Origin of the sequence: Shewanella algidipiscicola (genome assembly GCF_900380485.1) — a bacterium.
Lineage (GTDB): Bacteria > Pseudomonadota > Gammaproteobacteria > Enterobacterales > Shewanellaceae > Shewanella > Shewanella algidipiscicola.
Genome location: NZ_OXJV01000021.1, coordinates 57,672 through 115,342, shown reverse-complemented (window position 1 = coordinate 115,342; position 57,671 = coordinate 57,672). Strand labels below are relative to the sequence as shown.

Below are 57,671 nucleotides of genomic sequence, written 5' to 3'. Positions count from 1 at the left end.
GCGGCGACGCCAAAAAGGCCTGCTTAGCATAGGGGTGGATGCGGCCATCGAAGTTACGGTTGCCCGACAATACCGCGGTGGCATATAAGTCTCTGTCGATCACTTCTTGCTGAATAACAGGGTCTAATGCCCCGCTCATGCCATTACAAGTGGTGCAGGCAAAGCCGACGATGCCAAAACCCAATTGCTCAAGTTCTGGTAATAAGTTGGCATCTTTAAGATAAAGCTCTGCCACTTTAGAGCCCGGTGCAAAGGAGGATTTCACCCAAGGTTTGCGTGTTAAGCCCAATTCATTGGCTTTTTTCGCTAATAAGCCTGCCGCAATCACGTTACGTGGGTTACTGGTGTTGGTGCAACTGGTGATGGCGGCAATGATCACCGCGCCATCAGGCATCAAGCCTGCTTCATTTTCGACGGTACCAGAGATCCCTTTTGCGGCAAGGTCACTGGTTGCCACGCGCCGATGCGGGTTTGACGGCCCGGCGATATTTCGCACCACACTGGAGAGATCGAAGCTCAGCACACGCTCATACTCGGCGCCTTGCATGCCATCGGCCCAAAGTCCCGTGTGCTTGGCGTAATTTTCGACCAGCTTCACTTGCTCGCTATCACGGCCGGTGATCGTCAGATAATCGATGGTCTGCTCGTCGATATAAAACATGCCGGCAGAGGCGCCAAATTCGGGCGTCATGTTAGAGATGGTCGCGCGATCGCCTAAGGTTAAATTGGCCGCGCCTTCACCGAAAAACTCTAAATAGGCGGAAACCACCTTTTGCTCACGTAAAAACTCGGTTAATGCCAGTACTATATCGGTTGCGGTAATACCACTTTGGCGCTTACCGGTTAACTCGACACCAATAATATCGGGTAGGCGCATATAAGATGGACGGCCAAGCATCACGTTTTCAGCTTCCAGTCCGCCCACACCTATGGCGATAACCCCTAGTGCATCGACGTGTGGAGTGTGACTGTCGGTGCCCACTAAGGTGTCAGGAAAAGCCACACCGTCGCGCGTTTGGATAACCGGCGACATTTTTTCTAGGTTGATTTGATGCATGATGCCGTTACCGGGCTGAATCACATCCACGTTTTTAAAGGCTTTTTTGGTCCAGTTGATAAAGTGAAATCTGTCTTCATTCCGGCGATCTTCAATGGCCCGGTTTTTGGCAAACGCATCTTTATCGAAACCGGCATGCTCGACGGCAAGCGAATGGTCGACAATTAATTGTGTCGGTACCACAGGGTTGACCTCGGCAGGATCGCCGCCTTTTTCGGCGATGGCATCGCGAAGCCCTGCCAAATCGACCAGTGCGGTTTGCCCCAGAATGTCGTGACACACGACCCGAGCAGGATACCAAGGAAAATCAAGATCGCGCTTGCGCTCAATAAGTTGAGATAGCGCATCGTTAAGCATGGCGGGATCACATCGTCTCACCAAGTTTTCGGCAAGCACTTTAGCGGTGTACGGCAGTTTATCGTAGGCGCCAGGGCTTAACGCCTCAACGGCACTGCGAGTGTCAAAATAGTCAAACGATGTTCCGGGAAAGGGTTTACGGTGTGTTGTATTCATAACGTCATCCACTGATTTTACGTGCACGCCATGTCGATACTCACCTTGATGGCCCAATGACATAGGTTAAGGCGATGTCGTCTATTGGCATACAGCGCAGCATAACGACCGAAATACTGCGCTAAAAATGAAGTAGCAAGCGGCGATAAGCCAAGCTCACAGAGCCACTTATCGCCATAATGTTTAACCTTAATTGCTTAAATTATCGCTCGCCGATAGGCACTACTTTACGCGGCTCGGCACCGACATAGTCGGCGCTTGGGCGAATAATGCGATTATTAGCGCGCTGCTCCATCACGTGCGCCGCCCAGCCAGTTAAGCGTGAACAGACAAATATTGGGGTGAATAACTTGGTCGGGATCCCCATAAAATGATACGCCGATGCATGGAAAAAATCGGCATTACAAAATAGCTTCTTGGTGTCCCACATAAACTCTTCACATGCCACCGAAATATCGTACAGCGAAGTATCGCCAAACTCATGGGCTAACTTTTCAGACCACGCTTTGATGATCACGTTGCGAGGATCAGAGGTGCGATAAATCGCATGGCCAAACCCCATGATTTTCTCTTTGCGCTCTAGCATGCCAGCCATCTTAATTTTCGCATCTTCTGGTGAGCTAAATTGTTGGATCATCTCCATCGCCGCTTCATTAGCCCCGCCATGCAGTGGACCGCGCAGCGAGCCAATAGCGCCAGTAATACAGGAGAACATGTCAGACAAGGTTGAGGCACAAACGCGGGCGGTAAAGGTCGATGCATTAAACTCATGCTCAGCATATAAAATCAGTGATACATCCATTACGCGGCGATGCTGCTCCGATGGTGCCTTACCATTAAGCAGCTTAAGAAAATGGCCCGCGAGTGAGTCTTCATCGGTTGTGCACTCAATATCGACGCCATCATGGCTGTAGCGATACCAGTAACACATAATCGCAGGAAACGCCGCCAGTAAACGATTGGCTGCATTATATTGCTGGGTAAAATCGACTTCTGGTTCAAGATTGCCCAAAAATGAGCACCCAGTGCGCATCACATCCATCGGGTGGGCGTCACGAGGAATTCGCTGCAATACCTCTTTTAATGCCTGCGGCAGGTCACGCAGTGACATTAGCTCATTTTTATAACCATCGAGCTGTGCGGCAGTGGGCAGTTCGCCATTAAATAGCAGGTAAGCCACCTCTTCAAACGTGGCATTCTCAGCCAGATCCGCCACATCATAACCACAGTAGGTCAAGCCAGAGCCAGATTTACCCACTGTACATAACGCTGTTTCACCAGCACTTTGGCCACGCAGACCTGCACCACTTAACTTTTTATCAACCATAATGTGTTCCTTTTTGGAATCTAAATTATTTATTCGCCAAGCAGCACGCTTGGCGCGTAGGGTTTTATACTGTCCTTAATTGAGCAACCTCTCAGCGATTAGCCGTGCAGCTCAAGCCACACTATTTATTTTTACCTTCGGCAAATAAGCTATCTAACTTTTGTTCGTAATCGTGATAACCCAGATAATCATAAAGCGCCATACGCGTTTGCATCGTATCGAGTACCGCCTTTTGATCGCCATCGCGTAAAATCGCGGTGTAGACATTTTCTGCCGCTTTGTTCATTGCTCTAAAGGCACTTAACGGGTAGAGCACCATGTCGACACCCCACTCACTAAGCTGGGCTTTGTTCCATAATTCCGTTTGACCAAACTCGGTAATGTTCGCTAATAATGGCGCATCGATGGCACTGGCAAATGCGCGATAATGGGCTTCGGTTTGCACCGCTTCGGCAAAAATACCGTCGGCGCCAGCGGCAATATAGGCCTTAGCACGTGCAATCGCCGCCTCTAACCCTTCTTGAGCAAACGCATCGGTGCGAGCCATGATAAAAAAGTCGGGATCGGTGCGCGCATCGACTGCCGCCTTAATGCGGTCAACCATCTCTTCGGTCGAGACAATCTCTTTGTTGGGGCGATGACCACAGCGCTTTTGCGCCACTTGATCTTCCATATGTACCGCTGCTGCACCGGCCTTTTCCATATCGCGAATCGTTTTAGCAATATTAAATGCCCCGCCCCAGCCAGTATCGATATCCACCAGTAAGGGCAAGGCGCAAGCTGAGGTGATGCGCTGCACATCAACCAGTACATCATTGAGCGATGTCATGCCTAAATCTGGCAAACCATAAGAGGCGTTAGCCACGCCACCACCAGAGAGGTAAATGGCTTGATGGCCAATTTGCTCTGCCATCATCGCGGAATAGGCGTTTATTGTGCCTACAATTTGCAGTGGCTTATTTTTTGCCAGTGCCTCACGGAACTTCTTTCCTGCGCTCATGCTTAATTCCTCTTATGTTTACTCTATGCAAGTTTGTTTTGAATATTGTTTTTTGAATACATGATGTGGCGCCGCATTAATATCTCGGCCAGCTCTTCATCACGGTTAGCAATAGCCTTAACAATATGCTTATGCTCATCAAATGCCGTTGTGACTCGCGGCCCCGCCATGCCCAGTTGTACCCGATACATGCGCACCAGATGATAAATGCCATCAAACAGCATAGAGATAAGGTGTTTATTCTTACTGCCCAAGATAATGCGATAGTGAAAGTCCACATCACCCGCTTCCTGATAATAAGACTCTCCCTCTTTAACATCTTTAAAATGGCTTTGCAGCAAGGCTTCAAGTTCACCAATTTCAGCATCAGTCATATGCTTAGCTGCCAACCGCGCCGCCATCCCCTCGAGTGACTCTCTAATCTGGTACAATTCAGATAATCCCCCAGCGGTTAACGCTACCACTCGCGCCCCCACATTTGCCTTACGCTCGACAATATGGCTCGACTCCAAACGATTTATCGCCTCACGGATCACCGCGCGGCTGACGCCGTAGGTTGTCGACAATTCAGTTTCACTCAGCTTAGCGCCCGCTGCGATCACCCCTTCGACAATATCCTGCCTTAATTGATAAAAAGTTTTATCTGCCGCGGTAACGGGTTGTAGGGGTTGAAATGTCATCTCTAAGGTTAGCCTGCTGAATTATCACGTTGTCGACAATATAGCTTTGAAGGATTAAGTATTCAACCCAAAGTGACCATATTGTCGACAAAAACGTTAATAGTTAGACTAAAGTTGTAATCAAACTGTGACGATTACCGTGATTGGATCTAGCTAAGCTGCGCCTTAATAGCGCATCAAAGTCAATCGCAATAAATTAACAATGGGGAAAAGTCGATCCCTAGGGAAAGATTCATCTGTCTCGAATAGTAAACGGTGCGATCCATGGAGCTGTTGCTGGCATTACTTTATTGTCGATAGAAAGTATGTTCAGATCAATGAACGTGCCGATCAATTAATAATGAGCCTTTTACAGGTCAATCTGGTGGGTACAAAGGGATAGTTACGGCTAGCTTAAAGTGTCATTTAAGATCCCGGCCTCAACCAGCGTGAACTCTCGCGCCACTATTTACTATATAAAGGTATCAATCGGGCTTGTTCAACACTCGGGATAAGGACGCGGCTGCGCGCGGCCAATCCTAATTGTATGCCTATTTCAAGTGCTGACGAATCCTTTTGGAAAACAAACCTTTTAACTTGAGTAAGTTATCGATATGCCACAGTCTAATTTTAGAGAGGTCACTTCCGTCTGAAATTGAACCATCACGATAAACAGCCACTCTAGTAGCTCTCTTACCATCTATTGGCTCCCAAGAAAGTTCACTTCCAAATTCACCTTCAATTTCAGTTTTGCTCTCGAGCAAATAGTTCAAGCACGACTCGTTTTCCTCAGCATTGCCAAAGTCGATATAAAGTTCTGTACGAACTTTATTGCCTTGGCAAAAGTTTGCACCATAGTTTATACCTGTGATTCCTGAAGCAAATGCGTACCAGTTCTGAGGTTGACCAGCCTTGGCTGACGTAAATTTATAATCGCATCGAAGCTCATCAATTAACCCTTGGAAATACTCGCGATACTTTTCGGATTTGGCACTCGTTTTTTGAACAGACTTGTTCGCAGACTTGCTCTTTTGCCATTCGTTTGGAAATACTACAGGTTTTAGATTAAAAGCAGGTTTTGAGTTATCAATTTGAATAACTTCGACAACAACCGCAAAGAATTGAGTCTGACTGTCTGTTCGGTGATTCAGCCAGTCTAAGGCTTGGCGGTGCTCTTCACGAATTGTTTCAGCAACCCAAATGACGAATGAAGCATCGAAGCCAGCCGCATATGTAAGTAGCTTACCTAGGTGATCATGGTCAGTTTGAGAAAACTGGTTTTCTATTATGACGTTTTCAGCTGACCCAAGATCCTTAGCTAAGATATCAAGAGAAAAATTCCCGACACTTGCTTCTTCTTTAACTAGCTCAAGCTCCAAACCAACAGCGTTTCCCAGCTCTTCGATGTTTTCCGCTAGCCAAGGAGTAAAATCTTGCGCTTCATGTGCCCAGATATTTCGTAACGGGACTTTCTTCAACTCACCAAACATACGTAACTTCCTATTTTTTCCGAATGGCATATAACGATCGTGGTTCACGAGCCGAAGGTCTCGTGTAACGGCTTGTGTACGCCCAGCATGGGGATGAACTAATGAGGTGAAAGTCCTCTGCAGGAAGGTCACAGTTCAATAACGTGCTGTTATTAAACGTTAAATACTAGCGAATGGCAAGAGCTTAGCCGCGAGATTTGGTCTGGAGGAAGCCGCTAGTAAATTTGCGAGCTGATGAACAAGAACATCATATGAGGCGTAGGCTAGAGGTGACTTGGCTTTTCAGTGTCATCGACTGAAAAGAGCCAATCAGATGAAACCGCTAGCGCATGACGAGGTAACTCGGCATGTGATTAAGCAGAAGTCAGCAGACGGCATAGTAGCCCAACGCCCATCGTAATGGATGGGATAGCATACCCCGCGTCAGCGTAGTGGGTACATGGTGAAAGCCTGAACATTTAGAAGAAGGAGGAGTCTTGTCAAACTTGTCGATACCCACTACGTCGCCAGACGATTACTATCGGCAGCGTATAGATATGCAACCGGCCTTCAACAGCAATTTATTCCAACAACTACTTCAGCCTGAGAATTTACACCGAGCGTGGCGTCAGGATCCAAGCTGCCGTTGCTTGTGGGGTAATCCCCCAGATATTTCACCACTGTGGCTGCACGACTTAAACAAGCTTTGCTGTACACACACCACGCTTTACTCATTAATGCTTCAGGTTCCGGGGCATCAAGTTCACGCGCCCTGAGTGCTTGCATCATCTTGGCTCGATACACAGTCGCAAGCGCTTTAACAGGAAATAAGTAGTCCGAGGTTACTCCTTGAATCGCCATTTGCCCTGTACTGTTAAAGCACCTCCAGGGATTAAACAGTGCAGATGAATATGCTGACTCAAGTTTTGCCCCCAAGTGTGTAATACCTCTGTTGCGCCTAGTTGACCTTGTAGCTGCTTACGGGATGCGCCGAACCGACTTAACGTCTGCCACACCGCCTCAAACAATGCACCGTAAAGCGCCTTAGCTGTAGTACAAACAGCAAACAGCCCGTTATCTTTCGATAAGGCCTTTTGTTTTAATGTGGCAAAGAGATAGCTGACTTTAAACAATAGAAACCCTAGGGTTCAAGTTGCTATCTTTAACTAGTACTAGTAGCGGAAGTACAAATAGTGATAGTACAAAAAGCAAGAAGCCCGTTATCTTTCGATAAGGCCTTTTGTTTTAATATGGCAAAGAGATAGCCGACTTTAAACAATAGGAACCCGAGGGTTCAAGTCGCTATCTTTAATTAGTACTAGTAGCGGAAATACAAATAGTGATAGTACAAATAACAAAAAGCCCATTATCTTTCGATAGCGGGCTTTTTGTTTTAGATGTGGCGAAGAGATAGCCGACTTTAAACAATAGGAATCCGAGGGTTCAAGTTGCTATCTTTAACTAGTACTAGTAACGGAAATACAAATAGTGATAGTACAAATAACAAAAAGCCCGTTATCTTTCGATAGCGGGCTTTTTGTTTTAATGTGGCGGAGAGATAGGGATTTGAACCCTAGATGGGCTATAAACCCATGCCGGTTTTCAAGACCGGTGCATTCGACCACTCTGCCATCTCTCCGAACGCCGGCAATACTATAAGCATAGCGTTAAGATGTAAACCCAAATTCGTAAAATTCGTGCCACTTGTCGAAGAAATATACCGTACTACTTTTTGCCCCTGCATCTGTTGCTCATAATTCATCGGTATATGGCAAAATAACGAAACTTAATAGGGCGGCATCAAAATTGTGCTAACATCTGAGCATGTTTAAATAATACTCTCCAATATGAACGCGAATCCAATTGCTCCAGCTTCTCTTTCACCCAATTTTGCTATCCCATCTATTGCTAATATCGTTGCTACTCATCAAGCAAGACTGCTAGGCCAGTCTCGAACGCTCGACGCTTTCTCCCTGTTAGCCAGTACGAGCGATCAGCATATGTATTTAGCCGATCAAAGTGGGATTGATAGAAAACGATTTATTCAAGCCTTGGTTGAAAGTCAGCCGCTTCATTCGGTGCAATATTTAAACCGCATAGCCCAAGATGGCCAACAAGCGCCTCAAACTAAAAGCACCCTTGTGTGGCAAGCCGAGCCAGGTGAAGATAACCTCAGTACTACCACGCACCGTTATCGCTACCTCAGTGGCAATATTAAACGCCGCGACTTGATTGGCCACATCAGTAGTCTTGATCCACAGCATTATCACCCTGGTGCCTTTGCTGATTGCCGTTACCTGTTTATCTGCGCTGAATCATTATGGAAACGCGAGGGCTTATGGGAGTTAGTGCTACAGACCATAGATCGCGCAGAATATGACATTCATTCTAATTGGCCCGCTATTGCACTTAACTGCAAAATTATTTTAGTCGGCAGTAGTGCGCTCTATAGCGTCTCTTATATTGAAGAGCGCCTGTTTGCCAGCCACTTCCCCCTATTAGGCGAATTAGTCAATGAACTGAGCCTGCCTGAATTTTCTGAACAAGATTACCTGCAATGGTTGGTCACATTAGCCGATGATAAAGGGATAACCTTAACGCAATCGGCATTGGCACCGTTATTTAACTTCAGTTCACGACTGGCGGACCATCAGCAACATCTGAGCTTGTTAACGACTCCTTTGCTCCAGTTGATGGAGCAAGCCTGTGCATACAGCCAGAGCCGAGAGTTAACCGGTGCTGCAATAACGCATGCGCTGGCGCAACAAACCCTGCGCCATAACGCCTCTCAAACGCTGTCAGCACAAAGTTTTGATGATAACTTTATTAATCTGCCGACCAACGGCACCATGATTGGTCAAATAAACGGCCTAACCGTATTGGATGCCGCCGAGTATTGCTACGGCGAGCCGGCTCGCATTACCGCGTCGGTACATTATGGTGACGGTGAGGTAGCCGATATTGAACGTAAATCTGAGCTAGGCGGTAATATTCACGCAAAAGGTTTAATGATCCTCTCCTCTTGCCTGTACCGTATTTTCGGTAAAGATGCGCCACTGCATTTAAATGCTAATATTGTGTTTGAACAGTCTTATCAAGAAATTGATGGCGACAGCGCCTCATTAGCCGAATACTGTGCCTTAATGTCAGCTATTGCTGAACATCCAATCGAGCAAGGTATTGCGGCCACTGGTGCAATTGACCAATTTGGTCAAGTACAGGCCATCGGCGGCGTTAATGAAAAAATTGAAGGCTTTTTTGCCCTTTGTCAACGCCGTGGACTCACAGGCACCCAAGGCGTTATTTTACCAAAATCTAATGTGCAACAACTGAATTTACACCAAGATGTGATTGATGCTATTGATAAAAAACAATTTCACTTGTACCAAGTTGAACACATTGATGAAGCCGTAACCATACTGATGAAGATGCCAGCCGGGATCCCTGATGACAATGGCCAGTTTCCAGAAGACACCTTGTATCGCTTAGTGCAAGACCGCTTAGAGGGCTTAGCGGGTTATCCAGACGAAGAAGACTCATTTTTTGCTAAGTGGCTCGCGAAACTCAAACTTTCTAGCTGATCGGAGTTGTTTAGCTTACACGTGTTCGCTAACCTTGGCAGCTCAAATTGCGGAGTGAAGTAAATAATGAATAGAGCAAACAGTTTTAACAAAGATGAATTAGTGGCTTGCGGTCACGGTACGTTATTTGGCGCCAACTCTCCTCGCCTACCTATAGACAATATGTTGATGATTGACCGCATTACCAAAATTAATGCCGATGGTGGCGAATTTGGCAAAGGTGAGATTGTTGCCGAATTGGATATTGACCCTTCTCTTTGGTTTTTTGACTGTCACTTTCAAACCGATCCCGTAATGCCAGGCTGTTTAGGGCTTGATGCTATGTGGCAATTAGTTGGCTTTTTCCTCGGTTGGGAAGGCGCTGAAGGTAAAGGACGTGCGCTCGGTGTGGGTGAAGTTAAATTTACTGGCCAAGTCTTACCTGATGCCAAAAAGGTCACTTATAAGTTAACCATTAAGCGTAAAGTGTATCGTAAGCTTGTGATGGGTATTGCCGATGCGGTAATGGAAGTGGATGGTCGTGAAATCTATTCAGCTAAAGATCTAAAGGTGGGTATCTTCTCTGACACGTCGACTTTTTAATCGACTCATCTCCTTATCAGCATCAGCTTGATATAAAAATGCCCTCTATAACATAGAGGGCAACTTTCAATCACACTGCTAATTATTTATTAAACAGTCCACTAAGACGTCCATCAACGCCTTCGCGCCAGCCTCCTAACCAATGCGACTTCGAGTCTAATGTTGAATAAGGACAATTCTCTTTAGAGCGGCCTCCTATTCCTGCCTTAAATCCTTTTGAAAAAGCTCTATCTAGACGATCTCGTTTTTGTCTTTTCATGCAAGCATCCTCTGTTCGAAAATCCATGAGGCCAAAGCCTCATGGATACAAATAGAACTTTTTGCAGCTGAGATCAATCAAAAAAGTCGCTTTTTGGTCGGTTATTTTTTAAGCTCATGAGTTGCTTGTTTAAAAAAAATCGAGGCATATGCCTCGATTGATATTTCAATTTGTTCTAAGAACAAACATTAAACTTTACGACGTCTAAACCAGAGTAAAGGTAAGGTTAAAAGCCATATTAAACTGGCTCCACCTTTGCGCTCATAGTTAGCATTACCTGAATTGTCACTCTCTTTTACTGTACAAGCAGTACCTGAATTAGACGGCTGCATAACAACCATGCGCGGAATAAAGGCGGTCACAGGTTGACCATCGGCATTGAGTAAGAATAATGGCTTACCATTGTCACCAATCACCAAGTCACCGTTACTATCGAACTGGTAAGAGGGTTTACGAATAAATGCCGTACCGACAATGGTACCGTCTTCGTTGATGCTGTTGGCTTCAACAATACGAATTTCACTTTCGTAAAAGAGTACATCGCCATTACCGTCGGTCACTTCAACTTTATTGCGTGTCCAATCACCATTACCTTCTTGGGTGTATCCTTTTGACTCGCACACCAATAGCTCGTTAAGGTCGTAAAACTCATCGCTGTTTTTATCGAACAAGAAACCAGACTTTAATCTTGGCTTCTCTTTCTCGCTGGTGGCTTCAATATAACCCACGACTTGATCTTTATTATTAATATCTCTTGGACGCGAACTGCGATCGGAGATGCCTTGATAAAAATCGTTTGGAGTGACGAACGTCGGTGATGCTTGATTGGTATCGACATAGAAGAATTTATCGCGTGAATAGCCTTCTATATATTGCTTATAGCTACCCACTAGGATGCCATTATCATTAATATCATAGGCAATCGAAGAGAGCTGATCGTCCGTCATCTTAACCCAATGATATTGATAGGTGCCGTTGCTGTCTTTTTTCCAGTAGGCGGCATCAAATGCCAGTTTATCAGTATCGTTATTACGATAAACATGTGAGCGCCCTGCCACTGTGCCGTCATTATTAATCCCTAGACCTTGAGCAGTAAATACCACATCTGAAGTCGAGGTTAATCCCAGAGGCAATTCGGTTGGCGTCACGCCGCTATCATCAAGCTGCCATACCATAGCGCGAGTTTGGTACAAAATACGACGAAAGCCGCTAGCATCAGGATATTGATTAAGCTGCACACAAACATCGACAGGATAAACTTCGCCAGTAATACATGCATTGAGGCGTTCAATACTACTGTTAGCAAGGGCTGTACTGCCGTAGCCTGTTACCTGATTATTATCATTAATCGCCGCAGCAACAGAGACACCACCGACAACGACATCAGTGTCATCTTTGGTGTAAGTGGTATAAGGCGGGGCTATCGCAATATCTGTTCCGTCGGCTTTTTTAACAAAAGCGCGCTCTTCAAATTCGCGGTAATACCAATATTCTTGCCCAGCAGTCTCGCCGGTATAAGCCACTTTTTGTTCTGGCCCGGTGTAGCTGCCCACACGTAAGTCCGCATTATTGATACCATAATAAGAGGCATTAATTGAATTGACCGTCTCGGGATTATCTTCGACAGTATCTTCTGGTGCTGTGGTACCAAATACCGAGTCAAATATCGGTAACCAGCTGCCTGTAGCGCCATTTCCCTCTGCGATAAAGGTGAAGTTATTCGCTTCAATAGGCGCATTTATCGAGTAAGTGACGAGCTGCTCAGGAGAAATGCCATCTTCAATATCTATGATGCTGTTATCGTCATCATTGACTTCCAGCTTTTTCTTACCCTGCGAGATACCCACCAACTGGTTTTGTTGGTTAACAAACATGCCATAACCGTTAATCGTCGAGGCTAAGGTACCATTAAGATCATAATCTTCAATATTTTGAATTTCATAAACGGGTGCGGCAGACACTGTCTGTAATGCACTGACAACACCGACCGCCACTAATGATAAGGCGCTATTAAACTTCAACTTCATTCACTAATTTCCTATTATTTTTATCGTTTATTTTAGCGCTTCTAGCTCTTCCCAACGCTCGAAACAAACTTCTAACTGCTGCTCTCGCTCTGCCAGTTCGCTTAAACGACTGCTCACGACATCTTGTGCTTGAGCATAAAAATCCGGTTCACTAATTTGCGATTGTAAGGCTTCAATCTCAGCCTCTAATTGCTCCATTTTAGCGGGTAAACCTTCGAGTTCTCGTTGTAGCTTATACGATAACTTTTTCTCAGGTTTAACCACAGGCTTAGCCTCAGGGGCTTGAGCAACTTTGGGTTGGACAGCCACTGGCGTCACTGGTTCCTCAGAATAAAATTTTGCGCCTTGCGACACCGCATCTTGATAACCACCAACGTATTCGCTCCAACCGCCATTGCCGGTGAACCACCATGAACTGGTCACAGTGTTATCGATAAATGCACGGTCGTGGCTGACCAACAACAAGGTGCCTTGATAATCAGTTAGCAAAGACTCTAACAATTCAAGCGTCTCAATATCAAGATCGTTCGTTGGCTCATCGAGAATAATTAAGTTTGCTGGCCGCAGCAATAGTCGCGCTAACAGCAAACGATTTTTTTCGCCGCCCGACAGTGCTTTAACCGGCGTACGGGCGCGCATGGGCGAAAACAGGAAATCTTGTAGATAGCTTAAAATATGCCTATCTTGGCCATTGATAGTGACGGTTTTCTTGCCTTCACCGACGTTTTCTTCAACCGTTTTCTCTGGGTCTAATGCTTCGCGGTACTGGTCAAAATATGCCACCTCAAGCTTGGTGCCGACTTTAATCTCGCCAGACTGAGGGGTCAATTGACCAATCAATAGCTTAATTAACGTCGACTTACCACACCCATTGGGGCCAATTAACGCGATACGATCGCCACGCATCACACTGGTGGAAAAGTTCTTAACCAAATTTTTATCGGGTAAGTTGTAATTTAAGTCATTAACCTCAAATACCAACTTGCCTGAACGTTCGGTATCAGCCACGGCCATCTTGGCGCCACCTTGGCGATTAATCCGCTCCATTCGCTCCATACGTAACGCTTTTAACGCTCTAACCCGGCCTTCGTTGCGGGTTCGACGTGCTTTAACGCCTTGACGGATCCAAGTTTCTTCATCGGCTAACTTTTTATCAAATTGGGCGTTTTTTTCGCTTTCGACACGCAACCATTCGGCTTTGCCGTCGAGATAGGCCTGATAATTCCCCGGCCATGATGTGACCACGCCACGATCTAAATCAACAATCCGTGTTGCCATGCGTTGAATAAAGCCACGGTCATGACTGATAAACACGATAGCGCCGCGATAGTTGAGTAAAAAGGCTTCTAGCCACTCAATGGTATCGATATCTAAATGGTTGGTCGGCTCATCGAGTAATAACAGATCGGGCTCACTGACCAAGGCTCGTGCTAAGGCCACTTTACGCTGCCAACCACCAGATAAACTCATCAGGCTCGCATCGGCATCGAGACCCAAGAGTTCGCACGTTTGGTTAATTCTTGAGTCTAGCTGCCAGCCATTAAGGTGGTCGATATCCTCTTGCAAACGCTCCATCTGTTTAAGCATGCGCTCCATTTCATCGGCAGAAGCACTTGCAACATCATGGGAAAGCTGATGATAACGCTCTAATTTTTCACCAACTTCTTGTAAACCCGCTGCAATATAAGCATATACAGTTCCCTGCTCTGCTTTAGGAGGATCTTGTTGTAAGCGGCTGACCTTAATATCGGTGGCAATGTTAAATTCGCCTTCATCAAGCAGCACTTCACCACACAGTACTTTCATCAAACTCGATTTACCAGCCCCGTTACGGCCAACAATACAGACCCGCTCTCCAGGCTCTATGGTAAAGTCAGCATTTTGTAGTAATGGTGTGTAACCGTAGGCTAATGAGCCATTGTTAATACGAACCAGACTCAATTTACGCTCCTATAAACTGTTTTAATTTTGGGATATCGAACGGCCAATTTAATTGGGCTTGCGTATCGGCACGCAAGAAAACAGGTATACGGGTGCCGTATTCCTGGGCTAATTCGTCGCTATCACAGATATCTTGCTTAACATAATCGATCCCTAAGGTATCAATTAATGCTTGTGCCTGTTCACACAGATGGCAAGCATCGGTGTGAAACAGGGTAAATAAAATACGATTAGGCATGGGTAATAAGCCAGGTATTGTGGATCTGAGGATTGCGTTTGTAATCCATAGGTAAGGTCTGGTTATCGATATTAGTCACCACTAAGCCGAGCTCAGCAAGCGCCTCACTTTCCATCTTAAACTTACGCTTATTGTTAGAGAAGATGATCTCACCCTTTGGGTTAAGCAGCTTCACTAACCCACTGAGCAAACTTACGTGGTCACGCTGCACATCGAATGAATCTTCCATGCGTTTAGAGTTAGAAAACGTCGGTGGATCGATAAAAATCAGATCGTACTTCTCTTGGCAATCAGCAATCCACTGTAAGCAATCGCTTTGAATAAACTGATATTGACGCCCAGATAGCCCATTTAAAGCAAAGTTATCTTGAGCCCAGCTCAAATAGGTATTTGACATATCCACAGTCGTGACCGACTTAGCCCCACCAAGTGCGGCATGTACCGATGCTGAGCCTGTGTAGGCAAATAAATTTAATACCGAACGCCCTTTTGACTTTTCGCCCACTAATTTACGGGTTAAACGGTGATCGAGGAACAAGCCTGTATCTAGGTAATCCTTCAGGTTTAACTTAAACTTAGCCCCATACTCTGTGGTAACCAGTTCCAATTTTTTAGCATCAAGCTTTTGATACTGATTGGTGCCTTTTTGACGCTCACGCGTCTTAAGAATAATCTTATCTGGATCGACCCCAATGGCATTAGGCAGCACTAACAATATATCGGTCAAACGGCGCTTAGTAACCGATTCTGGTATATCTTTAGGCGCTGAGTATTCTTGGATAACCACGTAATCTAGGTATTTATCTACTGCCACATTATATTCAGGAATATCGGCATCATATAAACGATAGCTATCGATACCTTCGCGCTGAGCCCACTTACTTAATTGCTTAAAGTTCTTTTTGATTCGGTTGGCAAAAGAGGTGGCCACTTCGCTAATCTCACCGCCTTGGGCCAACACTTGGCTCGGTTCGATACGACGGGTGCTTTCGGCATGCAGTGTATATAAGTTAAAGGCACACTCTAACGCGCCATTGAACATTTTCATCTGTTTATCGGCTTTAAGTTTAAGCGCCGAGAGTAATTCAATGTCGCTGTTGAGCACGGCGATTTTCCAGCCACCGAATTCACTCTTAAATTTGTCACCTAATTGATAATACAGCTGCAGCAGTGAGGTGACTGTGCCCAAACGCTCACCATAAGGTGGGTTGGTGATAACAAAACCTGTGGCAACAGGAGGCGTCACATCAAGCGCATTAGAAACGGAAAACTCAATTAACCCAGCAACGCCTGCATTTTCAGCATTACGTTTTGCCAGTGCCACCAAGCGCGAGTCGATGTCTGAACCAAAGAATTTAATTTGACAACGGCTGATACCCAGCGATGCACGCGCTTTGGCTTCATCCATCAAACCTTGCCACACACCGTCTTGATGACGTAACCATTTTTGAAAACCAAATTTAGCGCGATAAAGCGCAGGCGCGACGTCACAGGCCATCATCGCCGCTTCAATCAAAATCGTACCGCTACCACAGAAAGGATCGAGCACATCTTTCGGTGCCTCTTTCCAACCACTGCGCACTAGCATATTCGCCGCGAGGTTTTCTTTTAATGGCGCTTCCCCTGTGGTGGCACGGTAGCCACGCTGATGCAGTGCTGGACCAGAGAAATTGATCCCCAGCGTCACCTGACCACGGCGATAATGAGCATCAATCTTAAAGTCAGCATCGACGCGAGATACGTTCGGACGTTCACAGCCATCGTCGCGAAAGCGATCCACTACCGCATCTTTAACCTTTAAAGCACCAAACTGGGAGTTTTTGATAAAGCCGCCCACACCATGGAAATCGATGCTAAAGCTACTCTTATTTGAAAAGTGCGTCTGCCAATCGACACAATATGCTGCATTATAAAGCTGCTCGGGCGTTTCACACGGGCCTTTGTAAATGACTAAAATAATACGGCTGGCAAGACGAGACCATAAGGTAATACGGTAAGCCAATTCCAGTGGTGCCGAAAAATACACCCCCGCAACACTTTCTTTAACGTCATTAGCACCAAGCTCGATTAATTCGAGCGATAATGCGTATTCATAGCCTCGTGGGGCTGCAGCAAAAAAATTCAACATGGATAAATAGACACACTTCAAAAATCAATTCGACATTATACCTTGTCCAACCACTAAAAGATAAAAAGTTCTAACTATAGCTAGACATAAATTCCGCGATACGCTTAATAAGCCTGCACAATGCCGCTTTAATGAACGTCTAACAAGATATAACCGATTACCCCTTGCAATGACACCTTGGTATCGATATAGTTCGCCCCGCTTTGAGGCACACCTAGTTACTCAGTGATTAAGCATGTTGACTAAGCAATTCTGTAGTAGCGGAATTAAAATGCTGCAGCGTTTGATACATACGGACGCGGGATGGAGCAGTATGGTAGCTCGTCGGGCTCATAACCCGAAGGTCGTCGGTTCAAATCCGGCTCCCGCAACCAATTCTTGAGTAGCAGAATTAAAACACTACAGCGTTTGATACATACGGACGCGGGATGGAGCAGTATGGTAGCTCGTCGGGCTCATAACCCGAAGGTCGTCGGTTCAAATCCGGCTCCCGCAACCAATTCTTGAGTAGNAGAATTAAAACACTACAGCGTTTGATACATACGGACGCGGGATGGAGCAGTATGGTAGCTCGTCGGGCTCAGCACTTTATATAAGCAGCGAAGGTCGTCGATAAGCTTTCAAAAAAGCAATCCGGCTCCCGCAACCAATTCTTGAGTAGCAGAATTAAAACACTACAGCGTTTGATAAGTACGGACGCCAGATGAAACAGTATACCCCAATCTACTCTGCACTTTTAGATAATTAGCTCACACGTTAACTTTCCATTGGACCAATTAACTCCCCCCGCTTTCATCCTTTATTGCCTTCTTTATTAAAATATCTACTTCTTATCTCTATTAAATTAAATCTCCCTTATATTTATTGACTCTAATCAATCTCGCTTCCTATTACCTTGGCGCCGGTCTAAATTTACTCCACCATTAACAAGCACAATTGATAAGTCATAACTAAAACAGTTAATTACATAGTAAATATAAAAGGTCGAACCTTACAAAGTAGATCAAAAAAGGGGCTTGAGGCCCCTATCGTGATATTTAAAACTTAATACAAAACGTAAAGAGAGTTGCACGGTAGCATAAGTGATACCTTAAGCAGCAGCGATTTGTCTACTCGCTTTTACTGGGTGTAGTCTATCATTCATCACTTTAATGCATTCAAACTGTTGTAGTTGCTTAGTGTCACTCAGCAAGAGATTTGGCGATAACAACATCACTAGCGATGCCTGAATATTACTTTCAACAACCATAACATCAACATTAACACCCTGACATCTGAGTTGAAATATTTTAGCCAGTTCGCTGTAAACACAAATCGCCGATGTATCAAAAAACCACGACTTTGGCATTTGTGGTTTTAATAAATAATGAGCCGCTGTCGCATTTAACGCTAACTGAACTTTAACAGCATCTGCAATAGTCATCGTTTTAGACAGACGCTCAACAAATTCAATATAGAATTTCGCATGCTCAACATTGAACTGCATCGCCGTTAATGCGTCAGGAATGAGCAATTTTACTTTATAGGGAGTCAGAAATTCCATATCCGAGCCTAACGAAACGCTTAATACTCCATACGCGTCGTTATATATCCATTGCCAATCCCTTTGTGGCATTAATAACATAACGTGTACCTAATTACTGTCAATACAGACGGATAATAGATGATATTTCATCCAATATCAAAAAAAATCTCATGATTATAATATAGATAACAATACGTTATAATGATCTGGCGCGATCATAATATCGATCGCACCAGATCTTAGATCCCGGCAGGATCATTATTTGTGTTGAATTCGGTAAGCATCAACAATTTCTTTAATTAATTCTGGACCACGATAAATAAACCCAGAATAAATTTGTAGCATAGTGGCCCCCGCATCGAGTTTATCTATAGCATCGCTCGCGTTGTTAATACCACCAACCCCTAGAATTGGAATTTTCCCTTTAAGACAGTCTGCAAGTTGTTTAATGACTTTTGTAGACAATGAATTCAATGGTTTACCACTTAATCCACCAGCTTCGTTTGAGTTAACTAAACCACTAACACCATCGCGAGTTAACGTGGTATTGGTCGCTATTGCGCCATCGAATTCATTACGAATTAATGAGTCGGCAATTTTTTCGATCTCTTCTAATGACAGATCGGGTGCAATTTTCAATGCGATCGGCACGTATTTACCATGCTGCTTAGCAAGATCCTGTTGTTTAGCTTTGAGCGATCCCAATAGATCATCAAGTAAATCACCATATTGCAATGAACGTAAGCCCGGGGTGTTGGGTGATGAAATATTAACCGCGATATAAGCTGCGTACTGGTACACTTTTTCCATGCAGATAAGGTAATCTTCTTTGCCCTGCTCTACTGGCGTGTCTTTATTTTTACCAATATTGACCCCAACCATGGCGCCTGATTTTGCCGCTTTTAAATTAGCGACTAAATTGTCGACCCCTTTATTATTAAAGCCCATACGATTGATGATGGCTTTAGCGGGTTTTAATCTGAAAAGACGAGGTTGTTCATTTCCCGGTTGTGGCCTTGGGGTAACGGTGCCGACTTCAATATGACCAAAGCCCATTGCATGAAAAGCATCAATGCATTCACCATCTTTATCCATCCCAGCGGCTAGACCGACAGGATTAGGAAAGGTAAGCCCCATAAACTTAACGGGAGCAGGCTCAATCTGCTGTGCATAGAAGCAATTAAGCGGTGAATTAGCCGTAGATTTCAGACTATTAATCGCCAGATTATGTGCTTTCTCTGGATCCATCTGAAACATGACTTTTTGTGCAATTTTGTAAAACATGCATTCTCCTAGACCGAAAAAAGCCCCGGCTATTGCCAGGGCTTATTATTATTATAAATTTTACGATTGACCTTCACAATGAAGGATCAACAGGTTCAGCTCACGTAACGCGACTGAAAACTTAGCAAACTCGTGGGTTTGCGATGTCTTAAAGTCTGCAAGCATGTGGAACCATCTTTCCAATAAGCCCTGATTGGATTCGATCCACTGTGCAATAATGGTGTCAGCCTCACAACTGTCGGTACAGGTGCGTAGTACAACCGAACTAAGCGCACGTTGTTGCCAATCAAGCTCTTCTCTAAATGCGGCTCTAGCTAATGCTTGCCAATGGTTAGCCACAGGCTGAGCACTAATTTGATCCAGGAACCAATGCAATTCCACTTTCGCACCTAGCTTAAAGTAAGTTTCGGCCACTAAGGCGACTGGCTTATCTTCAAGTTGAGCAATTTGTGAAATATCCAATGCAGAGAACAAAGTACTCATGTTAACCACATCAGTGGCCACTTTCTCAGGCACACCCTCTTTGACTAACGCAGCGATTTCAGCACCAATTTCGTTGACTTCATCTTCAACCATATATTGATGCACATTTTCACGCAGCGCTTCAAATACAGGTCTATATAGGCCAACCGTCTGCTCAATACCTTGGTTACGACTGCGGTGACGTAAGAACCAACGACATGCGCGGCGTAAATTACGACGTAGTTGGTGTAACATCTCACCTTGAACCACTGCTGGTACCACACCATTAAGTGCCGTAATAGATTTAGTTAATTCTGCTAAACCAAACACTTCACGCGCCATAGTGTAACAAATGGCAGCTTCTGCTACTGAGGCACCAGTCTCATCTTGCATACGTTGTACGAAATTAAGCCCCATATCATTAACCAATTCGTTGGCTAATGAAGTGGCAATAATCTCAGCACGCAGTGGATGGTTTACCATACGCTCGGTGTAATTTTGTTGCAGTTGCTTAGGGAAATACTCAACTAACAACTGACTCAAGAAGCTATCTTCGGTAATTTCTGGAGTCAATAATTGCTCTTTAAGCACCATTTTCGCGTAAGCCACCAACACTGATAACTCTGGACGTGTCATGGCTTTACCATTGGCCAGACGTTCGGCTAACTCATCATCTGAAGGTAAGAACTCCAATGCTCTATCGAGCTTATCTTCTTTTTCGAGATAATGAATGAAACGAATTTGCTCTTTCAGTTGCTCGGCACCACGTACCTGAGTCACAGAGATGGTGCGCGTTTGATCTTTACAATCTTGCAGTACAATACGGCTTACTTCGTCAGTCATCTCGACTAATAAGCGGTTACGCTGCTTCAATGTCATCTCACCTTCTGCCACTAACGCATTAAGTAAGATTTTGATATTCACTTCGTTATCTGAGCAATCCACTCCACCCACGTTATCAACGAAGTCGGTATTAATGCGGCCACCGGCAGCGGCATATTCAATACGTCCTAATTGGGTACAACCTAAGTTGCCGCCTTCGCCGACGATACTCGCCTTCACTTCACCGCCATTAACGCGCAGTGCATCGTTAGCTCTGTCGCCTACTTCGGCATGTGTTTCGCTTGATGCTTTAATATAAGTGCCGATACCACCGTTCCAAATCAGATCAACCCGCATCTTCAGCAGCTCTTTAAGCAGCTCATTAGGGGTCATCGATGCCTTTTTGGTATCCAACATCGTCTTGATCTCTGGGGTCAAGGTGATGGATTTGGCACTACGTAAGAAAATGCCACCGCCTTTTGAAATCAACTCTGGGTTGTAATCTTCCCAGCTCGAGCGAGGCAAAGTAAACAAACGGGCACGTTCTTTATAGCTAGAGGCAGCATCAGGAGTTGGGTCAATAAAGATGTGCATATGGTTAAATGCAGCGACTAAACGTGTATGTTCAGACAACAACATACCATTACCAAACACGTCACCAGCCATGTCGCCTATACCTAAACAGGTAAAGTCGGTGGTTTGACAATCGATACCGATCTCACGGAAATGGCGTTTAACCGACTCCCATGCACCTCGGGCGGTGATCCCCATCTTCTTGTGGTCATAACCGTTACTGCCACCCGATGCAAACGCATCGCCTAACCAGAAGCCATATTCCTCTGAAATAGCGTTAGCAATATCAGAGAAGGTCGCGGTGCCTTTATCGGCAGCCACCACTAAATATGGGTCGTCTTCGTCATGACGAACTACATTGACAGGCGGCACGACTTCACCTTCGATGATATTGTCAGAGATATCCAACAAACCACGAATGAACAAGCGGTAACACGCTTGACCTTCGGTAAACATGGCATCACGACCACCTTCGCTTGGCAATTGCTTGCAGACAAAGCCACCTTTCGCCCCGACAGGCACAATCACTGTGTTTTTAACTTGTTGTGCTTTGACCAAACCCAGCACTTCAGTGCGGAAATCTTCGCGGCGGTCCGACCAACGTAACCCCCCACGAGCCACTTTACCACCCCGTAAATGGACGCCTTCAACCCGCGGTGAGTAAACAAAAATTTCAAACTTAGGCAATGGGCGTGGCATTTCAGGAATAAGTTCTGGAGAGTACTTAAACGAAATGTATGGTTTATTGCTACCATCAGCCAAGGTTTGATAGAAGTTAGTGCGCAATGTTGCGTTAATTAAGTCTAGGTAACGACGAATAATGCGGTCATCATCTAGGCTAGACACATCATCTAGGCGCAGATTGATCTGTTCGACAAACTTAGCCAATGTACGTGTTTTTAGTTTAGGATTAAACTTACGAATGAACATTTTAACCAACAAATCAGCGATTTGTGGATAACCACTAAAGGTTTGCTCAATGTAGGCTTGGCTAAAGGTAGCATCAATTTGACGCATATATTTAGCATAAGCACGCAGTATTGAGACTTCGCGTCCCGTTAATCCCGTCGCTAACACTAAACGGTTAAAGCCATCATCTTCTAATTCTTTGTTCCACACTTGTGATAACGCGGTCTGGAATCTATCTTGGCTATCAGCCAAGTTATCGACGGCGGCTCCTTGAACTGTCATCAAGAAGTCTAGAATCCAGAAAGTGGCACCATCGGCCGTTTTGACTTCATATGGACGTTCGTTAATCACTCGAAGTCCGAAGTTTTCTAGCATAGGCAACACATCCGACAGGTGAATGGGCTCATCTTTATGGAACAGTTTAAGCCTAACTTTATTGTCGTTTAGTGCAGTTTCTTGCGGCTGATAAAACAGCATGCCTAATTTGTGATCATCATCAAGCGCTTCGAGGTGTTCAATATCAACCACGGCAGAGCTAGGCAAAGCATCTTCTTTATAACTACGTGGAAATGCATCGATATAACGCTTAAGTAAGCGATTACCCGACTCTTCACCTTGTGCCGAGATTAATGCGCTACTGAGTTTATCTTCCCAAGAACGCGCCGCTTCAATCAGGTTATTTTCAATAGCAGCCACATCTACATCCGTATTATTATTATCTACTTTAACAATGTAATGAGTACGTGCCAGCGTTGACTCTGAAAAATAAGTCGTAAATTCAACGTCTTCATTAGTATTAAAATGTTGCGCCAAAATACGCTGGGTATCTTCACGTAATTTGGTGTTATAACGATCTTTTGAGACATAAACCAAGCAAGATAAGAAACGGCCATAGCCATCTTTACGCACAAACAATTTAAGTTTGTCACGGTCTTGCATCTCAAGTACGCCGCGCGCCATGCTGGCCAATTCTGATTCACGTGCTTGAATAATCTCATCACGCGGCAGCGTCTCAAGAATATGCATTAAGGCTTTGTAATCATGAGAACCAGCTGTCAAACCTGAGGCATCAAGTACCCGCTGGATTTTTTCTGCTAAGAGGGGGATCTCACGTGGGCTGCGATTATACAAGTTAGAAGCGTACAGGCCGATAAAGCGATCTTCACCAATCACGTTGCCCTTTTTGTCGAAACGTTTAATACCGATATAATCGATATAGGCTGGACGATGTACACGGCTCTTTTCACTGCTTTTAGTTAAAATAAGCAAACTTTTATCGAGGGCTTCTTTACGGGCAGTATCAGACAGAGTTGACAACAATAAACCTTTGTTAGACTTAGGCTTACCTGGCACATTCATTAGGCCCAAACTGGTGTCATTATCGGGCACCAACTCTAAGTCACCTTCAACTTTATTGAGGCTATAACGGCGATAACCGAGCAAGGTGAAATGATGATTATTCAAATACGTTAAAAAGTTAATCGCCTCGTCAAGATCGCGTTTTTCACCTGGGAAAGGACGGGTGGCTAACTCTTTAATCGTACTGGTTAACTTGTTTGACATCTTCTGCCAGTCGTTAACCGATGCCGACACATCACCCAATACAGAAGCAATCTCTTTCTCTAAATTCTTGATATCTTCGTCACTGCTAAGGCGGTCAATTTCGATAAGAAATACAGCGACTTTTTCTGATTTTTGGTTTTTATCATCGCCATAGGTAACATTAACAATAGCGTCTTTATCTCGCTGCACCGTGAGCGGCGTATGCAGCATCATATGGGTAGTGATACCCATACGATTAAGAGCCATGCCTACCGAATCAACTAAGAACGGCATATCTGGATGGATCACCTCAATAATAGAGTGAGATGATTTCCAGCCATGTTTAGATTGACTTGGATTAAATACGCGGATGTGAGTTTCACCCACTGGCGTTTTATTAGCCACATTCCAAAGACTGAGTACTGCACCGTAAAGATCGCTATCATTACGTGCATGCAAATCATCTTTTGACATATGTGCATAAATGCAAGTGGCGAACTGCTCTACCTGCTTAGCTTGTGAATTAGGGACTTTTGAGTGAATAAGGTTAACTACATTTTCAAGTAATACTGAAGGCATTGCATCTTTCAAGGCCATGTTACTGTTTCCTTTAGGGTCTATGGCAGCGCTTTTCTTAATTATCTGGATGCTAGAGCATATGACGGGCCAAATAATGTGACCTAGGTCATAGCGCGAAGTCTATTACTAAATGTGCCATATTTCGAGGATTATTTCAGTGGTAGATCCTGCTAAATTGTGTCGCTCACAGGGTTTAATCTCATTAGATGAAAAAACAATCGAAATCTTAGCGTAACTATTCAAAAAGTATGCAAAAAAAAGGAGAGCATCTGCTCTCCTAATACATTACTGCTTTGGGTTTCGCCAGAATACTGCCCCTATCGCCGGTAAAATAATTATGGCACCTAACATATTTACTAAAAACATAAATGTCAGCAAGATCCCCATGTCCATTTGGAATTTTAACGCCGAGAAAAACCAAGTGCTCACCCCAATCGCCAGCGTTAAGCCAGTGAAGATCACCGCACTACCTCGTTCGATTAACGCTTGATGATACGCTTTTTGCACCGGCATGCCGTCACGTAGCTTCACAGCCATGGTCGATAAGATATAAATACCATAATCGACACCAATACCCACCCCCAATGCAATGACGGGGAGCGTACTAACTGCAAGACCAATATCCAGCTGAGTCATTAACGCCTGCGCTAAGGTCGATACCACATACAAGGGTAAAATCACCGCAACCGTAGCCCTTAATGAGCGAAAACTTATCAAACACAGCACAAATACAGCGCCGTAAACATACAACATCATGGGTAGCTGCGCTTCGGCAACCGCTTCATTGGTTGCAGCCATCACCCCTACGGGGCCAGATGCCAATTTGAAGCTGATTTTATCGTTATCCATTTGCGCCGATAACGCTTTGACCTTGTCGATCACCACTTCTATGGTTTCGGCTTTATGATCGGTTAAAAACAGGTAAACCGGCATCACCGAGCAATTTCCGTTAAGCAGCCCCGACGTGGTGGGGATTTGCCCTACCGCTTGCACCAGACTCGCTGTGGTACGCGGCAGCACCTGCCATTTGGGATTGCCCTCGTTAAAGCCGGCGTTAACCCGCTTAGCAATCGATGCCAAACTTGCCGTTGATTCAACCCCTGGGGTATTGGCCGCTAACCATTCAAACTGATCGATTTGTATCAATACATCATGGTAAGTGCACGCTTCTGGAAATGCCTCAACGATAACGGTCATCACATCTGTGGTCACCGAAAATTTATCAGTTATATAGAAGGTGTCTTGATTATAACGACTGTCAAAATGCAGCGCTGGTGCGCCGCCTTGCAAATCGCCAATTTGCATTTTATTGGCTTGTTGCAAACCAACAGCAAACAAGCTCACCGTTAGCACTAATACCACAACAGAGAATTTGGGCGTGGCAAAATAGGATAAACGTAACCAAAGCTTATCTATGCCCGCATGGGGCTTAACCGCTAACGGATTAACCTGGGTATATGAGATTAATAAAGGCAACAAGATCAAGTTAGTTAAGATGATGACCGCCACACCCAGTGATGCCGATATCGCCAGTTCGCGAATAATACCGATGTCGATGGCCAGCAGAGTCATAAAACCCACAGTATCGGACAACAGCGCAATGCCACCAGGCACTAGCAAGCTTCTAAAAGCCAGCGCAGCGGCGGCTTTAGTGGTTTCCCCCTCACCCACTCGGCGGCGCACGGCATTGATCATCTGTACGCTGTGGCTAACCCCAATAGCGAACACCAAAAACGGGATCAGAATCGACATAGGATCCAGACCAAAGCCCATAACCGTCAATAAACCTAATTGCCACACCACGGCCACCAAGCTGCACGCTAATGGCAACAGGGTCAATTTGACTGATTTTGAAAACAGGTAAACCATGATTGCCGTCACCAAAATGGCAATCAAAAAGAACAACACAACTCCTTTAGCCCCTTCGGCAACATCACCGGCCATTTTGGCAAAACCGATGATATGGATTTTAATATGTTCATTTTCATACTGCTCGCGTAGCTCTTTTTCCAACTGAGTGGCAAAGGCTAAGGTGTCTAACGGCTCGCCCGTTTGGGGATCAAAGTCCATTAATTGGGCAGTGACCATCGCCGCAGAATAATCTTCGGCAATAAGACGGCCAACGATACCGGCTTTTTCGATATTACTGCGCACGACTTCTAGCCCTTCGGGCGTGGTAGAGAAATTAGCGGGGATCACCGGTCCACCAGCAAAACCGTCCTCTACCACTTCGGTAAAACGAGTCGAAGGAGAAAACAACGACTTCACTTGCGCCCGATCAACTCCTGGAATAAAAAACAGTTGATCATGTACTTGCTTTAGCGAATCAAAAAAATTGGCATTAAAAATATTACCGCTGGAGTCTTCCACTGCCACCATAATGTTGTTAGCGCCACCAAATTGTTTTTGATGCTTTAAATAGGTTTGCATATAACTGTGGTTAAGCGGAATGTTTTTAATAAATGCCGCATCCATGCGTAAATGGCTGGCTTGAAAGCCCAAAAAGAGTGTCACCATTACAAACGCAAAAATTACCAATCCCCGTTGCCTAAAAAGGAACGACTCCAATCCATTAACTACTTTATCTAACATGTCAGGGCCTTATTATTCTTGTTTTAATTCAATGAAACCTTTTGTACCCGCAACCCATTGTTTACCATGAGTATCCCGACTAATAGTAACCAGATTTTCACCTTGGCGTTGTGCGACCATTGCAACAGAACCATCATGATAAACATCGATAATCACGCCAGCATTACCCACGAGCCTTATCTTGTTATCATCGACGATGAGTCCACCATTTAAGGTCGACTGGATCGGCAGTGCTATCTCTTGCCAACTATTTGCTCCATCCTCGCTCTTAAACAGATGACCACGCAGCCCCATAACGTAGACACCTTTGCTTGTCACCAAAGCATTAAATAAGGAGCCGTCATAAGGAAAATCGAGCCGCTGCCAACTGATCCCTTTATCTTCTGAGACCGCCGCTAAGCCTAACTCACCCACCATTAATAAACGCGAATCATCAAGCTGTACCACGCGATTAAAATGGGGCAGCAAGGTACTGCGTTCACTGAGGTATAAGGCTTCATCTTCGGCTTTTAAGTCTTCAAGGTAGGCAATATCTTCTTCAAATAACAGCTCAGCATGAAACTCAGGCTCCCACGTATTGCCGCCATCTTTACTGCGATAAAACATGCCATAAGCCCCAATGGCAATGCCGTTGAGCTCATCGAAAAACAGCACATCCATGAGGGGTTTTTCTATCTCAGGCGAACTCATCTGCACCTGCCAACTAAGCCCGCCATCTTGGGTGTGTAATACCGTGGCATCATGACCCACTGCCCAGCCAAGCTTGCCATCAAGCAGATAAACCTTAGTTAAATGGGCTTGAGTTGGTGATGGACGCTGCAGCCAGTTGTCATCAAATATAAACAGATGCCCGCGCTCACCAACCGCCACGGCAGTGTCAGCCTTGAGCGTTGAGTCTAATACTAAGGAGTGCACGGCTAATGGTTGAATGGATGAGCTGATATCGGTCTCGGCGCACACTGTGTTTATGTTCGAGGTAAGCAACACAGACAACACGGCCAGTCGAAGCATGCTAAACGACATACAAACTTCCTTTTGTAATGGAGAGGCCTTTTGGCCTCTCCCTAATTGGTGATTAACGAATACCCGCACGTCGTAGTGCTGCTGGAGTGAAGTTTGCCTCACTCAACTGTGCATCAAAATTATACATACGACCTTCGTTATCTAAGCCCATAGCAAGATAACGACGCGATTGCAGATCATGGATAACTTCTAAGGTGGTCCACAAGGTGGGCACTTCATAGTAGTTAATCGCATGAGCTACGCCGACGCGATACAACTCATCGCGGTTATCGTACATATCGGTTAACAACACTTGCCAAGAGTCTTCATCAATATAAAACACTCGGGTTTTATAGATATGACGCATCCCCTCTTTGAGCTGCGCCTTAACGACCCATACACGGTGTTTTTCCCAGCGAACATGCTCAGGGTTGATATGACCTGCCTGCAAGATTTGATCATACTTGAGCTTATTTGAATGCAACTTATAGTCGTTGTAAGGGACATAGATCTCTTTCTTACCCATTAACTCCCAGTTATAACGCACAGGCGAGCCGTTAAACATGTCAAAGTCATCTGTGGTACGCAGCCCATCAGATACTGTGCCTGGTGTATCAAATGCCACATTGGGCGCCTTACGCACTCGGCGCTGGCCCGTGTTATAGGTCCAAGCTTGGCGCGGCAGGGCTTCTTGATCCATCGTCTCTTTAACCAATAACGCCGTACCTGCTAAGCGGGCTGGCTGTGTCACTACCTGCTTGAAATAAAACAGTGTATTGGAGGCCTTTAATTGATCCAACGTCATTTCTGGACGTGAATATTCAAAGCGCAGCTCTTCAGCAGTTTCAACCAAGGTATAACTGCCACTGGCCGTAGGTGCGGCTTGACTGCGCGAGGTTTCAAGGTCCACACCACGAAAACGCAATACATGGTTCCAGATAGCTTCTAACCCATTTTGCGGAATTGGAAATGGGATCCCAACCGTAGCGCCGGAAATACCATTACCGTCGGCAATTAACTCGGCACGAGTCGCGTTGGCCTTGGTGGCATCGTAGACAAATTGTGGTACCGAAGCCGTCCTGCGAGTCTGATACACATTCATCTTGTATGTGTCTGGATAGAGCTCAAACAGTTTGAGTTGCCCCTCGGTAAGATTTGCCTTGTACTTATCTTTGTTAGCATTAGTGATGGTAAATTCAATTTTATCAGCAGCAAAAGGATCTGGATGGTGCATCCCTTTTTCGTAACCTGCGACCACTTTCGTAATACCACCATCCCACGCAGGAATAGATCCATCTGCGTTAGCCGCTTTTTCGCCGCCAAGTGGCGTTAATGATGTGCCCAATTTGGCCGCGTCGGCCTCTGATACTTTGGCAATGGCTGCAGGGGCGCTCAATGCAACGATCACAGCAGCTGACAATATGGCTAATTTCTTCATCGTTATTGTCCTTGTGAATTAGATTGAATACTTGATGTTAAATGACACGTAATCACGATCAGACATCTGATTAGTCGTGCCTACACCACCAAAGAAAGAGTTATAGGAGAAATCGGCTCCCCAACGGCTTTGATAATCGAAGTTAACCCCGATAGCGACCGCTTTCTTACCTTCGGTAAATAGGAACATAGGATCAGGGGTTATCCCTTTAACATCATGAGAGAAGATAATGCGCGGTGCCATGTTCACACCCGCAAACAAGTTGTTGTAGTCCGCCTTGGCTACAATTCGATAACCCCATGAAAAATCAGTTGGGAACGGATTGGTTTCTGGGCCGTTATGCAGGGCTTCGATAATGCCAGGCATATCAGGATTTCCCCCTGAACGAGCCGTGCCAGGGCCATTTAAACGCAGCTCATCAAAGCCAGGCATATCGTGGATCCACACACCACCGACTTCGGCTAACATGGTTAAGTTACTGGTGCCTAAAGTAGGGCCAAATAAATGCGTAAAGGTAACCTGTGCTTGAGTAGTATCACGCAGAATATACCCTTTGGCTGACTCGCCTGAGCCTATACCTTTAATTTGCGATATACCGTCTAAATCAGGGCGCAATCCGGCATTGGCGAGTTGCTGAGGCATGGCGGCAAATAAGAGTTCAACGTCATCAATTTGCAGCGGCTCATCTTGACGATGGGCTATTTCACCCGCAACGGACGTATCACCAATCAAGGTGTTAAAACTGAAGCCATAAAGCTGAATATCTTCAGGATATTCAATTTGTGCCTTAGAAAAGGTTTCTAGCCCTAATAAGGTGTTACGATCGACTGTGCCTCCGGCAGCAGCAACGGCGCCCAGCTTAGCTAAGTCTCGCCCAATCGCCTCGGTAGTAAAATTAGCCGCGGTGCCACTGATCAAAGGACGGCGGCTGTGGTAGTTCATGTAATACAAACCAAATTCAGTTTCACCCAATTCTGGCGCATAGTAACCAAACTTAACACCGTACTGTCCTGAATCACTGGCACTGGCTTGATCTTTAACTAGAGTGGCTTTGGTCGGATACGCTAAAGCCAATTTCCCTAAGGTCTCGGCATCATATTGCCCCGAAGCCATCATCTGTAACAAGTTATTGTATTCTGAGACAATAAAATCGAGATTCATGTCTGGGTTAGCATTAAAGCCCAGCTGCGCATTTTGACCATAGCCACCATAACCGGCAAAGTCATTAGTGGAAAAAAACGAGCCGGGTGTTGGTACCCATACTGGTTCCCAATCATATTGGTAGAAAGCTTCAACAGACAGGAAATCGGTAACCCCCAGTGATGCCCACACCATGCCCTGTGGCCTAAAGGCTTCTTTTAATTCAGCCCCTGGAGCATTAAGAATATTCAAATCCACCGGGTTAATCACACCGATACCGTGGGCAATCAGGGTACTTTCCCCCCACGACACGACTTGGTTACCCACTCGAACTGTTAGCGGGTTAGCACCATCATTAAAATCGAAATTACCGTAAACAAACGCATCGAGCAGGCGCACATCTTTACATTGCACCTTAGAGGCCTCGGAGTCGGCACAAGGATCATATTCTTTACCCGTTAATGGGTCACTGTAACCATAACTGCCGTCATTGGCCTTTTGATCGTAGAAGTACATGCCACGAGCAAACAGACCATAGTTTTTATATTGTAACGACAGCTCATGTAGGCCTTTAAACACCATTGAAGTAACGTCGCCTTGAGAATAGAGCATGTTACTCAAGTCGCCGTTACTGGAATATGAGCCGGGTTGAGCCCAGATCTCTGCTGAAGAATATTTGGTATTGTTAAACGCGGAATAATTTGACCAGTCGAAGCGCGGGTGATTCACTTTACCAATATGATCATCCCAGTTTCGCTCTTCAACTCGCCAACTTGCGCCAGCACTCCAAGTTGAATCAAACGAACCTTGCACTTCCCCCCAATCAAACGACACCGCCTGAACAAGTGGCGTGGTTGTGATGCTCAACGCTGCAATAATCCCCAAAGCAAGCGTTGACTTATTAAAGCCATTTTTAAGATTTTTCATTTTAGCTCTTCTCCGTAACCTGCTGGATTCTTTGTTATAGGAATGGTAGCCAACATCTTGTTAGCGTACAGGTAACACCATTGTTACAGCATTTACTATCGATGAGCAAGGTGTAAAAAGAGAAAATTACCTTGATATTTGGATACTTAAGCTAAATAAAACCGTACATTTCAAACGCACGATTTAAATAAACAGATACAAGAGATTAACAAAAAGGAAGGTGTATCAAAAAAGCAATAATAAACAAGCAATTATATTTATAAAATGGGAAAGATTAAGCTGGAGATTTACGATCACCCGTTTGAAGTAATTACTCTAGTTTATTGTGCGCGAGTCAAAGAACGAAACTGCCCTGCATCATCGAGCTCTAATCTAAAATGACCAGACAGGCCACCTGTTGTTAAGAAAGGTCGAAAGTGACGGGCATTGATCCACAGCGTTTTACCCCCAGTTTCCTTAACTTCGACTTTATCCACATATCCTTGATAATAATTTAAAAAATCATGGTAACTGACATAAATTGAAAAGAAAAAGACCATAATATCGTCAACAATAATAAGAACAAAAATGACGAGGCAGAGGCTGCCTCGTCGCTAACAGTTTATGCCAATGCCTTGGACACTTTCTCAAACAGATCATTCGACAGTTGTGGCAGGGCAAGTATTTGCTGTAATGATTGCTGCATCAATACCTGTCGGCTCTCATCAAACTTCTTAAACTGTATTAACGGCGTAATAATGCGCGCCGCAACCTGTGGATTAAGCGTATTCAACTCAATAATGACATCAGTTAATAATTGATAACCTGCGCCATCTTGACGATGGAATACCGCCAAGTTTGCCGCCGCAAACGCCCCAATTAACGCGCGAACACGGTTAGGATTTGACAGGCTAAAAGCTGGGTGTTGCATCAAGGTTTTAATCGCGTCGATGCGCTCATCACCTGCACAGGTGGCCTGTAACGTCAGCCATTTATCCATCACCAGTGGCGTTTGAGACCAGCGCTGCTGAAAATCATCTAGCAGCGTTTGCCTAAGCACACTGTCTTCACTATTGAGCGCCGTTAGCGCGCCTAAACTGTCAGTCATATTAGTGGCATGACGATATTGGTTTTCGGCTAAGGTTTGATGTTCATCTGACACATTGAGCAATAATAACAAGGCCGCATTCTTCAGCGAGCGAGCCTCAGGTGCATCAATCGCCGCCAGCTCTCGGTATCGAGCCAGTAACTCATCTTCACAGCCACTGGCTATCTCTTCAAGCACAAATGTACGCGCCATCGACAAGGCATCGATATCGGCCTCATTGACTTGCTCAATCAGGGTCGACAGATTGGGAAAATGTAATATTTCGGCCAGTAAGGCCTGATCGAGATCCGGCTCCAGCAATAAGCCTTTTATTGCATCAATTAAACGGCTGTCGATGTGCATGCTTTGTCCCGCTTGAAGGCTAGCCACATTGTGCCACACAGACTGGCTAAATAACGTCACCGATGCTTCCCATTTAGCCACTTCACTCGAGGCAAAGCGGATTAAGTGGAGCAGCTGCTCAATACTGTAGTTAAAGAGCAATTTTACTGGCGCCGAGAAATTTTGTAATAACGACGGCACAGGGGCACTTGGTAGATCATCAAACACAAAAGTCTGCTCTGCTTGTGTGACATCGAGTACTCGATTGAGTATCGATTCACCCTCGGCGCTCAGCAGTTCGAGATCAAACGGAATATGTAACGGCCATTTTTCTGCTTGCTCTGCAGTAGGCAATGTACGCTGCGAAATATGTAAGCGATACTGCTTCGCCCCAGCATCATATTCCTCTTTGACTGTGACTAAGGGCGTTCCCGATTGACTGTACCAACGTCTAAATTGGCTTAAATCGACACCGCTGGCATCTTCCATCGCCGCCACAAAATCGTCACAGGTGACCGCCTGACCATCATGACGTTCAACATAACATTTCATCCCTGCCTGAAAGCCGGTTTCACCTAACAAGGTGTGCATCATGCGGATCACTTCAGCCCCCTTGTTATACACAGTCACGGTATAAAAATTATTCATTTCAATTACAGATTCGGGACGAATGGCATGAGCCATAGGGCCGCTGTCTTCGGCAAATTGCTGGTTTTTGATGACCTTAATCGCATGGATACGATTAACCGCGCGCGAACCAACGTCTGAGCTAAATTCTTGATCCCGAAAAACCGTTAAGCCCTCTTTCAAGCTTAATTGAAACCAATCACGACAAGTGATGCGATTGCCGGTCCAGTTATGAAAATACTCATGGGCTACTACAGATTCGATGCCATGATAATCATCATCCGTTGCCGATGCGGTATCGGCCAACACATACTTGGTGTTAAATACGTTGAGGCCTTTATTTTCCATGGCGCCCATATTGAAAAAATCGACCGCAACAATCATGTAGATATCGAGATCGTATTCCAAATCAAAACGCTGTTCATCCCAAGCCATCGACTTTTTCAGAGATGCCATCGCATGATGGGATTTATGCAAGTTACCTTTATCCACAAAAACTTGCAGTGCAACTTCGCGACCGCTTTTGGTCACAAAGCTGTCTTGTAGCAGGTCGAAATCACCAGCTACCAGAGCAAATAAATAAGCAGGTTTTGGAAACGGATCCTGCCAGCAGACGAAATGACGACCACCATCAAGATCGCCAGCTTCTACTTGATTACCGTTACTGAGCAAATAAGGAAACGCTTGCTTGTCGGCTTCCACTCGCACAGTGTAAATCGCTAACACATCTGGGCGGTCGAGAAAATAAGTGATGCGTCTAAACCCCTGCGCCTCACATTGGGTGCAGTAGGCGCCATCGGACATATAAAGGCCTTCAAGGGCTGAGTTCGCCCCAGGGTCAAGACGGGTTATCACTTGCAGTTCAAACTCAGCGGCTAGATTTTCCAGCAACAGTTGACCATCTTGGACTTGATAAGGATAAGGGTTACCATCAACGGTCAAGGCCTCAATCGACAACGCTTCACCATCGAGTAATAAGGAAGTCGCGCTGTCATTTAGACGACGCACTTGGCTGGTTGCCGTCACTCTGGTATCACTGCCAGCCAACACAAAGTCAAGCGCTACATGGCTAATGGTATAATCTGGTGCGCGGTAATCTTTTAGGTATTTCGCTTGAACTTGCGTCATCACAGTTCCTCTTGTCACTTAAAATTTGATAAAAAAAACGCGCCAATAGCGCGTTTTTTATTCTAGGCAGCCATTTATTTAGACTGATTTTTAGCCACTTGTTCCATGTCTACCATATCGAGAGTAATAAACACAGTTTCATCTAAGAATGCATCGGGTAACGCCATCTCATCGTCGGCATCATCGAGCGATGTCAATGGTGTTAAGCCTTTAACAGCACGGCGCTCGTTTAAACGTGCTAACTGCTTACTATCACTCGCCTCACGTTCGGCAATACGCTCTTTTTCCACTAAGGAGACACTGGTTTCTTTATGGCTTTTCTTAAATTCTGCAATATCTTGATAAATATAGCTAAATTCTACGTCTTGCTTAATTCGTTGTTGATGACGGCCATCTAAATTAACCACCAAATTTGAATTGATGTCGCCTAGGGTGCTGTATTGAGCCATCGGCACCTTGTCCCACGGCAATGCATTATCTTCTTCGGCTTCGCCATATTCACCCGGCTCTAAGGCACTAGGGAACGGAATATCGGGTGTGACACCTTTAATTTGGGTGCTGCCGCCATCGATGCGGTAAAACTTAGCGATGGTGTATTGCACATGCCCAATCGGCTTATCGTACATATCATAGATACGCCCGAGGCTTTTATGCTGCTGCACTGTGCCTTTACCAAAAGTCGACTCACCAACGATAAGTGCGCGATCATAATCTTGCAACGCCGCGGCAAAAATTTCAGATGCAGAAGCGCTATAGCGATCGACCATCACTGTCAGTGGACCTGCATAAGCAACCCGACCATCATTATCACGGTTTTGTGAAACTCTACCGTTGGCATCACGAATTTGCACTACTGGGCCTTGTTCAATAAACAAGCCGGTTAACAAGGTGGCTTCGGTTAATGCGCCGCCCCCGTTGCCACGCAGATCTATGACGACCCCTTCAACATTTTCTTGTTTCAGTTTGGTCAGCTCTTTAAACACGTCTTGCGACAGGTTCATGTAAAAGCCTGGGATCTTAATGACACCGATTTTGCGACCAGCATAATCTCCGCTTGAAGGCTCAATCACCTCAGAGGTCGCTGCGCGATCTTCTAGGCGAATCTTATCACGAACAATTGTGACATAAGTGGGTTTAGCTGAAGAGCCACCTTTCTTAGGTAAGACTTGCAGCACCACTTTACTGCCTTTTGGGCCTTTAATGAGTTCAACAACATCATCGAGACGCCAGCCAATCACATCGACTATCTCTTTACCTTCTTGGCCAACACCAACGATGCGATCTTCAGGGGAGAGTTTTTCACTGTTAGCCGCAGGGCCACCAGCAACTAAACTTTTTATTACGGTGTAATCTTCATCCATCTGCAGCACCGCGCCTATGCCTTCAAGGCTTAGGTTCATTTCCATTTGGAAACGCTCAGCGTTGCGCGGAGAAAGGTAACTGGTATGCGGTTCTACAGAGCGAGAAAAGGCATTCATCACGCCTTGAAATACATCTTCACTCTTAGTTTGGCTCAAGCGTTTGATGGCGTTGTTGTAGCGCTTTTCTAGCACTTCAACAATTTCATCCCACGTTTTACCTGTGAGTTTGAGGTTGAGGGCATCGTATTTGACCCGCTGACGCCATAGCTCATCGAGTTCGGCTTCATCTTTTGGCCAAGCCGCCTCTTCTCTATCGTAATGATAGCTGTCACCCGGGACGTTAAAATCAATTTCAGTATCGAGCAGGGATAATGCATAAGCGAAACGGTCATATCGGCGCTGTTGAGCCAAGTCAAACATCTTATACGCTGCGGCTAAATCGCCACTCTTAAGCATGTCATCAAATTCGGTTGCATAGACCTTAAAACTGTCAACATCGCTTTGTAATAACACATTACGGCGATAATCCAGCTGCTTTAAGTAGCGGTCGAACACCTGCATAGCAAAGGCATCATCAAAGTTAAAACGATGATAATGATTACGTGCATAGGTGTCCGCCACTCGCTTACTCGCCACTTTATGCTGTGGCTCTTGATTCAAAGAGGGCAACTCGCTTGATGGAATTGTAGGCGTCAATGCCCAAGCCGAGAATCCTACAAAAATGCTGGCAATGGAAGCTACCAGAGTTAGTTTTCGCATCAACAAGTTACTCCTTTGTACAATAGAACAGTTATAGCAGGATATGTTCAACCTTCACTTTAATGGTTAATCCTGAATCTAACTGCACTTGTATATCTTCTTTTTTGATGTCGAGTACGACACCCGCTACTGGTGATTTACCAAGTTTGACATTGACGCGTTGATTTGGTTTCAACTCGCCTAAGACTGCAGGCGTCAAATTTTGTACTGCAACGTCAGGTTTGGCCACTTTAGCCGCCGCAGGTTTGCGCTTAGGCACAGGCTTTTTAAAGGGCTTCTTTTCAGCCTTAGGCTGAGTATTTTCGCCCTTGCTAGCTGCCGCTTTTGCTAGACGTTTAGCCTTGGCTTTTTCTTGACTCTCTTTCAGTGTAGCTTGTGCATGATCGATATGCTCTTGCTCTAGCTCACCACATTCGTTGCCATCAAGGTCGACACGCTTTGCCCCAGCTTTGATACCTTTCAGGTAGCGCCAACTGCTAGTATAGCGACGTAAGGCAATTCTCAATTGAGTTTTACTGACTTTAGAATCATCAGCTAACCTTTCAGCCAAGTCCTGAAACAATCCAATTTTAAGGGGTTTAGTTTCACCTTCAGCAATAAAGCACAAAGGAAATGTTTCATATAAATACGCAAGAATAGCGTTGGTGTCGGTCAACTTTTCTGTTGATTCCATCATTACTTCCACAGTTAAAAAAGGGACTATCACCACACCAAACATCTATTGGTGGGCGTGTCGTTCATATTTGTTAGATGCTATTAACGGGCATGATCTTACCTAGCGTAGATACACCCGTTAGCGTTTCGTCTAACATACCTTATCAATTACACTTAACAAACGCCAAGTATTCATTTCAAGCAATGAAATACTCCCCAGCGTTTTTGATGTTCGCCAAGCAGCCTATTATAAGCCTGCTAGATACGAATGCGACCACCAATTGCGCAAAATTGATGTTAGTTTAAGCAAATAAAGCCTTTTCCAAACTTTTTACTACTAATTCAAGGCCATTTTCGTCGACTTTATCAAATCTGTCCAAAGATGGGCTATCGATATCGAGAACCGCGATCACTTGGCCATTGCGTCTTAATGGGATGACAATTTCAGAATTACTCGCCGAATCACAGGCAATATGGCCGACAAATTGATGTACATCGGCGACACGTTGCGTGGTATTGGTCTGCGCTGATGTGCCACAAACCCCCTTGCCCATTGGAATACGAGTACAAGCCACTTTTCCTTGGAAAGGCCCTAATATCAACTGCTCTCCCTCAACCAAATAAAATCCAGCCCAATTGATATCGTCAAGGTTGTCATTAATTAATGCGGAAAAGTTAGCCATGGCTGCGATAAGGTTATCTTCGCCGCTAAATAGCGCCTCAGTTTGGCGAGCTAAAGTGTCATAACACACAGAAGTCATAGGGTGTCCTAATAAATTATGCTTTTGATTCAGTTTTTTTACTGGCTTTTTTTACTGCCGCAGGTTTGGTTACCGCACCGCCCTTTAATAAACCCATCAGTTGATCTTTATTTTCAGCTAAATAAAAACTCAATTTTTCCAATGCATCGTCATCAAGGCCTAACTGAGCCTGTTCGATAAAAGGAAGAAGATTGTCGGCGATATCGAGCATCTTATCAAAGGCATCGGCCTCTTTTTTAGATGTGAATGTCATCTTCTCTACCCCTTCTCTGACTACGACAAATTTCGTTATAACTGCCATGCCTGCCCTCATACTGTTTTTATATACAGTCCTAGAATCTCATAAATACAAGTTGTTATGCAAGTGTTCAAATTTATCTGATAGAATCTTGTTCTATTATTTTGCTATCAATGACTTCACTGACACTGAGGCATCATGGTAACGACATGCATAGACAACGGCTTTTTGGATCTGAAAAATAGGGGGCAATAATGTATTTCACCCGTCCCAAACGATAGGAATACGCATCATTACTTCCGATAAAAATGTGTTAGACAAGAGCATTATCCTGTGCCGCTCGTGTGACTTAATCGTCAGCAAGCGGGCGTTACCTATTGGGGTAAGAGCCCTCTGTCCTCGCTGCCATAGTAATTTGTATGACACCCCATATTGCTCCATCAATGGCATGCTCGCCTTGTGCATTACCGCTTTAGTACTGTATTTTCCTGCTAACATTTTCCCTGTATTAGAGTTACATTTTTTAGGCAGTGTACGCACCACAACCGTGATTCAAGGGGCGATGTCGGTGGCATCTCAAGGGTATTGGGTGGTTGGCATTGCAGTTTTAGTGGCTGCGGTTATCGCCCCAGGTTTACTCATCTTGTCTGTATTAACACAAATTTTAATCGTTAAGTATCAAATGAAAAATCCCTTTTTTCGTAATATTTACCGACACCTGTTGCGCTGGCATAGCCTGTTGACTGAGTTGACTATGCTCGAGATATATATGATTAGTATCTTTGTTTCAGTGTTTCAACTCTCCGACTACACCGACCTCTATTTTGGTATAGGGACATTCTCCTTCAGTATTTTATTTATTGTGGTGATTTTCTTGCAGCGTGAATATGATATCGAGCATATGTGGAACCAGCTAAATGAATGACACTCACAGCAACTCGCAAGGACAAGCAGCGGGGATCACCTGTTGCCCTACTTGCGCCAAACTATGCCGGATTGAAGATAACTATTGCCAACGCTGCGGCCAACACGTACAGAGCCGAGATTATGCCAGCATCCAAAAAAGCTGGGCACTACTGATCACCGCAGCCGTGTTGTTGGTGCCAGCCAACTTGTACCCAATTACGGTAATGACAAGCCAAGGACAAGTTCGCCGAGACACCATCTTTAGCGGTATTAATCATTTGATTCATCTAGACTTATGGCCTATTGCTATCATTTTATTTACCGCCAGTATTCTAGTGCCCATGCTTAAAATTATCGGGTTGGCAACCTACCTGCTTGCCATAAGTTATCGTCTACCTATTTCAAAAAAGACATTAATGACAGGCTTTCACATCATTGAATGGATTGGGCGATGGTCAATGTTGGATCTGTTTGTTATATCGATAACGGCCGCCTTAGTTAATATGGGACAAATATTTGATGCTAAACCCGCCCCTGCTGCAACGGCGTTTGCATTAGTCGTCTTACTGACACAACTGGCGGCGAAAGTATTAGACACGCGTTTACTCTGGGATCGATTGGAAGCGAAAAATGACAAAAATTGAAACACCTAAAGTAGTAAAGAAAAAGTTATTTTCGCCAATTTGGCTGTTACCTATCATCGCGCTGGCGTTGGGTGCTTGGCTGGGCGTCAAGAGTATCCGAGAATCGGGTATCGATGTGCGTATCCATTTTCCGAGTGCCACAGGTATCGACGTCGGTAAAACCTTAGTACGTTATCAAGGTTTAACCGTAGGTAAAGTGGTCGACATTAGCATCGATGATGCTCTGCAAGGTGTGAATGTCGATCTGTTGATGGATTATCGCTCTACCCCATTTTTAAAAGACAACACCAAATTTTGGCTGGTCACCCCTAAAGCCTCAATCACAGGTGTTGAGGGGCTCGATGCGCTTTTTTCCGGTAACTATATCGCCATTCAACCCGGTGATGGCAATGATCGCAGTGAGTTTATCGCCGAAGACCAAGCCCCGCCAGTCGCACCAGGTTCCGACGGTTTAATGGTGCAACTGAGTAGCCCTACCTTAGGTTCTCTCGATATAGGCTCGCAAATCTTTTATCGTCAAATACCGGTCGGAAAAATTTTCAGTTATCGCTTAGTCAATGACAGCAGTATCTTATTTAATGCGTACATACAGAAACAGTACACACATTTAGTGAAACAAAACTCACAATTCTGGAACGTCTCAGGTTTAGCCGTCGATGCTTCACTGTCGGGTATCAAGGTAAAAACCGAGAGTCTGTCAGCCATTTTAGCCGGTGGCGTCAGCTTTTCATCCGATCCTAATGGCCTCCAAGCCGAGCCAAATCAACACTATACCATTTTTGATAATAAAGATGCCGCCATTGGTGGCGTGGGGTTCTCACTGCTGGCCAGTAACGCCGATGCCATTCAAACGGGTGCCAGCATTGTATTTCGTGGCATAGAGATAGGCCGCGTCACCCACACACATTTAAGTGACGCTGGCGTCCAATTTGATGCAACATTCGATACCGACTATGCCCATCTCTTGAGTGGTACGGCACAATTTTGGGTCGAAGGCGCCGGCATTTCGACACAGGGGATTAAACATGCCGCACGCTTACTCACAGGTAGCGTGATCAATTTTATGCCCGGTACAGGTGAGCCTTTAGCACAGTATCCACTACTCGATAGCGCCCCGCCATTACATAACCAACCTTTCGCGTTGACATTAACGGCCAACGAAAACCCAGGCATCAACATTGGAGCACAGGTTCGCTTTAAACAGTTGCCTATTGGCAGTGTCAGCGCTGTGCGGTTTAAACAAGATTACAGCGGCGTCGAATATTCAATAGATATATGGCCAGAATATCAAAGGCTTATTTCATCTGGTAGTTATTTCATCCCTGAATCAGCATTAGCTATTGACGCATCAATTGATGGGATCACGGTGAAGACTCGTGACTTAGATACACTCACTCAAGGGGCGATCAGTCTAATTCAAGGCAAATCTTTAACCCTAGTAAAAGAGCACAGCACCTTAGCGTTATTTAGCTCGCAGAAACAGGCGAAGGAAGCCATCAGTCAAGCGGCTCAGCGACGCATCACCCTGTTGAGCCCAGACGGCGCCGATTTAAGTGTGACATCGCCGCTCTATTTTAAAAAGATGCAAATTGGCCAAGTGCTCGATGTGGCTTGGCAGCCGCAGAGCAACAATTTTGCCATCACCCTAGGTATTGATAAGCAATTTGACTCACTGTTAACCCCTAAAACTGTGTTTTGGCGTAACAGCGCCTTGACTGTCGATGCCAGCTTACGAGGTGTCAATGTAGAGGTTGCGCCTTTGAATGGCGCGATCAAAGGGAGCGTAAGTTTAGGCCTACTCGATAGCGATAATGCTGTTAATCGCCAACACTTATATGGCTCTAAGGCGCTTGCTTTAGCCAAGGCAACCCCTATCACGCTTAGTTTTCCCGCCACAACTAAGTTAGCGGCCAAGGCCGCTATTCGCTATTTAGGTCATCAGGTGGGTGAAATCGAGCAGGTTAAACTCAATGACGACCTCAGTACGGTGAATGTCGATGCTTATCTTTATGGAGATTATGCCAAGGCATTTACCCGCCAAGATGCGCAATATTTTTTAGTCGATGCACAGATTTCGTTATCTGGCATTCAGGCGGCTGAAACCCTACTTACCGGCCCCTACGTGGCAGTCCTTCCTGGTAATAGTCAACATTTAAGTCAGCATTTTATTGGTCTAACCCACAACCCAGTGCAACTAGATGATGGCTCGCTGCAAGTGACCCTTATCGACAGCAGTTTAGGCTCCATAAGAATAGGCAGTCCCATTATTTTTCGCGGCATTAAGATTGGTGAAATAGCCCATTACCAGCTATCAAACAACGGAACTGAAGTCAACATGCGAGCACAAATCGATACGCGCTATCAACATTTAGTCAATCAAAGCAGTCAATTTTGGGATATGTCAGGCATCAAGATCGATGTAGGTCTATTTTCTGGCGCACAAATAGAAACAGGATCACTTGAGACCATACTCACTGGTGGTATCGGGGTCGCGACACAAGCGGTGACCAGCTCAGCCAATCGACTGGGCAGCAATCAGGCTTTTATCCTACATGATAAACCACAGACTGATTGGCTTGATTGGGCGCCAAATCAACAGCCCAATCCATAATCATCATTAAGCGGCTAACATTAATGAACCAAGACGAGCCTCGCGGTTGCGAGGCATTAATGCGACTCATATCGCGTCTAGACCGATGAATATTGCGTAAACTGCTACTCAAGAAATGGTCAGTACCGCGAGGAAGCTTTCACCATGTCAAAAGATCTGATGCGTACAGCAGCCATCAACCTAAAAAAAGCAGTACCACTGATGTTAAAACATCAGATCCCCACCACCCCAACAAATTACGCATTATGGTACGCCTATGTGGGTGAGCAACATCCGGTACTAGTTGAAAAAATGGATAACCTAGTAGCCCAGTATCAAACTTGTCCCCCCGTCAATGCACAATTATTGTATCGCGAACACTTGTCTGATCCAGTTGAAATCGATGTACTGGACATGCGGCAAAATTTAGAAGCCATGACGCTGGAACTATCGCAATCACTTAAAGATACCAACCATGATGCCAAAGGCTTTCAAAAGCGGATAGATCACAACTTCGAGCAACTCAATCGCATTGACGAGGAAGGGGTCAGCCTAGAAAAAGTTCTCGGGCTAGTACGTAATTTGGCAAAAGAGTCTGATGACATACGCACCAGTACCGAATTTTTTACCGCCAAATTACAACAGGCACAACAAGAGATAGATGCCCTACGCGACAAGTTGAAACGCTCAGAAAAAGATGTCTATTATGATGCGCTAACCGGTGTGCTCAATCGCCGAGCGTTCGATCAAGATTTGGCCGGCATTCTCTCGCAAGCCCCTGAAGGCACTTGCCTTATTTTGGTCGACATTGATCATTTTAAAAGCTTTAACGACACTTACGGCCACCTACTTGGCGACAACGTCCTAAAGGCCGTCGCTAAACGCCTAAGTGAAGCGTGCCGCGATGGCAGTAAAATTTACCGCTTTGGCGGTGAGGAATTTGCCATTTTGGTCCCTAAAAGCCACCAGCGTAAGGCGCGACATCTGGCCGAAGCCATGCGCCGTTCACTGGAAAAAGTCAGTATCAAAGATCGTCGTAAAGACCAGTTGATCGATACCATTACTGCCTCTTTTGGGGTCAGCGAGTGGCACAAGCAAGATAGTCCAGCCGAGCTAATTGAGCGCAGTGACGGTTTTCTTTATGATGCCAAACGACTCGGGCGCAATCGTGTGATGCCCATCTAAATGAAATGAACCCTCACGCGGCGCTGAAAATAAACCCGCAGCGCCGCTCATATTATAAAACATCACTTAAGCAGCAACTGAGGCCAGCTGTATTTGTGGCTTTGCCGCCACAGGCTCCGCTATCACCACAAAACGCCAGCGACTTTGCGCACTCAAGCTGTCAAAGGGATAACAGGTGACTAAGGTTAGCTGCAAATCCTCTTGCCCATCAAGTAGCCTAGTATCGGCTTCGGCCACAATTTGAATCGACACTACCCGATAATCAATCGTTGCTGACGAGCTATCTTGCACCCGCAGTAGTTGCCCAGGTTGCACCCCTTTTAAATGGGCAAAATGAGTATCTCTATGGCCAGCAATCACAGTGTTCCCCCAGCCATTAAGTTGATTTGCCCCCATTAGCGTGGCAGGACCAAACGCTAAGTTTCTGCCTGATGCCCCCGCTAATACATATAAGGCTTGTCCCTGCAACTGCCCCTGCCCTGAAACAAATTGCAGCTTAGCCACGGGATATGTGTCGGCCCAACTCCATGGCTTATGTTGCTTACCATCATTTAAGGTATCGCTCCACGCCTGCTCGATTAGAAATTGGGCAAAATGTGCCTTCGCTTGCATATAGCCTCCTTTAAACAAAAATACAATCGCAACAATACCAACCAATAGCATGATGCGATGACGATGAGCCCTTATCTGTACTGGCATCTTTTTCCTCGTATACGTTGCAAGCACATCAACAAGCCGCGCTGCATCACACCGGCATAACTTACCCAATAGGCGCCAAGTAGTAGCAGCAACATGCTACCAATGGCTAAAAAGAGCCGACTCTCACTGGCTGTTTGCGGCCATTGCCCCATGGATGCTTGAGGCAGTAATGTGCTGGCTATCCCATCGAGACTCATTTGCTCTGCGGGTCTCACGATACGATTATCGACCGCCACCAAGCTGGTGTAGGGGCTCACCAAATGGTGATCCAGTGCGATTTGAGTCACTTGACGCTTTACGCGCTCAACATTACTACTATTTTTACTCAACATGAGCGCCTCAATCTGTTTGCGTGCCCAGATAAGATCAAGCCCTTTGGCTTTATCATCGCGTTGCAATCCGACGCGCCGTTGCCACTGCGAACCACCGAAGTTACCCGAAACGATAAGCTCATCACTCTGGTATTGATGTTGATTCGATTTGAGTTTGACCGCCACCATCACAGGCTCGCCTAAATAGAGATCGCCGATATTTACCGGCCAATAATCGGGAATAGTGCCATCGCTCAAGCGTAAATCGATATTGCTCACCAAGGGGTGTTCGATCTTGGCCAGCAGCTGGCCCACTTGCGTGCTAACCTCATCCAGTTTGCCGACATAGGTGTATGTGCCGCGTCCGGTTTGCGCCGCTCGTTGCATGAAAAAACCATTAGGCGCGGCGCCAATCCCCACAGTAAACAGGCGACTGTCACCAATATGGTCGGCAATAAGTTCAAACAGCTGCTGCTCGTTAGCAATTGCGCCATCGGTGATAAACACCACTTGCTTAAGACGCGTATCTCTTGATGGCTGTAACTCATCTGGACTCGTATGGGCAAAGGCACGCAGTAACGCTGGGGCCATTTCGGTGCCACCATCGGCCACAAGATTTTGAATAAACTGATTAGCCAACCCTAAATTCGCCGCCGTGGCTGGCAATGCAGATGTCGATAATGTCTGCACTGTCGATTCGAACGCAATCACATTAAACGTATCCGCTGGAGTCAGCCCCGCGAGCGCATATTGCAAAGCACTTTTGGCTTGCGCCATTGAATCACCGTGCATCGAGCCCGATGTATCGATCACCAACAAGAGTTCCCGCGCCATTTTCTCGGCGTGCTCGGCTTGCGGCGGCATCACCATAACAATGGCATAGTCATTTTCGCTACCTTGCTTATCGGCAAGTACTGTATCTTCAGCCGTTGTGCGGCGGTGAGTTTTACCCGACTGAGCAAAAGCAACGGCGGTCGGTGCCTGTGTCAGCTCAGGACGCCAGCGCAAGACAAAATCTTTATCTGCCGCTAAAGTCTGGGTTAATTGCAGCGCCGTAATCCCCTGTTCAAGTGACGCTTGCTTGAGCCTATGATAGGGTGCATCAATACTGGCTAAAGGTAGACCCGCATCGAGATGAATATTGAGGTTTACCTTACCAACCGAAGACGCAGAGCCCACTTTTTTTGCTGCTAACAGCTTTGCTTGAGCATAAGTACCATTGCCATTAGCTGGGGATGAAGTCACTGCGGGATCATTATCGTAGCGAGGCGTGATCGCCAGCGGAAAACGCAAGCTAAACTCTCCCGCTTGGTAATTGACCAATTGCTGATAGGCAATCTCTACCACTAAGGTTTCACCTGGGGCTAAGTTAGCCACCTGGGTGGTAAACATATTCGGCCGCTGCTGTTCGAGTAAGCTGGCTTGTTTTCCACTGGTTTTTGCCTGCTCAAACTGCTGTTTTGCCTCTGCTTTAGGAAATATCTCACCTTGCAGGCGTCGCTCACCAATATGTAATGTCATACTGTCGATGGCGGCATCGTGGGGTAACGGAAACAGGTACATGCCGTTAAGCCACTGGGCAGTGTCGTTGTGAAAAAACTGCTTCACCTGCACTCGGTTGACCCAGCCCGATATCTGCATATCGACTTGAGTCTCAATCGGCAATGCACTGAACGCAAAGGCATTGGGGTGCGAAGTCTCTGATAATAAAGCCTCAGCCGATTCAGTTAACGGCTCTGATGTTGGCTCAGATAAGGGACTAGATAACGAATAGATAAGCTGACTACTCCCCAATAAGGTTTCATCATCAGACTGTGCCAGCACACTGCGGGGCAATATGGCACTAAGAGTTAAGGTGGTGTACATCGTCAGGGCTAGCCAGCGCTGCCATTTGTGGTGATTAAGCCATAATAACAGCGCCACAAAATTGAGCCGCGCAGCCCCCTGAGATAAAAAAGCCCCCCTCAGGGGGCAAGGGTTGGTAGAACGGTGATAGTCAATATCCATGTCAGTGTTCCTTGTCACTCGCGTTTGAGCCTAGTTGGCCGCAATGGCGGTATCAGCATTAAACAATTGAATGGTCACGCGGCGGTCAAAGAAATCATTTTCAAAACTCTGCTCATCTTTAACTGGAGCACTGGCTCCATAGGCTTTGGCGTTAAGACGCGCCTCATCCACCCCCTGTTTAACAAGATAACGGCTAACTTCAGCGACCCGCTGCTCAGACAAGGCTTGGTTATAACTCGAGTCACCACGACGATCGGCATAACCGGTTAAATCTAATGTTAATTCTGGCGACAGTGACATCAGATCCGCCACATCATTAAGCTGGCTTTGAAAATGAGGTTCTATCACCGATGAACCGGTTTTAAACTGTACATTTAAGCCTAAAGCCAGCTCTTCAAGGCCCGCTTGCTGATGCTGCTTTAGCTGAGCTAACTCACGCTGCGCATGGTTGTATTGCTCACTGACCTGCTCAAATTCACGATTTTGCTGGTTAAGCATGGCGAGCTGCTGCTCTTGTTCAGCGAGCAACGCATGCTGAGTTTTTATTTCACTGTCATCGGCCACCGCTTGGCCTATCATACCGCCAGTAAAGGCACCGATAATCGCTCCGACAGGCCCACCCACAACGGCGCCCAGAACGATACCTGAGCCGACGCCAATAAGCGCTTCGGTGTCTGATGAGGCTTCAACACCTGCTGGAGCACTGCCATCTAAATTACCGCTATCTAAATTACTGTTATCTTGAGCACTGTGAGCAAAGGATGAGGTTAATAGCGCGCTGGCGATCAATACGGAAATAATCTGCTTTTTCATCTTGTTATCCTTAATGTGATGTCCCGGCAAAAATGAGGGTGAAGCAAAACCGGAGACATGATGGCGATGAGTTCATTAAAACGCAGTGAAGTGGCGCTGGCAGGGAACAAAAGTGGCATTACAGCGACCAATTGTGGCAACAAAATGGCAATTACCTTAAGTCACTTTTATCGAAAAAAATTTGCTGTATAGTCACCATCCATAAAATAGTCATACTGCGATGAGAGAGCAATGAAGCGTATTGCAATAGTAGAAGATGAAGCGGCGATCCGTGAAAACTATAAAGAGGTGTTGCAGCAGCAAGGTTACAGCGTTCAAGCTTATGCCAATCGCCCCAGTGCGATGCAGGCTTTCACTACCCGTCTGCCCGACTTAGCGATTATTGATATTGGCCTTGAAAATGAAATCGATGGCGGCTTTACCCTGTGTCAATCATTGCGAGCCATGTCTAGCCAGCTGCCGATTATTTTTTTAACTGCCCGTGATAGCGATTTTGATACTGTCTGCGGCTTACGCTTAGGCGCCGATGATTACCTGAGTAAAGATGTGAGTTTTCCTCATCTTATCGCGCGTTTAGCCGCGCTGTTTCGCCGCTCAGAAATACAAGAAAGCAGCACGCAACATGCCCAGCTCATTGAGCATGGTCATCTTTCTATCGATGTTAACCGCATTCAGGTGTACTGGAAGAATCAGCCCATTGAGCTCACCGTCACTGAGTTTTGGATGGTGCATGCCTTAGCCAAACATCCGGGGCATGTGCGCAGCCGCCAAGCCTTGATGCAAGACGCCAAAATCTATGTTGACGACAGCACCATCACATCGCATGTTAAACGGATCCGCAAGAAGTTTATCACCCAAGACGACACTTTTGATTGTATTGATACCGTCTATGGCATGGGATATCGCTGGGATAACCAAGGCTAGTTATGTTTCCTTTGCCTATTGGGCTGCGCACCAAAGTCGCCATCTTGTCTCTATTTTTACTCTGCCTACCCTGGCTGGGCTATCAATACGTGTGGGAGATGGAAAAATACCTGCGCCACGGTCAAGAAAAAACCCTCGAAGGCACGACCCAAGCATTAGCGACCGCCCTGCATGAGCGACCCAAACTGTTCGACAAACAAGCCAGTTTTTTGTCACGAGTGGAGCAAGGACGAGACTTATACGCCTATCCATTGGCAAGCCCTATCCAGCTCGATGGCAAACTCAACGATTGGGGTAATTATCGTCACCGCAGCCTCCATTACGGCCAAGAGCATCAACTGTTTAACCTTGACGATAATCATCCACCCGCGATCCACTTTAACCATATGGTCGGTAAATATGCCGGCCACCTGTACGCCTTTTTCGAAGTCACAGATCCGAATGTGGTATACCGCGGCACCAATAGCTTAAGTATTGAAACCAATGATCATCTAGCCATTGCCACTCAGACACCTGACGGTAAATTTAAACGTTATATTGTCGCCACCATCCGCGATGGCTGGATAAGCGCATTCCAATTGCCTGAAAACCCTAAGCGAAAAACCCCCGTTACGCCAGAGCTAAAAATTCAAGGTAAATGGCGTAAGACGGAACAAGGTTATAATATTGAGCTGCGGATCCCACTGGACATGGTGGGCAGTAAATTGGGGTTTGCCATCGCCGATGTCAACGATAAACGCCACCGACGGGTAGAAGCCATTGTCGGTACCTCGGCCACAGACGATGTGAATGAACTGGGTACTGTATTGGTTCCGTCTCCTGAAATTGAAAGTATTATCAAAGGCATGAGCCATAACAGCTCACGCATTTGGGTGGTAGACAAACATGGGCGAGTCTTGGCTAAATCGGGTGATATTCACAGTAACAATAACGTTTGGGCTCAAGCGGCAACCGAACGCAGCGATGAAAGTGCTTGGGAGCATTTTAAACAAGAATATTTACACCCACTCTACTACCGCGTACTGACCACCCCAGCCAAGGACTTTGTCGACTCGCTGCAAGACTCAGCCGTACTCGAAGGTAGTCATATTAAGCGCGCCTTATCGGGCAAGTTTGGCTCAACCTGGCGCTTAACTCCCGACGGAAAAGCGGTGGTCTTGGCTGCTGCCAGCCCGATTTGGATTGACGATACGGTCATGGGAGTGGTGATTGCCGAAGAAACCACTCATGGTATTCGCACCCTGCGCAACAAGGCACTCGAAAAGCTGTTTAACGTGATCATAACCGTGATGAGTATGGGGACCCTTGCCCTATTCTTTTTCGCCTCGAGCATCTCCAGTCGCATCCGCAAACTCAGGGATGAAGCCGAACAAGCCATCGACAGCCAAGGCCGGATTAAACGGGCCATTGTGGGCTCAAAGGTGCGCGATGAAATTGGTGACTTATCACGCAGCTTTGCAAGCATTGTCAGCCGGTTAGGTCAATATACTCATTACCTTGAAAACATGTCATCACGATTATCCCATGAATTGCGCACCCCAGTTGCCGTAGTGCGTTCATCGTTGGAACACCTCAACGCCCAGGCACTGCCACCTGAGCATCAAAAATATGTCGATCGTGCTCAAGAGGGGGTCAGCCGCCTTAATATGATCCTCAACAACATGAGTGAGGCAACACGGCTAGAAGAGGCACTTACCCACGCCGAAATAGATACTTTCCCACTGGCAAAAGTGATTTCGGGCTGCATGCAGGGTTATCAAATCACTTACCCTAAGCAGATGTTCGAGGTCGATATTTGCCCCGAGCCGCTTAAGATGCAAGGGGTGCCAGAATATATTGCCCAACTGATGGATAAGCTAGTCGCTAACGCCATTGAATTTAGCCTACCCGCTACGCCTATAGAGGTGAAACTGCATGCCAAAGGCCGTATCGCCATGCTGAGCGTTTACAACCAAGGGCCTGCACTACCTGAAAATATGAGTGAGCAAATTTTTGAATCTATGGTCTCGGTGCGCCCACAACCTAATCAAGATAAGCCCCACTTAGGCTTAGGCCTGTACATAGCGCGCTTGGTTACCGCGTTCCATCAAGGCAGCATTGAAGCTAAAAACATCCAGCAAAACGGCCAACACCAAGGCGTGATGATCAGCATCAAACTCCCGATCAACCCAGTGTAAAATATCTGCGTTCATTGCCCATCCGCCCTTTCATTTGGCCATTTAGATGTTAAGATGGCTAAAAATAAAATAAGGGTGGGAGTCGCCACAATGAAAAAAGAGACGCAGATAGTTAGCCTAGGCAGAGACAAAAAGTGGACTAAAGGGGTGATTAACCCCCCCGTATTTCGCGCATCAACCGTGATCTTTGACACTATGGAAGAGATGCGTTTTGCCACCAAAAACCGCGCCAATGGCGAGATGTTTTATGGCCGTCGCGGCACCCCTACCCACTTTGCGTTTCAAGCCGCCATCGCCGAACTAGAAGGCGGCGTCGGTACCGCGTTATACCCTTCTGGTTCTGCTGCCATCTCGGGCGCATTATTATCGTTTTTAAAGGCTGGCGATCATCTCTTGATGGTCGATAGCGCCTACGAACCGACCCGGGATCTGTGCGACAAGCTGCTCAAAGGCTTCGGCATTGATACCACCTATTACGATCCCATGATTGGCGCCGACATCGCCACGCTTATCCAGCCCAATACCAAAGTATTATTTCTCGAATCCCCCGGCTCTATCACCATGGAAGTGCAAGATGTGCCCACCCTCAGCCGTATTGCCCACCAGCATAATATGGTGGTCATGTTAGATAATACCTGGGCATCACCTATCAACTCGCGTCCATTTGATATGGGGGTCGATATTTCGATCCAGGCTGCTACCAAGTATATTGTAGGTCACTCAGATGTGATGCTGGGCACGGCCACAGCAAACAGTCTGCATTGGGATCAACTGCGGGAAAACAGTTACTTAATGGGTCAGTGTACCTCTGCCGACGATGTCTATCTTGCCAGTCGCGGACTGAGAACATTGGGCGTGCGTATGGCACAGCATGAACAAAATGCGCTTAAAGTCGCTAATTGGTTAGTCAGCAGACCCGAGGTGGATCATATTCGTCACCCCGCATTTGCAAGCTGTCCAGGTCATGCGTTTTTCAAACGCGATTTCAACGCATCCAATGGTTTATTTTCATTTGTGTTAAAGCAAGGCAACCTCAAATCGGTTACCGCACTGGTCGAAAATATGGAACACTTTAAGATGGGCTTTTCTTGGGGCGGTTATGAAAGTCTGATCTTGGGCGTATTTGGAATCGATAAACTGCGCACAGCAACCCACTGGGACAGCAGTAAACCCTTAATCCGCTTACACATAGGACTGGAAAACCCGGACGATCTCATTGACGATTTAGCCCGCGCTTTTGAGCGGTTCAACCAAGCCCAAGGCTAAATGAGGCGTTGGCGCACTCAGGCTAGGGGGTAAACAAAGGGTAGCGCTAAAGGTTTAACCAGAGATTGTAATGGTTAAACCCGATGCCATCGCCCCCAAGTCTGGTCTATGTGACTAAAATACTCAACGGGAAACTTACCGGACTAACACTTCGAATTAGCGCTTACTCATCGCAAGTATAAAATGGGTTAGCACATTCTTTTTAACGTACGGAGTTACCAGCCTTAGTTGCTGGATCTTGCCAAGCGTGTGTACCATATAAAGGCACCGTTGAGAGGGCGTGCTTATGGCTGCCATTGGTTTCTTTAGTTGAATACGACAGGTAAATTAAGGTTTGATTTTCAGCATCATAGATTCGGCGCACCTTAAGCACTTTAAATAAAATGCTCAATGAAGCCTTAAACACCACCTCGCCATTTTTGCTCTTATCGATGGTGGCAATATCCGCGGCGGTTATTGGCCCAGTTTGGCGACAGGCGATACCCATATCAGAGGGATCGGCAAAATCTAGGTTGGCTTCGATACGGCTAATATGACAGCTGACACCCGGCACTTTGGGATCGTCCAAAGCATCGATAAGCACATCTTTTGTAGTAAACAGACCAAGACTCACCTTGCCGACATCATCACCGCAGCCTGTGGCCATTAACATCACGCTAGCAAGTAACAAGGAGGTTAACCCCTTAGATGAATAGAATTGGGCTGTTGGCGCTTGCGATAAAAATGATGAAAAAAATGACATAGTAGCTTCCCTGTAACTTAAACCTGAATGACTTGAGCCTGAATAATTTGAGCCTGAATAATTTGAACTTGGGTGACTTAAATGTGAGTTGCTTGAACTTTAGTGGCTTCACTTAAACGACGTGCATCTGAATCACTCACATATCAGCCACTTGAGTACGCACCTAAAATACCTACTTGAATATCAGTCACTGGATGATAATGCCTTTTAACGGTAAATACCTAAATTAATCCTATTTACCGTTAAAGGCATAACCCCACCGCCTTGAGTTAATCGCCTGCGTCAGAATGAAATAGCCTTGGTTATCAGGCATTCATTAACCGGCTTTAATTAAAGATGCGTTGCGACCAGCGGGTTAATCCTGCCGTGACGCTACCAAAATGATCGCCAACGACAATATCGATTGCAGGATAGATGGCCGCGATACTGTTGTAGATAGCCGGGCTTTTCGCTGTCCCGCCCGTCACGTAGATAATATCGGGCATGACACCAGATTCGGCTAACGCAGCAGCCATCAAAGATTGAATTTGCGCCACAGGCTGACTAATGGCATCGATAAACATCTGCTCGTCGACATTGGCATCCAATTGCTGGCAAATATAATCTAGCGTCACTGTGGTTTTGCTTGTCTCTGACAAGGCAATTTTCGCCGCTTCAGCACTTCTGACAATACGATAACCTAGCTGATCTTGCTGCACTTTTAACAAGCGCTGTAGCAAGTCGGCGCGCTCGGCATCGGTAATCAGCGCTTTGATCATATTGCGCGAGCTCAGGCTGGCAAAGTCGCGCTGAGCGCTAATATCATTGACAGCCACCGCATTCCAAAACGGTTTACTTGGTACAGGTAGGCCATTGACCATATGACTGCCAAGCCCCATGTGCTGCATAAAAGCTTTCATCGATAAGGCGATATCCAGATCGTTACCCCCGATCCGCTGTCCACTATGACCTAAGAAATCGTCGCTGCGATCGGCTTTGTCGATATGCGATGGGCCCATTTTGACCACAGAGCAGTCTGTGGTGCCGCCACCAACGTCGACAACCAACACCGTTTTATCATCGGTTAAGCTGGCTTCAAAATCCATGCCTGCCGCTAGCGGTTCAAACAAAAAGGCCACGGCCTCAAATCCAGCTCGGCTGGCCGCTAAACGCAAGATACCTTCGGCTTGGGCATTACTCTCTTCGCCGCCAATGCCTTGAAAGTTGACCGGACGACCTATCACCGCATGGGTCACTTTTTGGCCGCGGCTCGCCAGCTTTGCATCGGCGAGTTGTTTGATGTGCAGCATCATCATGGTGACGATATCTTCGAATAAGGCCACTTGGTCTGCTCGTAATCCTGTCGCACCTAAAAACGATTTAGGTGAACGGACATAAAAGCCCTCTTCGGGCATCTCAAGGTAATGTTGCACCGCTTGTTCGCCAACAAAAACCGCCTGTTCATCTGCATCTAGGTCTAGCTCTCGACGAGCTTGGCGGGCACGACTCAACTGCGCTGAGCGTGCTGTTGCATAGGCGCTTTGCTGCTCAGCCGGCAGCGCTTTAAACACTGCCTCACAAATAAGGTCCCGGTCGAGGGCATATAAGGTTGAAACCAGATAATGTGAATCAGTTGACAAGGGTAATAGCGTAACAGTGTCTTGATCCATTATTCCCACGGCGCAATTGGCGCTACCGTAATCGAATCCAACAAACATGCTTAAGCTCCAACGAGTAAAAAGCCGTGCAAAATAACACACTCGCACTAAAAGACAACCAACGTCATACAATAATCGCGCCCCAACAGGGAAATAACTTCAGTTCAGGAGACATTAACGCCGCACCTAGGCAACCGATTGCCGCTCACGTGTGGCACTCGCCTGCTAAGCACATGGCACAACTACTCACATATGACCAGCCCAATGACGCTTAATAGACTAGACTTAATATTAGCTAGACTCAGGACGCCGTTATGACTGCACAGCTAACATCAGCAAGATGGGCTCGCAAGAGCGAATGGCTCACCCACCGCAGGCAGATAAATTGGCAATGGACTCACCGGCCGCAGGCCAACGAGATCATAACCAGTATCATAGGCCTGCTTGTGATGCTATTACTGACTATATGTGCCTCGAGCACTGCTATGGCGCAAGCTAAAATCCACGCCATCACAGAGCCACAAGCTCACACACAGCAGAACGTGCCATTATTACGCTTTGAAGGGGCTATCGGCCCAGCTGTCAGCGAATACTTGATCAGCGAAATCACTCAGGCGAATCAACTTCCTTTATCGCAGCGTCCCCCCTTGCTAATGATCACTATGGACACCCCGGGTGGCCTTGTCAGTAGTTTACGTACCATCAACCAAGCCATATTGGCCTCGACAATACCTATCGCGTGTTTAGTCTCCCCCTCTGGCGCCAGAGCCATGAGTGCGGGAACCTATATCTTGTACGCCTGCCATGTTGCAGCAATGGCACCTGCCACAACCTTAGGTGCAGCAACGCCAGTCAAGATGGGGGGGCCTATATCTCCGCCTAATACTCCCTCACCTAAAGATTCCACCCCTGCCGATCGCGGCGATAAAAATGGCAGTGGTGAAAATAACAATAGAGATAAAATAACCCCGTCAGATAATGGCAGTGCAATGGAGCGTAAGGTGTTAAATGATGCCGTAGCGAGCATTCGCGCCTTAGCGACACTGCGCAAGCGTAACATCGACTTTGCCGAGCGTGCTGTCACCGAGGCCGCCACCTTGACGGCAACTGAAGCCTTAGCCCAAAACGTGATCAACTTTATTGCTGATGATGCCGCCGATCTGCTAGCTCAACTCAATGGCACCCATGTGGATATGGGGGATAAACTGCTGACATTAACCTTAGACAATGCCCAACTCATAGCCCATCAACGCAGCTGGCGTAATCACTTTATTGCAACCATTACCGACCCCAATGTCGCCTATATTTTAATGCTGATTGGTATTTACGGCATATTGCTCGAATTTTATAGCCCAGGAGTCGGCGTTGCGGGGGTGACTGGCGCCATATCACTGCTTATCGCTTTGTATGCTTTTCAGTTACTGCCTATCAATTATGTTGGACTAGGCTTGATGTTATTAGGTATCAGCTTGTTAGTTGCCGAATCTATGGTGCCAAGTTTTGGCATTTTCGGGTTAGGCGGTGCGGTCGCATTTGCTCTAGGCTCCATTTTCCTCATGGACAGTGAGGTAGAGGATTTTTCGATTTCGCTGCCACTCATTGGTGCAGTAACCGTTACAGCGCTGCTATTTTCGCTGTGGGTATTAACCACCCTGTGGCGGCAACGTCAACGTAAACCCGTGAGTGGTGATGATGTGATTGTCGGCGCACAGGCCATAGTCGTAGAGGGATTTATTGAAAAAGGATTTGTCAGCCTTGATGGCGAACATTGGGCCGCGGTGAGTGATAAACCGACCCATACGGCTCAGCGGGTTTTGGTGCTTGCTAGAGACCACCTCACCCTAAAAGTTACCCCGACTTCCGCCCTTCCCGCTAAGGAGATTATCAATGGACGCAATTAGTTATAACCCTTCGGTGTTTTTTATCGCGCTAGGTTTTTTGCTATTGGCTGTGCTATTTAGTGCCTTCAGAATCCTACGAGAATATGAACGCGGCGTGATCTTTATGTTAGGGCGCTTTTACCAAGTCAAAGGGCCGGGACTGATTATCGTCATCCCTCTTATCCAACAAATGGTGCGTGTTGACCTGCGTACCGTAGTGATGGATGTCCCCACTCAAGATGTGATCAGCCGCGATAATGTATCCGTTAAGGTGAATGCAGTGCTCTACTTTCGAGTGATCGATGCGCAAAAGGCGATCATTAATGTAGAAGACTACTTACAAGCCACCTCACAGCTAGCGCAAACGACCCTACGTTCGGTACTAGGCCAACATGAACTGGATGAAATGCTCGCCAATCGAGAGATGCTCAATACCGACATTCAATCAATATTAGATAGCCGCACCGACGGTTGGGGCATTAAGGTATCGAATGTCGAGATTAAACATGTGGATCTGAATGAAACCATGGTACGTGCCATAGCAAGACAAGCTGAAGCAGAGCGAACTCGTCGAGCCAAGGTGATACATGCCTCTGGTGAAATGGAAGCCTCGGCCAAACTGGTCACCGCCGCGAAAACCCTGGCTAAAGAACCTAACGCGATTTTACTACGCTACCTGCAAACGTTAACCGAGATCGCTGGCGAAAAAAATTCGACGATTTTATTTCCTCTGCCGATGAACTTACTTAACGGCATTATGGATAAAACCCTATCTGGCGAGGAACCAATGATAACCAACGCTGCAACGGCAGACGATAATAGCAATGCCAATCTTGGCACCATGGCTGATCTCAATGACGCTACTGTTGATGCGCCCTCTTCAGCGAATGAATCCAAGACGGACTAAGTGCCACGCTTATAGTGTTAATCGATTCACCATAATCATTACAGTTGCACCTTACTGACCAAAGCGAGTCGCCTCAAATCGATTAAGCAAGCTATGCACGCAATAACAGGCAATCAGAGTCAATACGATCGCCACCATGATGCTGCTGGCGCGGTACAAACTGCTAAACACCAAGTCGTTATTTGGGGTTAAGTTTTGTCCATACAAGATGCCTAGTGTCGACATTCCCGCAAAACCAACGCCAGAGCCCATCGCCTCGCTAATATGCGCTTGACTGAACAACAAGCTAAATAACCAAAACAGTGGCAATAATAACACTAATTCATGCGACCAGTTATACAGCAACAGCTGGATCATTAAACCACAACTGACCCCTAAAATGGTGCCCAGAGCACGCCGCCGAGCATAGTCGAGCGCGCCATTCCAATGCATAGGAAATAGGAGCAACAGTGTGGTCGCCTGCGCCGATAA

At 46.1% G+C, this 57,671-nt stretch carries 40 protein-coding genes, 3 tRNA genes and 1 pseudogene (2 of these 44 cut by a window edge); 13 read left to right on the top strand and 31 right to left on the bottom strand.

Features of this window, described 5'->3' with window-relative positions; all coding sequences use genetic code 11:
- From acnD to DN599_RS17735, 7 genes and pseudogenes are all read right to left on the bottom strand, one after another.
- A protein-coding gene (gene acnD, locus DN599_RS17770) for a Fe/S-dependent 2-methylisocitrate dehydratase AcnD (RefSeq protein WP_204165149.1) crosses the window boundary here: on the bottom strand, positions 1 to 1,570 show its 5' portion. It extends 1,022 nt beyond the left edge of the window; only the first 1,570 of its 2,592 coding nucleotides appear in the window; its start codon is at positions 1,568 to 1,570; its stop codon lies beyond the left edge, outside the window.
- A gap of 202 nt (positions 1,571 to 1,772) precedes the next feature.
- Positions 1,773 to 2,897 carry a bifunctional 2-methylcitrate synthase/citrate synthase gene (gene prpC / locus DN599_RS17765; protein ID WP_110458932.1) on the bottom strand — a complete coding sequence of 375 codons (1,125 nt, stop codon included), beginning with the start codon at positions 2,895 to 2,897 and terminating at the stop codon, positions 1,773 to 1,775.
- Between the two features lie 121 nt (positions 2,898 to 3,018).
- The gene (gene prpB, locus DN599_RS17760; protein WP_110458931.1) at positions 3,019 to 3,897 is read right to left on the bottom strand and encodes a methylisocitrate lyase; all 879 of its coding nucleotides are present in this window, start codon (positions 3,895 to 3,897) and stop codon (positions 3,019 to 3,021) included.
- A 23-nt stretch (positions 3,898 to 3,920) separates the two neighbouring features.
- Positions 3,921 to 4,577: a GntR family transcriptional regulator gene (locus DN599_RS17755; RefSeq protein WP_110458930.1), complete on the bottom strand. Its 657-nt coding sequence runs from the start codon at positions 4,575 to 4,577 to the stop codon at positions 3,921 to 3,923.
- Positions 4,578 to 5,107: 530 nt separating this feature from the next.
- Complete coding sequence (locus tag DN599_RS17750) at positions 5,108 to 6,046, bottom strand: DUF4268 domain-containing protein (RefSeq protein WP_162599242.1); 939 nt, start codon at positions 6,044 to 6,046, stop codon at positions 5,108 to 5,110.
- Positions 6,047 to 6,661: 615 nt separating this feature from the next.
- A pseudogene (locus DN599_RS17740) lies at positions 6,662 to 7,074 on the bottom strand (IS91 family transposase); the annotation flags it as partial.
- Between the two features lie 499 nt (positions 7,075 to 7,573).
- Positions 7,574 to 7,664: transfer RNA gene (locus DN599_RS17735), tRNA-Ser, on the bottom strand.
- 208 nt (positions 7,665 to 7,872) lie between these two features.
- Between DN599_RS17735 and DN599_RS17730 the strand changes: the two genes are divergently transcribed.
- Together DN599_RS17730 and fabA are read left to right on the top strand one after the other, a co-directional pair.
- Positions 7,873 to 9,606 (top strand): S16 family serine protease, encoded by a 1,734-nt coding sequence (locus DN599_RS17730; RefSeq protein ID WP_110458928.1) that lies wholly within the window; start codon positions 7,873 to 7,875, stop codon positions 9,604 to 9,606.
- 66 nt (positions 9,607 to 9,672) lie between these two features.
- The gene (fabA, locus tag DN599_RS17725; RefSeq protein ID WP_110458927.1) at positions 9,673 to 10,188 is read left to right on the top strand and encodes a bifunctional 3-hydroxydecanoyl-ACP dehydratase/trans-2-decenoyl-ACP isomerase; all 516 of its coding nucleotides are present in this window, start codon (positions 9,673 to 9,675) and stop codon (positions 10,186 to 10,188) included.
- A gap of 82 nt (positions 10,189 to 10,270) precedes the next feature.
- Here fabA and rmf read toward each other — a convergent pair whose 3' ends face one another.
- From rmf to rlmKL, 5 genes are all read right to left on the bottom strand, one after another.
- Positions 10,271 to 10,447, bottom strand: coding sequence for a ribosome modulation factor (rmf, locus tag DN599_RS17720; RefSeq protein WP_110458926.1), 177 nt, complete (start codon positions 10,445 to 10,447; stop codon positions 10,271 to 10,273).
- Positions 10,448 to 10,635: 188 nt separating this feature from the next.
- On the bottom strand, positions 10,636 to 12,474 hold the full coding sequence (locus DN599_RS17715) for a DUF3466 family protein (RefSeq protein ID WP_110458925.1): 1,839 nt from the start codon (positions 12,472 to 12,474) through the stop codon (positions 10,636 to 10,638).
- Between the two features lie 27 nt (positions 12,475 to 12,501).
- Entirely contained in the window at positions 12,502 to 14,415 is a 1,914-nt protein-coding gene (locus tag DN599_RS17710; RefSeq protein WP_110458924.1) for an ABC transporter ATP-binding protein, read from the bottom strand.
- Between the two features lies 1 nt (position 14,416).
- Positions 14,417 to 14,653, bottom strand: a complete 237-nt coding sequence (locus DN599_RS17705) for a glutaredoxin family protein (RefSeq protein WP_110458923.1) — start codon at positions 14,651 to 14,653, stop codon at positions 14,417 to 14,419.
- Entirely contained in the window at positions 14,646 to 16,781 is a 2,136-nt protein-coding gene (gene rlmKL / locus DN599_RS17700) for a bifunctional 23S rRNA (guanine(2069)-N(7))-methyltransferase RlmK/23S rRNA (guanine(2445)-N(2))-methyltransferase RlmL (protein WP_110458922.1), read from the bottom strand. The genes DN599_RS17705 and rlmKL overlap by 8 nt, the downstream gene beginning before the upstream one ends.
- A 297-nt stretch (positions 16,782 to 17,078) precedes the next feature.
- On the opposite strand from rlmKL, the gene DN599_RS17695 reads away from it, so the two are divergent.
- Both DN599_RS17695 and DN599_RS17690 read left to right on the top strand, forming a co-directional pair.
- Positions 17,079 to 17,155: transfer RNA gene (locus tag DN599_RS17695), tRNA-Met, on the top strand.
- 48 nt (positions 17,156 to 17,203) lie between these two features.
- Positions 17,204 to 17,280 (top strand) — tRNA-Met (locus tag DN599_RS17690).
- A gap of 591 nt (positions 17,281 to 17,871) precedes the next feature.
- On the opposite strand, the gene DN599_RS17685 is transcribed toward DN599_RS17690, so the two are convergent.
- From DN599_RS17685 to DN599_RS17625, 13 genes are all read right to left on the bottom strand, one after another.
- Positions 17,872 to 18,405: a cell division protein ZapC gene (locus DN599_RS17685; protein ID WP_110458921.1), complete on the bottom strand. Its 534-nt coding sequence runs from the start codon at positions 18,403 to 18,405 to the stop codon at positions 17,872 to 17,874.
- 159 nt (positions 18,406 to 18,564) lie between these two features.
- Positions 18,565 to 19,590 carry a quinone-dependent dihydroorotate dehydrogenase gene (pyrD, locus tag DN599_RS17680; RefSeq protein WP_110458920.1) on the bottom strand — a complete coding sequence of 342 codons (1,026 nt, stop codon included), beginning with the start codon at positions 19,588 to 19,590 and terminating at the stop codon, positions 18,565 to 18,567.
- 60 nt (positions 19,591 to 19,650) lie between these two features.
- Complete coding sequence (locus DN599_RS17675; RefSeq protein WP_110458919.1) at positions 19,651 to 24,495, bottom strand: NAD-glutamate dehydrogenase; 4,845 nt, start codon at positions 24,493 to 24,495, stop codon at positions 19,651 to 19,653.
- 267 nt (positions 24,496 to 24,762) lie between these two features.
- Positions 24,763 to 27,069 carry an efflux RND transporter permease subunit gene (locus DN599_RS17670; RefSeq protein ID WP_110458918.1) on the bottom strand — a complete coding sequence of 769 codons (2,307 nt, stop codon included), beginning with the start codon at positions 27,067 to 27,069 and terminating at the stop codon, positions 24,763 to 24,765.
- 12 nt (positions 27,070 to 27,081) lie between these two features.
- Positions 27,082 to 28,092, bottom strand: a complete 1,011-nt coding sequence (locus DN599_RS17665; protein ID WP_110458917.1) for a beta propeller repeat protein — start codon at positions 28,090 to 28,092, stop codon at positions 27,082 to 27,084.
- Between the two features lie 52 nt (positions 28,093 to 28,144).
- On the bottom strand, positions 28,145 to 29,509 hold the full coding sequence (locus tag DN599_RS17660) for a DUF1329 domain-containing protein (protein ID WP_110458916.1): 1,365 nt from the start codon (positions 29,507 to 29,509) through the stop codon (positions 28,145 to 28,147).
- An 18-nt stretch (positions 29,510 to 29,527) separates the two neighbouring features.
- The gene (locus DN599_RS17655; protein ID WP_110458915.1) at positions 29,528 to 31,576 is read right to left on the bottom strand and encodes a DUF1302 domain-containing protein; all 2,049 of its coding nucleotides are present in this window, start codon (positions 31,574 to 31,576) and stop codon (positions 29,528 to 29,530) included.
- A gap of 320 nt (positions 31,577 to 31,896) precedes the next feature.
- Positions 31,897 to 32,115, bottom strand: coding sequence for a DUF2835 domain-containing protein (locus tag DN599_RS17650; RefSeq protein ID WP_110458914.1), 219 nt, complete (start codon positions 32,113 to 32,115; stop codon positions 31,897 to 31,899).
- A 62-nt stretch (positions 32,116 to 32,177) separates the two neighbouring features.
- Complete coding sequence (pepN, locus tag DN599_RS17645) at positions 32,178 to 34,739, bottom strand: aminopeptidase N (protein ID WP_110458913.1); 2,562 nt, start codon at positions 34,737 to 34,739, stop codon at positions 32,178 to 32,180.
- A 74-nt stretch (positions 34,740 to 34,813) separates the two neighbouring features.
- On the bottom strand, positions 34,814 to 36,859 hold the full coding sequence (gene prc, locus DN599_RS17640; protein ID WP_110458912.1) for a carboxy terminal-processing peptidase: 2,046 nt from the start codon (positions 36,857 to 36,859) through the stop codon (positions 34,814 to 34,816).
- Positions 36,860 to 36,890: 31 nt separating this feature from the next.
- A complete protein-coding gene (gene proQ / locus DN599_RS17635) occupies positions 36,891 to 37,532 on the bottom strand; it encodes an RNA chaperone ProQ (RefSeq protein ID WP_110458986.1) in 642 nt (213 codons plus the stop codon).
- Between the two features lie 283 nt (positions 37,533 to 37,815).
- Complete coding sequence (locus DN599_RS17630) at positions 37,816 to 38,274, bottom strand: GAF domain-containing protein (protein WP_110458911.1); 459 nt, start codon at positions 38,272 to 38,274, stop codon at positions 37,816 to 37,818.
- A 16-nt stretch (positions 38,275 to 38,290) separates the two neighbouring features.
- Complete coding sequence (locus tag DN599_RS17625; protein WP_110458910.1) at positions 38,291 to 38,575, bottom strand: YebG family protein; 285 nt, start codon at positions 38,573 to 38,575, stop codon at positions 38,291 to 38,293.
- A 247-nt stretch (positions 38,576 to 38,822) separates the two neighbouring features.
- On the opposite strand from DN599_RS17625, the gene DN599_RS17620 reads away from it, so the two are divergent.
- From DN599_RS17620 to DN599_RS17605, 4 genes are all read left to right on the top strand, one after another.
- Positions 38,823 to 39,437, top strand: a complete 615-nt coding sequence (locus DN599_RS17620) for a paraquat-inducible protein A (RefSeq protein WP_162599241.1) — start codon at positions 38,823 to 38,825, stop codon at positions 39,435 to 39,437.
- Entirely contained in the window at positions 39,430 to 40,062 is a 633-nt protein-coding gene (locus DN599_RS17615) for a paraquat-inducible protein A (RefSeq protein ID WP_110458908.1), read from the top strand. Before DN599_RS17620 ends, DN599_RS17615 begins: the two co-directional genes overlap by 8 nt.
- Positions 40,049 to 42,673 carry a PqiB family protein gene (locus tag DN599_RS17610; protein ID WP_110458907.1) on the top strand — a complete coding sequence of 875 codons (2,625 nt, stop codon included), beginning with the start codon at positions 40,049 to 40,051 and terminating at the stop codon, positions 42,671 to 42,673. Before DN599_RS17615 ends, DN599_RS17610 begins: the two co-directional genes overlap by 14 nt.
- Before the next feature lie 144 nt (positions 42,674 to 42,817).
- Positions 42,818 to 43,837: a GGDEF domain-containing protein gene (locus DN599_RS17605; protein WP_110458906.1), complete on the top strand. Its 1,020-nt coding sequence runs from the start codon at positions 42,818 to 42,820 to the stop codon at positions 43,835 to 43,837.
- 66 nt (positions 43,838 to 43,903) lie between these two features.
- On the opposite strand, the gene DN599_RS17600 is transcribed toward DN599_RS17605, so the two are convergent.
- Genes DN599_RS17600 through pdsO form a run of 3 tightly spaced genes read right to left on the bottom strand, consistent with a single transcriptional unit; the run spans position 43,904 to position 47,667 of the window.
- A complete protein-coding gene (locus tag DN599_RS17600) occupies positions 43,904 to 44,500 on the bottom strand; it encodes a class GN sortase (protein ID WP_275426009.1) in 597 nt (198 codons plus the stop codon).
- Positions 44,501 to 44,520: 20 nt separating this feature from the next.
- The gene (locus DN599_RS17595; protein WP_110458905.1) at positions 44,521 to 46,854 is read right to left on the bottom strand and encodes a marine proteobacterial sortase target protein; all 2,334 of its coding nucleotides are present in this window, start codon (positions 46,852 to 46,854) and stop codon (positions 44,521 to 44,523) included.
- 30 nt (positions 46,855 to 46,884) lie between these two features.
- Complete coding sequence (pdsO, locus tag DN599_RS17590) at positions 46,885 to 47,667, bottom strand: sortase-associated OmpA-like protein PdsO (RefSeq protein ID WP_110458904.1); 783 nt, start codon at positions 47,665 to 47,667, stop codon at positions 46,885 to 46,887.
- A 231-nt stretch (positions 47,668 to 47,898) separates the two neighbouring features.
- On the opposite strand from pdsO, the gene pdsR reads away from it, so the two are divergent.
- The 3 genes from pdsR (at position 47,899) to DN599_RS17575 (ending at position 52,034) form a co-directional block, all read left to right on the top strand.
- On the top strand, positions 47,899 to 48,591 hold the full coding sequence (pdsR, locus tag DN599_RS17585) for a proteobacterial dedicated sortase system response regulator (protein ID WP_110458903.1): 693 nt from the start codon (positions 47,899 to 47,901) through the stop codon (positions 48,589 to 48,591).
- Between the two features lie 2 nt (positions 48,592 to 48,593).
- Positions 48,594 to 50,768 carry a proteobacterial dedicated sortase system histidine kinase gene (pdsS, locus tag DN599_RS17580; RefSeq protein ID WP_110458902.1) on the top strand — a complete coding sequence of 725 codons (2,175 nt, stop codon included), beginning with the start codon at positions 48,594 to 48,596 and terminating at the stop codon, positions 50,766 to 50,768.
- A 90-nt stretch (positions 50,769 to 50,858) separates the two neighbouring features.
- On the top strand, positions 50,859 to 52,034 hold the full coding sequence (locus tag DN599_RS17575; protein ID WP_110458984.1) for a cystathionine beta-lyase: 1,176 nt from the start codon (positions 50,859 to 50,861) through the stop codon (positions 52,032 to 52,034).
- Between the two features lie 202 nt (positions 52,035 to 52,236).
- Here DN599_RS17575 and DN599_RS17570 read toward each other — a convergent pair whose 3' ends face one another.
- Entirely contained in the window at positions 52,237 to 52,686 is a 450-nt protein-coding gene (locus DN599_RS17570) for a CreA family protein (RefSeq protein ID WP_162599246.1), read from the bottom strand.
- Positions 52,687 to 53,102: 416 nt separating this feature from the next.
- The gene (gene yegD / locus DN599_RS17565; RefSeq protein ID WP_110458900.1) at positions 53,103 to 54,473 is read right to left on the bottom strand and encodes a molecular chaperone; all 1,371 of its coding nucleotides are present in this window, start codon (positions 54,471 to 54,473) and stop codon (positions 53,103 to 53,105) included.
- 254 nt (positions 54,474 to 54,727) lie between these two features.
- On the opposite strand from yegD, the gene DN599_RS17560 reads away from it, so the two are divergent.
- Entirely contained in the window at positions 54,728 to 56,314 is a 1,587-nt protein-coding gene (locus DN599_RS17560; protein WP_239473342.1) for an NfeD family protein, read from the top strand.
- Entirely contained in the window at positions 56,301 to 57,200 is a 900-nt protein-coding gene (locus tag DN599_RS17555) for a slipin family protein (protein ID WP_110458899.1), read from the top strand. The genes DN599_RS17560 and DN599_RS17555 overlap by 14 nt, the downstream gene beginning before the upstream one ends.
- 51 nt (positions 57,201 to 57,251) lie before the next feature.
- Here the strand turns inward: DN599_RS17555 and DN599_RS17550 are convergent, their stop codons facing one another.
- Positions 57,252 to 57,671, bottom strand: partial view of a DUF2955 domain-containing protein gene (locus DN599_RS17550; protein WP_110458898.1) — the 3' portion only. Its footprint extends 612 nt past the window's final position; 420 of the gene's 1,032 nt are visible here — the last part of the coding sequence; its start codon lies beyond the right edge, outside the window — the gene reads right to left on this strand; it ends in the stop codon at positions 57,252 to 57,254.

Excerpts from the sequence above, each read along its gene's own strand:
- DN599_RS17600 (WP_275426009.1), bottom strand. The coding sequence starts at position 44,500 with ATGCTATTGGTTGGTATTGTTGCGATTGTATTTTTGTTTAAAGGAGGC.
- DN599_RS17755 (WP_110458930.1), bottom strand. The coding sequence starts at position 4,577 with ATGACATTTCAACCCCTACAACCCGTTACCGCGGCAGATAAAACTTTT.
- prpB (WP_110458931.1), bottom strand. The coding sequence starts at position 3,897 with ATGAGCGCAGGAAAGAAGTTCCGTGAGGCACTGGCAAAAAATAAGCCA.
- fabA (WP_110458927.1), top strand. The coding sequence starts at position 9,673 with ATGAATAGAGCAAACAGTTTTAACAAAGATGAATTAGTGGCTTGCGGT.
- DN599_RS17625 (WP_110458910.1), bottom strand. The coding sequence starts at position 38,575 with ATGGCAGTTATAACGAAATTTGTCGTAGTCAGAGAAGGGGTAGAGAAG.
- DN599_RS17555 (WP_110458899.1), top strand. The coding sequence starts at position 56,301 with ATGGACGCAATTAGTTATAACCCTTCGGTGTTTTTTATCGCGCTAGGT.
- DN599_RS17605 (WP_110458906.1), top strand. The coding sequence starts at position 42,818 with ATGTCAAAAGATCTGATGCGTACAGCAGCCATCAACCTAAAAAAAGCA.
- rmf (WP_110458926.1), bottom strand. The coding sequence starts at position 10,447 with ATGAAAAGACAAAAACGAGATCGTCTAGATAGAGCTTTTTCAAAAGGA.
- DN599_RS17685 (WP_110458921.1), bottom strand. The coding sequence starts at position 18,405 with ATGTTATTAATGCCACAAAGGGATTGGCAATGGATATATAACGACGCG.
- pepN (WP_110458913.1), bottom strand. The coding sequence starts at position 34,739 with ATGACGCAAGTTCAAGCGAAATACCTAAAAGATTACCGCGCACCAGAT.
- DN599_RS17705 (WP_110458923.1), bottom strand. The coding sequence starts at position 14,653 with ATGCCTAATCGTATTTTATTTACCCTGTTTCACACCGATGCTTGCCAT.
- DN599_RS17650 (WP_110458914.1), bottom strand. The coding sequence starts at position 32,115 with ATGGTCTTTTTCTTTTCAATTTATGTCAGTTACCATGATTTTTTAAAT.
- DN599_RS17615 (WP_110458908.1), top strand. The coding sequence starts at position 39,430 with ATGAATGACACTCACAGCAACTCGCAAGGACAAGCAGCGGGGATCACC.
- DN599_RS17675 (WP_110458919.1), bottom strand. The coding sequence starts at position 24,495 with ATGGCCTTGAAAGATGCAATGCCTTCAGTATTACTTGAAAATGTAGTT.
- pyrD (WP_110458920.1), bottom strand. The coding sequence starts at position 19,590 with ATGTTTTACAAAATTGCACAAAAAGTCATGTTTCAGATGGATCCAGAG.
- DN599_RS17665 (WP_110458917.1), bottom strand. The coding sequence starts at position 28,092 with ATGTCGTTTAGCATGCTTCGACTGGCCGTGTTGTCTGTGTTGCTTACC.
- DN599_RS17750 (WP_162599242.1), bottom strand. The coding sequence starts at position 6,046 with ATGTTTGGTGAGTTGAAGAAAGTCCCGTTACGAAATATCTGGGCACAT.
- DN599_RS17655 (WP_110458915.1), bottom strand. The coding sequence starts at position 31,576 with ATGAAAAATCTTAAAAATGGCTTTAATAAGTCAACGCTTGCTTTGGGG.
- DN599_RS17570 (WP_162599246.1), bottom strand. The coding sequence starts at position 52,686 with ATGTTAATGGCCACAGGCTGCGGTGATGATGTCGGCAAGGTGAGTCTT.
- pdsR (WP_110458903.1), top strand. The coding sequence starts at position 47,899 with ATGAAGCGTATTGCAATAGTAGAAGATGAAGCGGCGATCCGTGAAAAC.
- yegD (WP_110458900.1), bottom strand. The coding sequence starts at position 54,473 with ATGTTTGTTGGATTCGATTACGGTAGCGCCAATTGCGCCGTGGGAATA.
- rlmKL (WP_110458922.1), bottom strand. The coding sequence starts at position 16,781 with ATGTTGAATTTTTTTGCTGCAGCCCCACGAGGCTATGAATACGCATTA.
- proQ (WP_110458986.1), bottom strand. The coding sequence starts at position 37,532 with ATGGAATCAACAGAAAAGTTGACCGACACCAACGCTATTCTTGCGTAT.
- DN599_RS17575 (WP_110458984.1), top strand. The coding sequence starts at position 50,859 with ATGAAAAAAGAGACGCAGATAGTTAGCCTAGGCAGAGACAAAAAGTGG.
- DN599_RS17670 (WP_110458918.1), bottom strand. The coding sequence starts at position 27,069 with ATGTTAGATAAAGTAGTTAATGGATTGGAGTCGTTCCTTTTTAGGCAA.
- prpC (WP_110458932.1), bottom strand. The coding sequence starts at position 2,897 with ATGGTTGATAAAAAGTTAAGTGGTGCAGGTCTGCGTGGCCAAAGTGCT.
- DN599_RS17660 (WP_110458916.1), bottom strand. The coding sequence starts at position 29,509 with ATGAAGAAATTAGCCATATTGTCAGCTGCTGTGATCGTTGCATTGAGC.
- DN599_RS17610 (WP_110458907.1), top strand. The coding sequence starts at position 40,049 with ATGACAAAAATTGAAACACCTAAAGTAGTAAAGAAAAAGTTATTTTCG.
- DN599_RS17715 (WP_110458925.1), bottom strand. The coding sequence starts at position 12,474 with ATGAAGTTGAAGTTTAATAGCGCCTTATCATTAGTGGCGGTCGGTGTT.
- DN599_RS17630 (WP_110458911.1), bottom strand. The coding sequence starts at position 38,274 with ATGACTTCTGTGTGTTATGACACTTTAGCTCGCCAAACTGAGGCGCTA.
- DN599_RS17730 (WP_110458928.1), top strand. The coding sequence starts at position 7,873 with ATGAACGCGAATCCAATTGCTCCAGCTTCTCTTTCACCCAATTTTGCT.
- DN599_RS17560 (WP_239473342.1), top strand. The coding sequence starts at position 54,728 with ATGACTGCACAGCTAACATCAGCAAGATGGGCTCGCAAGAGCGAATGG.
- prc (WP_110458912.1), bottom strand. The coding sequence starts at position 36,859 with ATGCGAAAACTAACTCTGGTAGCTTCCATTGCCAGCATTTTTGTAGGA.
- DN599_RS17595 (WP_110458905.1), bottom strand. The coding sequence starts at position 46,854 with ATGGATATTGACTATCACCGTTCTACCAACCCTTGCCCCCTGAGGGGG.
- pdsO (WP_110458904.1), bottom strand. The coding sequence starts at position 47,667 with ATGAAAAAGCAGATTATTTCCGTATTGATCGCCAGCGCGCTATTAACC.
- pdsS (WP_110458902.1), top strand. The coding sequence starts at position 48,594 with ATGTTTCCTTTGCCTATTGGGCTGCGCACCAAAGTCGCCATCTTGTCT.